Source organism: Allobosea sp. LjRoot237 (assembly GCF_964253285.1).
In the GTDB taxonomy this organism is placed as follows: domain Bacteria; phylum Pseudomonadota; class Alphaproteobacteria; order Rhizobiales; family Beijerinckiaceae; genus Allobosea.
In genome coordinates this window covers 2,612,943-2,669,905 of the sequence record NZ_CAXUQP020000001.1, presented here as the reverse complement: position 1 = coordinate 2,669,905, position 56,963 = coordinate 2,612,943, and the positions used below count along the sequence as shown (strand labels likewise).

Genomic DNA, 56,963 nt, shown 5'->3' with positions numbered 1-56,963 from the left:
GCTGGCGCCCCCAAAGGCGGCAGAGGACTGGATCGGTGCGGGTGCCCATGCCCTGATCGCGCGCGCGGCAGCAGCCGAGCGCTTCAAGGGTAAGGCGCTCTCCGGATCGACGCTGCTCGCACCGGACGGCGCTGGTTACGAGCGCCTGATTCTGGTTGGAACCGGCCCGGCGGCCGAGCGGGACAAGCTTGATTTCGCCGCGCTTGGCGGCGCCATTGCCGGCCGGCTCGGCCACGGCCGCAGTGCCGACGTTATCGCGGCGTTGCCCGAGGGCGAACTCTCTGCCGATGAGATCGCCGAAATCGGACTCGGCCTGCGGCTGAGGAGTTACGTCTTCGATCGCTACAAGACCAAGAGCCGGGACAAGGACCAGTCGGAGCCGAAGACCGTGACCCTGCGCGTCGACGATCCGGCTGCGGTCAAGAAGGCGCTGAAGGCGCGCGACGCCATCGCCAATGGCGTCGAGCTCGCTCGCGATCTCGTGAACGAGCCGCCGAACGTGCTCTTTCCCGAAGAGTTCGCCGAACGGGCCGGCAAGCTCGAGAAGCTCGGTGTCGAGGTCGAGATCCTCGACGAGAAGGAGCTGAAGAAGATCGGCATGCGGGCGCTGCTCGGCGTCGGCCAGGGCTCGCACCGCGAGAGTCGCGTCGTGGTGATGCGCTGGAATGGCGGCGCCAAGGGCGACAAGCCGGTCACCTTCGTCGGCAAGGGCGTGACCTTCGACACCGGCGGCATATCGATCAAGCCGGCCGGCGGCATGGAGGACATGAAGGGCGACATGGCTGGCGCCGCCTGCGTCACTGGCCTGATGCAGGCCCTGGCGGCCCGCAAGGCCAAGGTCAACGCCGTCGGCGTGATCGGCCTGGTCGAGAACATGCCGGATGGCAAGGCTCAGCGGCCGGGGGACATCGTCACCTCGTTGTCGGGCCAGACGATCGAGATCATCAACACCGATGCCGAGGGCCGGCTCGTCCTCGCCGATGTGCTCTGGTACACGCAGGACCGCTTCAAGCCGGTGTTCATGGTCAATCTGGCGACCTTGACCGGCGCGATCCTGGTCGCGCTGGCGCAGGAGAATGCCGGGCTGTTTTCCAACAGCGACGAACTGGCGGAGCGGCTCGTGGTCGCCGGCAAGACGACCGGCGAGACCGTCTGGCGCATGCCGCTCGGCGCGGCCTATGACAAGATGATCGATTCCAAGTTCGCCGATATGAAGAACTCGGCCGGCCGCCATGGCGGCTCGATCACTGCTGCGCAGTTCCTGCAGCGGCATGTCAACGACACGCCATGGGCGCATCTCGACATTGCGGGTACCGGCATGGGCTCGCCGAACAGCGAGACCAACCGCTCCTGGGGCTCCGGCTGGGGCGTACGCCTGCTCGACCGGCTGGTGGCGGACCACTACGAGAGCTGATTCGAACTCTGAGCCGAGGCTCGCAAGGGATTGAGTTGGCTACGTAATGGCTGAAGTCCTGTTCTACCATCTGCAGGCACGCCCGCTCGAGCAGGTCATTCCGACTCTGCTCGAGCGCTCGCTCGCGCGTGGCTGGAAGGTGGTGGTGGAGCTGTCGAGCCGCGAGCGTCTGGCCGCTCTCGACGACAGGCTCTGGACCTATGCGGACGAATCCTTCCTGCCGCATGCGGCGGCGTCCGAGCCGGACGCGGCCACGCATCCGATCGTGCTCACCACGGCCAGCGACAACCCGAATGGCGCGCAAGTTCGCTTCTGCGTTGACGGCGTTCGCATTCCGGACGCATTGGACGCTTACGAGCGCGTCATTCTGATGTTCGATGGCGACGATCCCGATGCGCTCGCCTCGGCGCGCGAAGACTGGAAAAAGCTGCGGACGCTCGGCGTCGCTGCCACCTATTGGCAGCAGGACGAGACTGGCCGCTGGGAGAAGAAAGCGTGAAAATTCCTGTTGCCCTGGGCTTTGTCTCGGTCTTGTCGGCTGCGCTCGCCGGCTGTTCCGTCGACATGGGCGGGTTCTCTTTCGTGTCCGATGAGCGCGGCACCCGCAGCAGCAGCGCAACAGCGCGTGTCTCGACGCAAGAAGCGATGCTGACGCCGGAAGGCGAATGCAGCGCCGATGTATCGCTCGATCCGGCGACACGGCCGTTGCCGAAGGAGATCGCCGTCGGCATCACTGAATGCGAGCTCGTCAGGCTCAAGGCCAAGCGGCCGACCGACGTGCTGATCGGCGACAATGGCCGGGGCCAGCGCGAGGTCCAGGTACTCTATTCCGAGCCGGCCAATCGCGAGATCTACATGTTCACCGATAATCGGCTGAGCCGGATCGTGAAGCCGGGGCAGCCTGAGCAGCAGGGCTGAGCGGCGCGCCGCATGCCCAAGGACAGTCGTCCCGGGCGACCGAAGGGAGACCCGGGACCCATTCCGGAACCTAATCGGGAAGCTCAGGCATGGATCCCGGATCTTCGCTTCGCTGCGTCCGGGATGACCAGCGCTGGGAATCCAAGCTCGCGCCTCAGGCGCTCTCCAACTCCTCGCTCAGCATCAGCCATTCCTCCTCGGCGGCGACCAGAGCCTCCGTCAGCTCGCCGCGCTGGCGCGAGAGCAGCAGCGCCTTGTCCGGTTCGCGCGAGAAGGCGCCGTTGGCGAGCGCGCCGTCGACTTTCTCGATCAGCCCGGTCAGCTTGGCGATACGAGCCTCGGCGAGATTGAGCTTCTGCCGGAGCGGCCCCTGCGCCTGGCGTTTTGCCGCTGCGCCCTTGCGTTCCTCGGCCTTGCCCGCTGCTTCAGCATCGGACTTGCTGCGCTGCGCCGGCTTGTCGCGGCCGAGGACGAAGTCGCGGTAGTCGTCCATGTCGCCATCGAAGTTCTTCACCGTGCCGTCTCCGACCAGCCAGAGCCGGTCGGCGCAAGCCTCGATCAGGAAGCGGTCGTGGCTGACCAGGATGACGGCGCCGGGATAGTCGTTGATCGCCTTGACCAAAGCGGTGCGGCTGTCGATGTCGAGATGGTTGGTCGGCTCGTCGAGGATGAGCAGATGCGGACCACCGAAGGTGGCGATGCCGAGCATGAGGCGCGCCTTCTCGCCGCCGGAGAGGTTCTTGACCGGCGTGTCGGCCTTGTTGGCGGGAAAGCCGGTCTGTGCGGTGCGGGCCCGCACCCTGGCCTCGGGAGCGTCCGGCATCAGCTCGCGGATATGGCCGACCGGCGTGTCCTCCATGCGCAGCTCATCGAGCTGGTGCTGGGCGAAATAGGCCGTCTGCAGCTTCGACGACCGCCGCATTTCGCCCGCGAGCGGCGCAAGACGCCCGCCGATCAGCTTGCAGAAGGTCGATTTGCCGTTGCCGTTTGAGCCGAGCAGGGCAATGCGGTCGTCCGGCGCCAGGCTCAGGTTGAGCCGCGACAGCACCTTGCGCTCGCCATAGCCGGCGCTGGCGCCCTCCAGCACGACCATAGGCGGCGACAGCGGCCGCTCGGGGGCAGGGAAGTTGAAAGGCTGGACGTCGCGATCCTGGACGACCGCGATCTCCTGCATCTTCTCCAGTCGCTTGACGCGTGACTGGGCCTGGCTTGCCTTCGAAGCCTTGGCCTTGAAGCGGTCGACGAAGGATTGCAGGTGCTTGCGCTCGGCGTCCTGCTTCTCGCGCGCCTTGGCGAGATGGGCCTGCTTCTCGGCCCTGAGCTTCTCGAAATCGCTGTAGCCGCCGCGATAGATCGTCAGCTTACCCTGATCGAGATGCAGGATGTGGTCGACGCAGGTGTCGAGCAGCTCGCGATCGTGGCTGACGACGAGGACAGTATGCGGATAGCGCTCGAGATAGTCGTAGAGCCAGAGCGTGCCTTCGAGATCGAGATAGTTGGTGGGCTCGTCGAGTAGCAGAAGATCGGGCTCGGAGAACAGCACGGCTGCGAGCGCGACGCGCATCCGCCAGCCGCCCGAGAAATCGGAACAGGGCCGCTGCTGCGCTGCCTCGTCGAAGCCGAGCCCGTGCAGCACTGTCGCGGCACGCGCCGGTGCGGAATGGGCGCCGATATCGGCGAGCCGGGTCTCGATTTCGGCGATCCGCATCGGATCGGTCGCGGTCTGCGCCTCCCGCATCAGAGCGGCGCGCTCGACGTCGGCAGCTAGCACGACCTCGATCAGCGTTTCAGGCCCGCCGGGAGCCTCCTGCGCCACGCCGCCGATGCGCATGCCCCTGGGCAGGGCGACATTGCCGCCCTCCGGGGATAGGTCGCCGGTGATGATGCGGAACAGCGTCGTCTTGCCGGTGCCGTTCCGGCCGACAAGGCCGACGCGCGAGCCGGTGGGCAGGAAAGCACTGGCCTTGTCGAGCAGGAGGCGCTCGCCGAGGCGATAGGTGATGTCATTGAGGGTCAGCATGGCGAGCGGGGTTTAGCGCGCTTTCGATCCGTCTGGAAACCGCAGAAGGAGAGAAATGACCGCGATCGGTGCGCGGCGTTTTGGCTGCCTTTGGGGCAGGGCCACGATTTCTCCATGTTTCCGCCATGGCAGGGTCGGGCGTTCAGCGCAGGCAGGGGCTGGGGTAACGCACTGATTCGCAAAGAGGATCCATGCAGTTCGGCTCTCTGGTCCGGCGCCCGCGCCGGGTATCGCTCGCAGCTGTCGTCGTCGCGCTGCTCACTCTGGTCCTCGGCAGCGCCGCGGCGCTCGCCGCTCTCGCGCCGATGCCCGGCGCCCTGTGAGGCGGTTGCGGCGCGTCACGGGCTTCAAGCAACGTTAACCGCGCTCGTGTTGGCTCTCCTGGCGCAATCGACGTCGGGCGGAGACCTGATTCGTGTTCAGTCTCAGGATCAGGCTTCCGGTCGCGATGCTGGCTTTGGCCCTGCTCGCGGCATTGGCCGTTGGCTCGTCCGCTTATCTTGCCGTGTCGAGCTGGGCGCAGGGCGCGGTGCGCGAGCGCATGCACAACCTGGTCGAGAGCCATGTCCGGGCCATCGAGCGCCGCTGGTCCCAGCTTCGCGCCGAACTTGCCGTCCAGGCGCGCAGCGCCTTCACCGTCTCGGCGCTCGACGAGATCGGCAAATGGATGGAACTCGGCCCGCACGACTACAAGAACATCATCGGCCACTATCAGGGTGATGGCTCGCTGTCTCAGGCCGAGCGCATCGCCCGCACCGGCCGCGAGCATCAGCACGGCTATTCCTGGCGGCATGTGCCGATCCACGAGACCTATGCAGCGGCGCTGAAGCAGTTCAACTACGCCGACATCTACCTCGTCTCGCGCAAGGGCCGGGTGGTCTACAGCGTCACCAAGGGCCCCGAGTTCGGCCGCCTCCTCAGCGAGGAGGATCTGGCCGGCACCGGTCTCGCCAGAGCAGTCGTGCTGGCGCGGGGCAAAGCTGCGGGCGAGCAGGTGGTGCTCGATTTCGCGCCTTATGATCCGGCCGGTGGCGAGCCGCGAGCCTTCCTGGCGGCTCCCTTCTACGACGCCGAGGCAGGAACAGGCGAGCAGGTCGGCACGATCGTCATCGCCGTCGATACCCGCCTGATCGACGATGTGCTCGCGTTCAACCCCGTCGGCTCGAATGCCGAACGGGTATTCGTCGTCGGCTCTGACGGCTTCATGCGTTCCAATCCTGCGCTGCGACGCGACGGCGCTTCGCCACGCGAGACGCTCGATCGGAACCGGCTGACCGGCCAGCCTGAGAACGCGCTCATCACCATGGCCAGCCATGACGGCCGGCCACTGGTGGCGAGTGGGAAGGAGGTCGGGATCGGCGACTGGCGCTGGCTGCTCTGGCTGACCGCCCCCGAGGAAAGCGCCTTTGCTGTCGTCGGCAAGATCCGGAGCGCTGTCGTCTCCGCCGGCCTGCTGGTCCTGCTGCCGCTGTTCGGGATCGCGATCCTGCTCGGCTGGTCGGTGGCGCGCCCGATCGCGAGGCTTTCCGATCGACTCGCGGGCGTCGCCGCGGGTCGGACGGAGGAGGAGATTCCCGGAGCCCGGCGTCGCGACGAGATCGGCGGCATCGCCAAGTCGATCGAACTGATCCGCGAAACCTTGCGCGGCGAGGCGCAGCGCCGCGAGGCCGAGCAGGAGACGCGCCGGGCCGAGGCCGAGCAGCATCGGCGCGCTCTGCTGGGCGAACTGGCGAGCGAACTGGAGGATTCGGTGCGGGCCGTCTCGGCCTCGGTCTCGGTTTCCGCGGAAACCCTGGGAACCACGGCGCATCAGCTGGCCGAGGGCGCGCGCGAGGCCCAAGCCGGCGCCGCTGACACCGACAGTTCGACCGGCAACGCGATCCGCAGCGTCCAGTCGATCGAGCGCGCGGCGCAGGATCTGCTCGGGGCCGTTGATGCTCTGGCCGCCGAGGTGCGCTCCTCGGATGCGACCGCTGGTCAGGCGCGCGAGCATGCGGATTCGGTGAGCCGGATCGTCGACGGTCTCTCGAACGGCGCAGCGCGTGTGTCGGAAGTGGTCGGGCTGATCTCGGCGATCGCCGGCCAGACCAATCTGCTCGCGCTCAACGCCACCATCGAAGCGGCCCGCGCCGGCGAAGCGGGCAAGGGCTTTGCGGTCGTCGCCAGCGAGGTGAAGTCGCTCGCGACCCAGACCGCCAATGCGACGCAGGACATCGCGCGTCAGATTGAGGCGATGAACCAGGCGACCGCTGCGACGGTCGAGGGCATAGCCGGCATCCGCGTCTTCGTGCAGGATTTGAACGAGGCGACGCGGCGGACCAGCCAGACCATGCAGCGCCAGCATGCGGCGACCCACGCCATCGCTGCCGAGGTCCTCGCCGCGACGCAGGAGATCGTCCAGATCGGCCAGGCGACCGGCCAGGTCGCGCTCGCCTCACGCAACACCGCCGGTGCTTCCGATGCGGTCCTGAAGGCGGCAAGCGAACTGACCGCGCTGACCCAGGCGCTGACCGCTCGGGTCGATCACGTCATCGACGAACTGCGTGTTGCGTGAGCGCCTTGTCGAAGGAGCCTGCGTTGGCTAACGCTCTGGCATGAGCCACACCGCATTCTACGCCGGGTCGTTCGACCCCGTCACCAACGGCCATGTCGACATGATCGAGGCCGCCTGCCGGCTGTGCGACAGGCTGGTCCTCGCCATCGGCGTTCATCCGGGAAAAACCCCGACCTTTTCCGCCGATGAGCGCGCCGAACTGCTGCGGGAGATCTGCGAGCCGGTCGCAACCAGGCTCGGGACGAAGCTCGAGGTCGTCACCTTCGCCGATCTGACCATCGACGCGGCCCGCCGTGTCGGCGCCACGATCCTGGTGCGCGGCCTGCGCGATGGCACCGATCTCGACTATGAGATGCAGCTTGCAGGCATGAACCATACGATGGTTCCCGAGCTGCAGACGGTGTTCCTGCCCGCGACACCGCTGGCACGTCACATCACCGCGACGCTGGTGCGCCAGGTCGCGGCCATGGGTGGCGATGTCTCCGCCTTCGTTCCGCCCATTGTCAGCGACAGGTTGAAGGCGAAGTTCGCCAAGCGCTGACGCTTTCGCCCACGCTATCCGAATGTGCATTTGCCTGCTGGCGATGTGCATTAGCGTTTGCAATTTGCAAACGCGGATGGTGTCTCTGGACTGACCTGACTCGGTGCGCTCGTCCTGGCGCATCGCCCCTCGACGAGTGTTCCGATGCGTCTGTCCCGCTATTTCATGCCGATCCTGCGCGATACGCCCAAGGAAGCGGAGATCGTCTCGCACCGGCTGATGCTGCGCGCCGGCATGATCCGCCAGCAGTCCGCCGGCATCTATTCCTGGTTGCCGCTGGGCCTGCGCGTGCTCAACAAGATCAGCGCTGTCGTCCGCGAGGAGCAGAACCGCGCCGGCGCCATCGAGATCCTGATGCCGACCATCCAGTCGGCTGATCTCTGGCGCGAGAGCGGGCGCTACGACGCCTATGGCAAGGAGATGCTGCGCATCAAGGACCGGCACGACCGCGACATGCTCTACGGCCCGACCAATGAGGAGATGGTCACCGAGATCTTCCGGTCCTACGTCAAGTCCTACAAGGATCTGCCGCTCAATCTCTATCACATCCAGTGGAAGTTCCGTGACGAGGTCCGCCCGCGCTTCGGCGTGATGCGCGGCCGCGAGTTCCTGATGAAGGACGCCTATTCCTTCGACCTCGACCAGGCCAGCGCCCGCCACGCCTATAACCGCATGTTCACCGCCTACCTGCGCACCTTCGCCCGGCTCGGTCTGAAGGCGATCCCGATGCGGGCCGATACCGGCCCGATTGGCGGCGACCTCTCCCACGAGTTCATCGTCCTCGCCTCGACCGGCGAGAGCGAGGTTTTCTGCCATAAGGATTATCTCGACTTCGCGACGCCGGCGGCCGATACCGATTTCGACAGCATCGAAGGCCTCCAGGGCATCGTCGACAAGTGGACGAGCCTCTATGCCGCGACCGAGGAGATGCACGATAAGGCGGCCTTCGAGACGGTCCCCGCCGACAGGCAGGTTTCGGCGCGCGGCATCGAGGTCGGCCACATCTTCTATTTCGGCACCAAGTACTCCGAGCCGATGGGCGCGACCGTCGCCGGTCCCGATGGGCAGCTGGTGCCGGTCCATATGGGCTCCTATGGCATCGGCCCGAGCCGTCTCGTCGCCGCGCTGATCGAGGCCGGCCATGACGAGGGCGGCATTGTCTGGCCCGATGAGATCGCGCCCTTCGACATCGCAGTGCTCAACCTCAAGACCGGCGATGCCGCGACCGACGGCGCCTGCGAGCAGCTCTACAAGGGGCTCGCTGCCAAGGGCTACGACATGGTCTATGACGACCGCGACGAGCGCCCGGGCGGCAAGTTCGCCACTGCCGACCTGATCGGCATCCCCTGGCAGATCATCGTCGGCCCGAAAGGGCTGGCCGAAGGCAAGGTCGAGCTCAAGCGCCGCGCTGGCGGCGAGCGCGAACTCGTCTCGCTGGAGGCAGCGCTGGCGCGCTTCCCGGGCAAGGGCGCGGAGACGAGCGCGTGAGCGGAGGAGGGCGGTCATGAGCGCCGTCGCCGAAGCCCAGGGCGCGAAGAGCGTGCCGACCGGCACCAAGCCCTTTGCAGGTTTCGAATGGCTGCTCGCCGGCCGCTATCTGCGCACGCGCCGGCGCGAGGGCTTCGTTTCGGTCATCGCCGGCTTCTCCTTCCTCGGTATCCTGCTCGGCGTCGCCACGCTGATCATCGTGATGTCGGTGATGAATGGCTTCCGCAAGGAACTGCTGGAGAAGATCGTCGGCGTCAACGGCCACATCTTCGCGACGCCGATCGATCGGCCGCTCGACGATTACGAGCAGGTCGCGGCCAGGCTGCGCCAGGTCCAGGGCATCAAGCTGGCGATCCCATTGGTCGAGGGGCAGGCGCTCGCCTCCTCGCAGGTCGGCAATGGCGGCGTCCTGGTACGCGGCATCTCCGAAGACGACATCAAGTCGATCCCGTTCATCGCGGGCAATGTCCGCCAGGGTACGCTCGACGGCTTCGCTTCCGCGGGCGGAGTCGCGATCGGCCGGCGGCTCGCCGGCTCGCTTGGCCTGCAGGCCGGCGACACCATCACCATCGTTACGCCGCGCGGGGCCTCGACGCCGTTCGGCACGGCGCCGCGGATCAAGGCATATCCGGTCACGGCGGTGTTCGAGATCGGCATGTCGGAGTTCGACTCCTCCTTCGTCTTCATGCCGCTCGCCGAGAGCCAGGCCTATTTCAACCGTGATGGCGACGTGAACGTCATCGAGATCTTCATCGACAATCCCGACCAGACGCAGGCGGTGCGCGACCGGATCGAGGCTGATCCACCGAGGCCGTTGGTCCTGTCCGACTGGCGTCAGCGCAACCGCACCTTCTTCAATGCGCTCGAGGTCGAGCGCAATGTGATGTTCATCATCCTGACCCTGATCGTGCTGGTCGCGACGCTGAACATCGTCTCCGGCCTGATCATGCTGGTGAAGGACAAGACCGAGGACATCGCGATCATGCGCACCATGGGCGCTTCGCGCGGCACCGTGCTGCGGGTCTTCCTGATCACGGGCGCGACGATCGGCGTGGTCGGAACCTTCGCGGGATTCGTTCTCGGCATCGCCTTCGCCAAGAACATCCAGACCATCAACAAGGGCTTGAGCAAGCTGCTGGGGATCAATCCCTGGGATCCGACTGTGCGCTTCCTGAGCGACATCCCCTCGGTGATCGACTGGCGCGAGGTTACGAGCGTCGTCGTCATGACGCTCATCCTGTCGCTGCTGGCCACGCTTTACCCGGCCTGGAAGGCGGCGCGTCTCGACCCCGTCAAAGCCCTGCGGATGGGTTGAGGATCACGATCGATGGCAACCGAGACGCCAGCGCTCTTTCTCTCCCAGATCGAGCGCTATTACCCCCAGTCAGACAAGCCGCTCGAGGTGCTGCGCAAGGCCGACTTCGCGATCTGGCCGGGCGAGCTCGTGGCGCTGGTCGCTCCGAGCGGTACAGGCAAGTCGACCCTGCTGCATGTCGCCGGCTTGCTCGAGAGCCCGGACAGCGGCGAGGTCTTCATCGGCGGCGTGCCGACCTCACAGCTCGATGACCAGGGCCTGACCCGGCTCCGGCGTACCGAGATCGGCTTCGTCTACCAGTTCCACCATCTCCTGCCGGAGTTCACCGCGCTGGAGAACGTCGTCCTGCCGCAGCGCATCCGCGGGCTCGGCAAGGCCGAGGCGAAGTCGCGCGCGACCGAGCTTCTGAGTTTTCTCGGCCTCGGCGAGCGGCTCGACCATCTGCCGGGCGAGCTATCGGGCGGTGAGCAGCAGCGCGTCGCCATCGGGCGCGCCGTCGCCAATGCGCCTCGCGTCCTGCTGGCCGACGAGCCGACCGGCAATCTCGACCCGCAAACCGCGCTCCACGTCTTCAATACGCTGGTGGCGCTGGCGCGGGCTTCCGGGCTGGCTGCGCTGATCGCGACGCACAATCTCGACCTTGCCCGGCGTATGGACCGTCAGGTCACGATCCGCGATGGGCTGGTGGTGCCGCTGACGTGAGCTTTCGGCGCTAGCGGCCGCCGCGGTCGTAGCACTCGGCGAAATAGAGCATGAAGGCGTCGACCAGGCCGTCCTCGTAGGGCGCGGTCTTCGCCTCCCAACGCGCGACATAGGCGTCCCAGAGCTTGCCCTTGCGCGAGGACAACAGGCCTTCGATGCCGCGTCCGGCGTCGAGACTTTCGGCGACGGCCTGCGGATCGAGATCCTCGACCAGCATGCGCAGTGCGTGCTGCATGGCCGAATAGGTCTTGATCTGGTGGATCTTGAGATCCTTGAAGCTCTCCTCGAACGCCTTCTGGGCGCTGAGATAGCCGCTGGTCGGCCGCCCGAAGATCAGCTTCAGCGCGTCCTCGATCGTCGGCGAGAACTTGAGCGGGTTGTTGTCCTGCGCCTGGATCATCGTCTGGTTGGAGCTGCGGGCGATGCGCTTGCTCTCGGCGCGAGCTGCCAGCAAGGCTTTAAGCTCGATGGCGATCAGGCGCATCAGAGCGCCGGTCTGCTCGGCGAAGGCTCCGGGATCCTGCCATGACAATTCCTCGACCGGCAGGCCGGCGCCGCGCGCGAAGCGGGCGATGAACTCCGCTGGCGAGATTGCCGGGCCGCCGATCGGAGCGCCCATCGGCGGAGGCGGAGGGGCGGGGCGCGACGGCGCCGGCTCATGAGGCGCATCGAAGCTCGGGCGCCCTTGCGGCGCGGCTTGAGCCTCGTTCCAGGGATCGCCATTGCCGCCTTGCGAAGGTGGCCGGCGCGGCTTCGGGATCGGCGCGATCGGCTCGGGCTCGGGAGCCGGAGGAGCCTGGTAGGGCGCCCAGGCGAGCTCGTCGGGCCGTGACGAGGGCGGCGGCGCGGCAGATGGCGGCGCGAAGGCCTGTGCGGGGTCCGCTGGCGTCGGGATATCGGCGGCCCAGTCGATGAAGGGCGCATGCACCGGCTGGTATTTCTGGGGCGGGATCAGATCGCGCCGGGCCATCGGCGGCGCCTCGTCGCCATTCGATTCCCACAGCGAATCGCCCGGTGGCGGCGGCGCGGCCGATCGCTCGGCCGGGCCGGTTGAACCGCGCTCCGCTTCATCGATCGCCACCGCGATGATGTAATGGCCGATCTCGAGGCGGTCGCCATGCTGCAGCCGGTAGGGCGACTGCACGCGATAAGCTCCGCCATTGACGAAGGTACCGTTGGTCGAGATGTCGCGCAGCCAATAGGCGTTGTCGTTGAAGCGGATCTCGCAATGGCGGCCGGAGACGGCGCGGCTCGGGTCGGGCAGGCACCAGTCGAGATGCTGGTCACGGCCGATGTCGAGCCCGCGCCCGCCGCTCAGCGTCACGCTGAGCGGGCCGCCATCGGGCAGCGAGGCCTGGTTCTCGATCGTCAGCGTCAGCGCCATGTCGGGCCGCCCGCCTTGCCGTCGTGGGACCCTGGCAGCCGTATTGGCGCCGGGGCCATATTATGTGGTCCTGCCGCTTTCGTCATCGAGCAGACGAATGCACGCTTCGACGCAATTTCGCAATGCGGCATCACGCTCGCGTTCAGGCACGCGGCCAAGTGCGGTTAACACGCCTATGCGCGCCGTCTTGGCGGTCAGGTCCGGGGGGCAGGGTATGGCGTGGGTCGTGACCATGCTGCCGCCGGAATAGCCGGCCGCGAGCGCAACCCAGGTGCCCAGGCTGGCGTGATGGCCGCTCTCGCCGAGCGCCAGAGCGGCCCGGCGGGTCTCGTCGGTCGGGTCGCGCACCCAGGCCTCGGCCGCCTTCAGTCCGGGGTCGGGCGGTGTCCCTGCCGGTTGCATGCGCTGGATGCTCTGCAGCGCCCACCAGACCGCCTCACGACGCGGCATCAGGAAAGCGCAGAAGCCGATCGCGTCCTTGGAATTGCCGGCCTGGACGAGGCTACGCAGAAAGGTCAGCGGCGGCTCCGTGGTCGGCGCCGTATTGATGACCTGGCGCGCGGCAGGAAATGTCTCGAAGACCTCCTGGGCCGTGCTGAAGCGGAGTTTCGACATCGCGGCCTCAGTTGATCTTGACGACGCCGCCGGTGATGATGGTCGCACCGCCACCGTTGATCTCGGTCTTGGCCGTGCTCTTTATCGTGATCATCGGCGAGGAGATGGTGATGTCAGTCGGGGTCATCGTGATCTCGCTTTCGCCGCAGACCAGCTTGATCTCCAACGCCGCTTCGACATAGCGCTTGCCCTGCTTGACGTGCAGCTTGTCGCTGCCGCTCAGGATCTGCGTCGTGCGGGCAAAATCGGTCGGGCCACCCTCGAATTTCTTGCCGACATCGCGGGTCTCGAGGTTGAAGACCTCGGTCTTGTGGTCGCGCTCTGCCTGCATGGAGAAGACCTCCTTGCCGGCGAGGTCTTCGAACTTGATCTCGTTGAACTTGCCCGACTTGCCACCGCCATCAGTGGATTCCGATTTAAGTCCGGACTGGGTCTTGTTGGCCGGCAGGTCGTAGGGCGGCATGTGCTGGTCGTTGACCACAGCGCCCGTGATGATCGGCCGGTCCGGGTCGCCGCCGATATAGGAGACGACGACCTCCTGGCCGATGCGTGGGATGACCTGCCCGCCCCAGTTCTTGCCCGACCAGGCCTGCGCGACGCGAACGCGGCAGGAGGTCGACTCCTTCTCGCGATCCCAGTGGAAGCGCAGCCAGACCCGGCCATATTTGTCGACGTCGAGGTCGCCTTCCTCGCCCTTGTTCTTCTCGCCCACCACCTTTGCCGTGTCGGGGCCGATCACGAGCGGCGAGGGGGTCACCAGGGGCGCGCGGAAGCGCTTGTCGGCCTTCTGCAACTCATAGGAGCCATGATAGATCGCCTCATCCGAGCGTTTCGACGAGCGGTAGCTCTGCACGCCATAAGCGTGCGTGGCGCGCACCACCAGGTATTCCGCATTCTCCGCCCCGACCGCGTGATCGGTCAGCGTCATCAGCGTGCCGGGGTTGAGGCTCGGGGCATCGCCCATGGCGAGGCGGCGCTCGTCCTGCGCCTGTTCGGCCTGGGCCTGGATTCGGGCGAGCTTCTCGCCCTTGCCGCGATCGAGATAGGCGCCCGGATAGTCGTAAGCTTCGTAAGCCTTGGTACGCGGGAAGCCCTCCTCGGCCCGGGCAGTCAGGTCGGAGGTCGATTTCTCGAAATCATAGTCCTTGAGCTCGAACTTGCCGGTGCGCAGCCGTCGTTGTGCCGACCACTGCGTCAGATGCTCGATAGGGCGCCGCTGGCTCTTGTCCTTCGGCATGAACGGATAGGCGCTGCCGGCGCCGGCGAAGGTCGGTTCGGCGGCTGCGGTGACCGTGTCATGTGAGCCGCGAGAATCCGAGAGGACGAGCTTGTGATCGCCCTCGGTGTGCTGAAAGTAGTAGTAGATGCCGTACTTCTCCATCAAGCGCAGGACGAAGTCGAGATCGCTCTCGCGATACTGCACGCAGTAATCGATCACCGGCGGCTTCTCGCTGACGCGGTCGTCGAAGCTCGCCTTGTCTTCCTTTCCGAAGATAAGCTTGATGATGTCGATCGCGGTCTTGTTCTTGAAGATGCGGCAATCCGAGCGCTGCGAGAGCAGCCAGAGCCAGGGGCGCAGCACGAAGCGGTAATGGTCGAGATCATTCTCGCGGCCGAGCCATTGAGCTTCGACGAGCACGCCGTTGAAGATTCGCTCCTTGCCGTTCTTCAGCGTCATCTTGATGGCGCATTTCTCGCCGATCAAGCTTTGGAGGTCGGCATTCGCAGTCGTGCACGTGGCTTCGACCTGATAGACGAACAATTCGCTAAGGGCTTCTCGCGCCTCAAACTTGAGAAGCGAAAAGACATCTTGTCCTGCCGGCGTTGTAAAGGAGGCAAGTCTTTTCGTTTGTCCAAGAGCGGCGGGCATCAACCAAACCTCATGGTTTGCGACAAGAGACGACTATTGACGCAGCTCCCGCTGCGAGGCATAATTCGCGCCGTCAATCTTCAACCGCCTCAGCGAACCTAAACAGGAGGAAGACCGTGCGCAAGCAGGCCCTTGTCATGGTTAGTGCCGCTCTTGCCGCAGGGTTCTGCGCGCTGTCGCCTCTTTCTGCGCAGGCGCAGGCCTACAAGGCGGACGACATCGTCAAGCACTTCGGACCCGCGACGCCGAATCTCGGCGTTTCGCGTGGCCTGTGCGTCGGCACCGAAGCGGAGTGCAACAAGGCCGGTCATGTCGTGAAGCCGGCCAGCGCCTTCGATCTCATCGTCAAGTTCAAGTACAATTCCGATGTGCTCGAGTCGGAAGCGAAGCTGAACCTCGACGAGTTCGCCAAGGCGCTGAAGGACCCGCAGCTCGCCGCGAGCAGCTTCCTGGTCGAGGGGCACACCGACGCCAGCGGCACGGCCGACTACAATCTGAGCCTGTCAGAGCGGCGCGCCAAGGCTGTCGTGCGGTATCTCAACGAGCGCGGCGTCGATACCGCCAAGCTCGTCCCGCGCGGCCTCGGTCAGACCAAGCCCGTCGCCGCCGACAAGTTCTCCGCCGATAATCGCCGCGTCGAGACACGGCTGCAGGTGGAATGACGGCTTGGCGGCCGAGCCCCGATTTACTCGACCGACGGTGAGGGGGCATGGCTGCGCTTAATTTCGCTGACCTGGCGAAGCCGGTTTCGGCCGACGATCCCTGTGGTCCCGATCCGGATGCCGATCCGGATTTCATGAATGTGCTGGGGCGCCTGGAAGTGGCGCTGCCATCCTCTTATTTTCGTCGCGAGGACGATGGGCGGCAGGTTTCCTTTGACCGCAGCGCGATCGATTTTCCGGCAGCCTTCAGCGATCTCGGCAAGATTCTGAAACAGAGCCGCGATCTGCGCGGCTTTGTGCTCGCCGGCAAGCTCTGCCTGCTCAATCGCGACATACCCGGCTTCGCCGCCTGCCTCGGGCTGATCACAAGCTTCCTCGGCGACTATTGGGAGGAGATCCATCCCAGGGCCGAAGATGGCGACTTCATCATGCGCGAAGTCGCCCTGCAGGGGCTCGACGAAAACGCCACCATCGTCCTGCCGTTGCAACACGCTCCGGTGTTCACGAGCAAGCGGCTGGGGCCGGTGATGTTCCGTAGCCAGCTCATCGCCTTGGGCGAGCTGCGTGCCAGCGAGGACGAGCAGCACCCGGATGCCGGCGGTATCGCTGCCGCGCTGAAGGAAGCCGAGCTCTCCGATCTGACGGCGATGCTCGGGCACGTCACGGCGATCCGCGACGCGCTCCTGCGGCTGCGTGCGGTCTGGAGTGAGCGTCTCGGTGCCGATCAGGCGGTGACCTTCCCGCGGCTGGCGGGCCTGGTCGGGCAGATCATCACCTTCCTCGAGGCCGCGGTCGAGCGACGCGCTCCGGCTCAGCAAGGCGTCGTCGCTGTCGAGGTGCCAGGCGGCGCCGGCGGCACGATCATGGTCGCTGCAGCCGCCATTCCGGCCGGGGCCTGCGCCTCCGTTGCCGAGGCGCAGGCTGCGCTTGTCGGCTGTCTTGCCTATTTCCGGCGGGTCGAGCCATCGAGCCCGGCGGTGCTCCTGATCGGGCAGGCGCAACGCCTGGTCGGCAAGTCCCTTATCGAGGTCATCCAGATCATGTTCCCCGAGCATGTCGACAAGGCAATGCTCGAGATCGGCGACGACACGAAATATCAGCTGCCGCTGGAGCGCCTGGGCGGTGACGGCTACGACAGCAGTAGCGGTGACGAGGACAGCAGCTACGATGACAGTAGCGGCTATGATGATAGCGGCGACGACGACAATTCCTCATCCGACGATGACGAGGACTCGGGCACTGAGGACGAGCCGGCCGACGAGTCCGGAGATGCCGAGGCGGAGACGTCGGAAAGCGCGGACGACTGGGCAGAAGACGCACGGCCGGAGGCTGACGCCGAGCCCGAGCCGAAGAGGCCGGCAGCGGCTGCGGCTGTGCCCGCGATGACCGTCGCAAACCGCGCCGAGGCGGTTGCCCGGATGAAGTCCGTGGCCGCCTTCTACCGCCACGCCGAGCCGTCCAATCCCGTCCCGTTGCTGATGGACAAGGCCTGCGCGCTGGCGCAGCAGGATTTTCTGTCGTTGCTGAGCGATATCCTCCCTGAAGTGGGCATAAGGCAGGGCAGCGACGAATAGTGTCGCGTCGGCCCGGTGACGGACCCTCGCGCCTCATTCGTTCGGTGGATGCGGACACCGTCATCCATCTGCAAAGTCGGGCTGGCTGAACTGTTCCGCCGCCGATCCGTGCAGTTCGACGAGAACTGTCAAGCGATCGGCAAGTGTGTATGGTATAGCGAGCTGGATCGTTAGCGTGGTATCGCGCTGTCCTTGCGTGATGCCTCTAGAGGAAGGGGCGCCGTCATGGCCGGAGATTCAGGGCAGAAATTCATTCGCCGTAACAGGCCGCCGCGCGTCCACATCACCTATGAAGATCCCTACAATGCGGATCAGAAGATCGAGCTGCCCTTCGTGATGGGTGTCCTCGCCGATCTCTCCGGCAATGCCTCCGAAGTCGAGAAGTCGGATATCGGCGAACGCAAGTTCCTCGACGTCGACATGGACAATTTCGATCAGCGCATGGCCGCGATCGCGCCTGGTGCCGCTTTCACCGTGCCGAACAAGCTCGGTGGCGAGGGGGGCGACAAGCTTTCGGTCTCGCTGAAGTTCAAGAAGTTCGACGATTTCAGCCCGGCTGCGATCGCCCGTCAGATCCCGGCCACCGCCAAGCTGCTGGAGGCGCGCGAGCAGCTCGCCAACCTGCTACGCTACATGGACGGCAAGGTTGCGGCCAGCGATCAGCTCAAGGCTTTGCTGTCCGATCCCAATCTGATGGCGGCGCTGAAGGACAGGCTCGGCGAAAAGCCAGCTGACGACAACAAGCAGGACGGCAACGGGTAAGCGAGGCGGCCATGGCGGAAGCACAGATCCAACAACCCGGCACAGAGACTGCGGAAGCCCGCGAGGTCGACGACTTCTCGGCACTTCTGAAGCAGAGTTTCAAGCCGAAGACCGAACGGGCGGCGAGCGAGGTCGAGAACGCGGTTGCGACCCTGGTCAACCAGGCGCTCGCTGACCAGACGCTGATCAAAGGCGACGTGCTCGACACGATCGAGGAGATGATCGCCCGGCTCGATGCCAAGCTCAGCGAGCAAATAAACGAGGTGCTCCACGCACCGGAGTTCCAGAAGCTCGAAAGCGCCTGGCGCGGCCTCAACTACCTCGTCTTCAACTCCGAGACCGACTCGCAGCTGAAGATCAAGGTGATGAATGTCGGCAAGAGCGAGCTCTACCGCAATCTGAAGACCTATCCCGGCGCTCGCTGGGACCAGAGCCCACTCTTCAAGCAGATCTACGAGCAGGAGTTCGGTCAGCTCGGCGGCCAGCCCTTTGGTGCCTTGGTCGGCGACTACCACTTCAGTCACGTCCCGGCGGATGTGCAGCTGCTGCGTGATCTGTCGAAGGTCGCCTCCGCCGCCCATGCCCCGCTCTTCACCGGCGCCGATCCGACGCTGATGGGCATGGACTCCTGGACGGAACTCTCCAATCCGCGCGATCTCGGCAAGGTCTTCGACACGCCGGACTACGCGGCCTGGAAGGGCCTGCGCGACGCAGCCGATTCCCGCTATGTCGGCCTGTGCCTGCCGCGGGTCCTCGCGCGGGTTCCCTACGGGGCGAAGTCGGAGCCGGTCGAGGAGTTCGCCTTCGAGGAGGACACCGACGGTCACAAGGGCGAGAAGTATGCCTGGATGAACGCCGCCTATGCGATGGCGGTCAACATCAACCGGGCCTTCAAGGAGTATGGCTGGTGCACCCGCATCCGCGGCGTCCAGTCGGGCGGCGAGGTGCTGAACCTGCCGACCCACACCTTCCCGACGGATGACGGTGGCGTCGACTTGAAGTGCCCGACCGAGATCGCGATCAGCGATCGTCGCGAGGCGGAGCTGGCGAAGTCCGGCCTGATCCCGCTGATCCACCGCAAGAACACCGATAAGGCGGCGTTCATCGGGGCGCAGTCGCTCTACAAGCCCAAGGCCTTCTTCGGGCCCGACGGCGTCGCGGCGACGGCCTCCGACAACCTGTCCTCGCGTCTGCCCTACATGTTCGCCGTGTCGCGCTTTGCGCACTATCTGAAGTGCATGGTGCGCGACAAGGTTGGCTCCTACAAGGAGCGCGAACCCCTGCGTCGCTGGCTGCAGGAGTGGATCACCGAATATGTCGACGGCGATCCGCTGAACTCCAGCGAGGAGACGAAGGCGCGCAAGCCCCTGTCCGAAGCGCGCATCGACGTCTTCGAGGACGAGGAGAACCCCGGTTATTATTCGGCCAAGTTCTACCTCCGGCCGCATTTCCAGCTCGAGGGCATGGATATCGGCTTGAGCCTCGTCTCGCGCCTGCCGGCGCCCAAAACCTGAGACCCGGGCGCGCTTTCAGCGCGCAGGACCTCCAGGACGATAGTTGGCCCTGCGCATGACGCGCAGGGAGAGTGGCGACGCATGGGGGGAGCTCTCCAGGCGACGCGAGTTCTATGCCCAAATCACCCTGAAACAGCCAACCATTGGAGAGCACCATGGCAAGCGACTTTCTCTTAGAGATCGACGGCGTCAAAGGCGAGAGCCAGGATTCCAAGCACAAGGAGACGATCGAGATCGAATCCTTCTCCTGGGGCGTCAGCAACTCCGGCACGCATGCAGCCGGACACGGCGGCGGCGCCGGTAAGGCCAGCTACCAGGACCTGCACTGCACGGCCAATGTCAGCAAGGCTTCGCCGGTGCTGATGTTGAAGTGCGCCACCGGCGACCACATCAAGAAGGCCGTCCTCTTCGTCCGCAAGCAGGGCAAGGAGCAGCAGGAGTTCTACAAGGTCACGCTCGAGGATCTGCTGGTGTCGAGCTATCAGTCCGGCGACTCGACCGGCGGCAACCCGGTTCCGACCGACCAGTTCTCGCTGAACTTCTCCAAGATCAAGTTCGAGTACAAGGTCCAGAACAAGGACGGTTCGCTCGGCGCGACCTCGACCGGTACCTGGAACCTCAAGGAAAACAAGGAGTAAGATGCTGCTGCGGCCGGGCTCGCTTCGGTGGGCCTGGCCGGCGCAGCATTCGGCTTCGAGTGGGCTCCCGGCGATCATGGTAGCGATCGCCGGGAGTCCAGCGCTTTAAGTGACCGCGTCCGGGAATACGCATATGGTCGATCCCAAGGCGAAGAACCGGTTGCGTCCGCCGTTGATGTTCGCTTTCCGCGAGGCGCATCGCAGCAAGGACGCCAAGGTCCATCTCGACTTGCGCGACGCAGGTGGCGAGCGGGTCGTGGCCGGGCGCCGCGCCGCGCCGCGGGTCGCGATCACCGAAAGCAAGCTCCGCCAGGAAATCGCCCTCGATCTCGAGGCCCTGGTCAACACGATCAATTTCGGCTCGTCCACCGATCTGTCGCGCTATGAGCATGTGCGCCGTTCCGTGCTCAATCACGGCTTTCCCGATATCCAGAACAAGTCGATCGATGAATACCGGGTCGGCGCGATCAAGGACGAACTCGCCCAGGTCCTGCTCGCCTTCGAGCCTCGCTTGCTGAAGCAGTCGATCGTGGTCGAGCGCGATGAAGGGCTCGACAAGGCGGAGTTGAAGATCCGCTTCGTCGTGCGCGCCGATCTCAACTGCGAGCCGCTCAACATTCCGGTACAGTTCGTTGCCGATGTCGAGCTCGATACCGGCAAGATCGCGATCAAGAACAGATAGCGCCTCATGAACCAGGAATTCCTCGACTTCTACAATCGCGAACTCCGGCTCTTCACCGAGCATACGAAAGAGTTTGCCGAGGAATATCCCGGGATCGCCGAACGGCTCGGCGGGCTGGTCGGCGAGCGCATGGACCCGATGGTCGCCGGCTTGCTCGAAGGCGCTGCCTTCCTCGCCGCGCGGGTCCAGCTCAAGCTCAAGCACGAGTTCCCAGAGTTCACCAATAATCTCCTCGAACAGCTCATCCCGAATTACCTGGCGCCAACCCCATCGGCGCTTCTCGCCGGAATTGCACCGATCTACGGCGATCCGGCCCTGCGCGACGGCGTCGAGGTGCCGCGCGGCTCCTATCTCGACGCAACTTACGTCGAGCGCGATCGACGCGTCGCTTGCCGCTACCGGCTGGGCTCGGCCGTGACGCTCTGGCCGTTCGACATCGCCTCTGCCGAGTACATCGCCGCGCCGGGGCCGCTGCAGGCATTGGGACTTCCGGTCGATGGACGCGTGCTCTCGGGCCTGCGCCTGTCGCTGACGCACCGCGTCGCGGCTGATCCGACGGAGGAGCCGTCGCCGGAGGAGGCCAAGAAGCAGCCAGCGAGCTGGTTTGCCGGCTGCAAGACGCGCGAACTCACAGTGCATCTGCTTGGCACGGAGGCGGACGCGATCGCACTCTACGAACAGATCTTCGGCGATCGCCTTGGCTTATACTTCCGCTATCTCGACGAGTTCGGCGATCCCGTCGTGCTGTCGGCTGCGGAGTGCGGGGTCGAGCAGATCGGCTTCGATGAAGACGATGCGCTGTTGCCGGCCGATACACGGGTCTTCCGGGGGTTCGATCTGCTGCGCGAGCAGTTCTGGTTTTCGCGCAAATTCCTCGGCTTCAGGCTGACCGGCCTCGACAAAGTGATGTCGCGGCTCAAGGCCAAGACGGTCGACGTGATCTTCGTCTTCGACGAGGTCAATACGCGCCTGCCGGCCGCGGTACAGCGCCAGATGTTCGCACTCTATGCCGCGCCGGCGGTGAACCTGTTCGAGAAGACCACCGACCGCATCCCGGTTCGCAAGAACGAGCACGAATACCATGTCGTGCCCGATCGCAGCCGCATGCTCGATTATGAGCCGCATTCGATCCTCGAGGTCTATGCGCACTATACCGGCGGGCGCGACAAGCAGCCGGTCCACCCGCTCTATTCCTCGCCGGATGGCGCCTCGCCGACGCAGGGCTTGCTCTACACGCACCGGCGCTTGCCGCGCCGCCGCTCGACTGCCGAACGGCGCGAGGGCAGGGCGTCCGACTATACCGGCACCGAGATCTTCGTCTCGCTCTACGAGCCGGCGACAGTCTCCGACGCCGCTTCCGTCGCCGAGCTCAGCGTCCGGGCTCTTTGCTCGAACCGACACCTCACCGAGCATCTGCCGACCGGCACTGGTGGGGCAGACTTCCGCCTGATCGACAATGTCGTGCTCGACGTGAACTGTCTCGCCGGGCCGACGCCGCCGCGCGAGCCGATTGTCTCGCAGCTCAGGCTTCGCTCCGAGATGGCGAGCACCGGCGTGGTGGCCTGGCGTCTGATCAACATGCTCAGCCTCAACCATCTCGGCCTGGTCCAGCGCGGCGCCGGCGAGAACGCCGAGGCGCTGCGCGAGATGCTCTCGCTCTTCGCCGACCTTGCTGACAGCGCCACCGAGCGCCGCATCCGCGGCATCAAGAGCGTTGATAGTCGCCCGGTGATCCGGCGCTTCCCGCAGCGGGCTGGAACAGGCGCCGCTCGCGGACTCGAGATCACCGTCCTCCTCGACGAGAAGGCCTTCGAGGGCAGCGGCGTCTTCCTGCTTGGCGCTGTGCTCGATCGCTTCTTCGCGGAATACGCGGCGATGAACCACTTCACCCAGACCGTGATCCGTACGGTCGAGCGCGGCGAGGTGATGCGCGGGCCGCCGCGGGCCGGCACGAGGCGCATCCTGTGAACAAGACCGCGCCCACGCTACCGGAACCGGCCGCGCTCGATGTGCTGCGCGTTGAGCCGCCTTTCGTCGAGGCGTTGCAGGCCGAGCCCTGGCGCCACGATTTCTATGCGGTGCTGCGTCGGATCGAGCGCAGCTTCCCGGAGCGCGAGCGCATCGGCGACGTCTCTGCACGGCGCGACGAATACATCGCGCTCGGCGAGCAGCCCTATATGGACTTTCCGGCCTCGACCTTCGCCGAAGTCGATCGCGATCTTCAGGGGCGGCTGCGGCTCTTCGTTAAGTTCCTCGGCCTGCTCGGCCCGCAGGGCGCGTTGCCGCTGGCGACCACCGAGGAGAGCTATCACTGGCAGTTGATCCGGGACGACGCCTTCCCGCGCTTCCTCGACATCTTCAACAACCGCTTCCTGCAACTCTTCTACCGGGCCTGGGCGGATTCGCGGCCGATCGCGCAGCATGATCGGCCTGACAGGGATCGCTTCGTCGCCTATGTCGGCAGCATGGTGGGCTTGGGTTCGAAGCCGTATCAGCACCGGGACAGCGTTCCCGACCCGGAAAAGCTGGCCCATGCCGGGCTTGCCGGCGCACAGGCCAAGTCGGCTTCGCGCCTGCGCAGCCTGCTCGCCGGGCTCTTCGACATCGAGGTCGAGGTCGAGCAGTTCGTCGGCATGCAGCTGGTCTTCGATCCGGAGGACCGGACCAGGCTCGGCCGCGGCCAGTGCAGCCTCGGCAGCAACGTCCTGGTCGGCGCCAGCGTCTACAGCGTCGAGGACAAGTTCCGGGTCAAGCTCGTCGCGCGCGACCTCGAACAGTTCAACCGTTTCCTGCCCAATGGCGACCGCTGCGAGCCTTTGGCCGATGCGGTGTTCTTCTATCTCGGCGAGCAGTTCGAATGGGATGTCGAGCTTGCCTTGCCGGTCGGCAAGGTCAGGCCGATGCAGCTCGGCCGCTTCGGCGCGCTCGGCTGGTCGAGCTGGGTTTCGCCGAACTGGAACGTACCGGACGGCAGCTTGCGCCGCGACGCGCGTTTCCACCCCGCTGAACGCATGCGGCTGAAGCGCAGCCAACAACAGACGAAACGATAGGGGGCAGTCATGGCCGATATCAGTCTCGAAGCCGTCACCGGCAAGCTCAATCGCGTTGGCTATGAGGCCTTCATCCAGGCGTTGCGCCAGGCCAAGGGCGCCGGCAACCGCAATGTCGAGCTGGCGCACTGGCTCGCCCAGATCCTGCAGCGGCGCTCGACCGATATCGGGCTGACCGCCCAGCATTACGGCCTCGACATGGCCCGCCTCGCCACCGACATCGGCGGCGTCATCGAGGGCTTCCGCAAGAACGAGACCGAGATGCCCGGCGTCGCCAACAACGTTGTCGACGTGCTCGATCGCGGCTGGCACTACGCCACGCTGTTCTTCGGCGAAACCCAGATCAGGACAGGCCATGTCCTGGTCGCGGCGCTGAAATCGCTCGAGCTGAAGCGGGCGCTGACCGCGATCTCCAAGGAGTTCGGCAAGATCCCGGTCGAGGAGCTCGCTGCCGGCCACGCCAAGATCTGGAAGGACTCCGAGGAGGAGAACCTGCGGCCGATGGACGGCTCCGGGCTGCGCGCCGCGGGCACGCCCGGCGCCGAGCAGGCCGAGGGCGCCAAGGGCACGACCGCGCTCGACCGCTTCTCGCAGGACCTGACCGAGAAGGCGCGCTCCGGCACGATGGACCCGATCCTCGGCCGCGACGACGAGATCCGACAGGTCATCGACGTGCTGATGCGCCGACGCCAGAACAACCCGATCCTCACCGGCGAGGCCGGCGTCGGCAAGACCGCGATCGCCGAGGGCTTCGCCCAGCGCATCGTCGCCGGCGACGTGCCGCCGCCCCTGCGCGGGGTCAAGGTCTGCGCCCTCGACATCGGCCTGATGCAGGCTGGCGCCTCGATGAAGGGCGAGTTCGAGCAGCGCCTGCGCTCGGTGATCGACGAGGTCCAGTCCTCGCCGACCCCGGTGATCCTGTTCATCGACGAGGCTCATACGCTGATCGGCGCCGGTGGCCCGGCCGGCACGGGCGACGCCGCCAATCTGCTCAAGCCGGCGCTGGCCCGGGGCACCTTGCGCACTGTCGCGGCGACGACCTGGTCCGAGTACCGCCAGTATTTCGAGAAGGACCCGGCGCTGACCCGGCGCTTCCAGCCTGTCCAGGTCGATGAACCTGACGTCGCGCGCTGCTGCACCATGCTGCGCGGCCTGATCGGGCCGATGGAGAAGCATCATAAGGTCCGCATCTCCGACGCTGCCATCGTCGCCGCCGTCCAGCTCTCGTCGCGCTACATCCCGGCTCGCCAGCTGCCGGACAAGGCGGTGAGCTTGCTCGACACCGCCTGCGCCCGGGTCGCGATCAGCCAGACCGCCACGCCGGCCGCGATCGAGGACGCCCGCGTCGCGATTTCGGCGCTGGAGAAGGAGAAGCTGGCGCTGATCGCCGACAAGGATCTCGGCGACGCCACCGACGAGCGCCTCGGCAAGATCGAGGAGGAGAGTGCCGAGCTCAAGGCGAAGCTTCAGGCCCTCGAAGCCGACTGGGCTTCCGAGCTCGCCCTCGTCGAGGAGATCACGCTGCTGCGCGGCAAGCTCGGCGAGAAGCCGGCCGGTGAAACGCCCGCGGCCGATGGTGAGGCGCCGGCCGAGACCGCTCCGGCCGAAGCGCCGGTCGATCCGGAAGCGACGCGCGCCAGTTTGAAGGACAAATTCACCACGCTCGGCGCGATCGATCCGGCCAACCGGATGATCTACGCCCATGTCGACGAGCAATCGGTCGCTTCCGTGGTCTCCGACTGGACCGGCATCCCGGTCGGCCGCATGGTCAAGGACGAGATCGAGACCGTGCTCAACCTCGCCGCGACGCTGAACAAGCGCGTCGTCGGGCAGGGCCATGGCATCGGCATGATCGCCAAGCGCATCGAGACCAACCGCGCCAAGCTCGACAATCCGAACAAGCCGATCGGCGTCTTCATGCTCTGCGGCCCGTCCGGCGTCGGCAAGACCGAGACCGCGCTGGCGCTGGCGGAATCGCTTTATGGCGGCGAGCAGAACGTCATCACCATCAACATGAGCGAGTTCCAGGAGGCACACACCGTCTCGACGCTGAAGGGCGCGCCTCCCGGCTATGTCGGCTATGGCGAGGGTGGCAGGCTGACCGAGGCGGTGCGCCGCAAGCCCTATTCGGTGGTCCTGCTCGATGAGGTCGAGAAGGCCCACCCCGACGTGCACGAGCTGTTCTTCCAGGTCTTCGACAAGGGTCAGATGGAGGACGGCACCGGTCGGCGCATCGACTTCAAGAACACGCTGATCATCTTGACCTCGAATGTCGGCACCGACGAGATCATGCGCATGGCCGGCGACGAGAGTAGCCGTCCCGATGCCGAGGAACTCGCGGTCGCGCTGCGGCCGGCGCTGCTCAAGGTCTTCCCGCCGGCGCTGATCGGCCGCCTCGTCACGATCCCCTACTATCCGCTCTCCGGCGAGATGTTGGGCGGCATCGTGCGCCTGCAGCTCGGGCGCATCGGCAAGCGGCTGCGCGACAACCACAACGCCGCCTTCGTCTATGACGACGCCGTCGTCGAGCACATCGTCGCCCAGTGCAACGACCCGGATTCTGGCGGGCGCATGATCGACAACATCATCACCAATTCGATGCTGCCGGCGCTGTCGCGCAGCATTCTCAACCTGCAGCTGGAGAAGAAGCCGCTGACCGAGGCGAAGGTCACGATTGAGGACGGCACCTTCCACTACGCCTGCAATTGATACCGAGAGGCCGCTTCGCCACGACGGAAACAGCGCGGCTGCATTGCAATGCTCGATCCGCCGCGGGCCCGACCAGACCGCGGCGGCTGTTCGTTCGGATTGCCAGCAAAGGAGATGCGAGCATGGCTGTGCCTGACATCAACAATGCGAGTGACATCAGCAACTACCATTTCCAGCCCGGCGACATGGTGGATGCCTATTGGAACATCCAGGTCGACGACGATTACATCTCGATCAACAAATACATGATCGGCATCCATAATTCCGATGCCGGGGCACAGAAGCGCAAGGCCGTCCAACAGGCCGCGGCGAAGCTCAATCACCGCATCGACCAGAAGGCGTTCACCCGGGCCAGCATGGGCAAGGTCACGCCGGGCGATTGCCAGCATATCCTGACCATGGCGGTGCGGAGCGGCCTGGTGAAGCCTAGCGATCTTCAGGCTTGGGCCGATCAGTGCCTTGGCGTCGACTGCACCGGCTTCGTCGTCGCCTATTACAACGAGATCGGCCGTATCAACGTCGATAAGTATAGCGGCGGAGCCAGTTGCCCGTTTCTCGTGGGCAGGGCGGTCAAGAACAAGGCGCCCGGTCTGGAAAGTGCTCTGATTTGGGAGCAGGATCAGGTCCGTATCGGTGATATGATGGTGTGGATGAACAGCCGCATGGTCGAGACGAGGGCGCCGGGACACATTGCGCTGATCTCCTATGTCGATGTCGCCCCGGACACGCTGTTCATCGCCGAGTCGAGCGGTGCCCCGGATGGGAGTGGCCATTACGGGCCGAAGCACAACCGGAAGTCCTGGGAGGGAGTGAAGTCCAGCGGCGGAGCGAAATACATCCAGATCGACAAGACTGGGAAAGTTCTGATCGTGCGCCCGCCGGCGTGGTTCGGCTGAATGGCGCCCGTGGGGATGGAACAAGGGTGATGCAACCGGTCAGGTTGAAGCGACGTGATGAAGCGGTACCGGCAGTCGCCAGCTCGGATGGCGAAAGCGCCTCTCCGCGGCGCTTTCGCGAGCCGCCACCGACCGGACGTCCGCCGCGTCGCCGGGGTAGCGTTCTGCCTTGGTGTCTGGCTTTCTTGGGTCTCATCGCAGCCGGTGTCACCGGCTATCTGCTCTACGAGGAGAAGGGCCGCGTCGCGGCGCTGCAGCAAGAGCAGGCGATCCTGCAGAGCAGCTATGACGAGAAGCTCAAGGCGTTGCAGCGCCGCCTCGTCAGCGCGATCGTAGCGTCCGGCAATTCCCCCGGCTTGCCGGCGCAGCCGGGCCAGCCTACCGGAACCGGACGGGCGGGTGATCAACTCGCCGACCTGATCACCCGGCAGATCGAACTCGAGGCTCGCCAAGCCCTGCTCGGCGCGCTCACCGGCCAGGCAGTGGGCCCGATCCTGCCGCAAGGCGGCGCGCAGGCGACGGGTGGCAATCGGTTCGCCGATGGTCAGAACGTTCTCGACCGCGTCAACCCCGCCGTGCTGGCGCAGCAGCGCCGGCTGGTCTCCGCAACTGTCAAGGCGGGCGAGACCATGTCGCTCGACCAGCGCATCACCTTACTGGGCCAATCGCTCGACCGGGTGCAGACCGGCCAGAGCCAGCAGCTCTCGGCGCTCGGCCGCCAGCTCGTCGGGCGCGTACAGGAGGTGAGGGCGGCGCTCGCCGAAGTCGGGCTCGACCCTGCCAAGGTGAAGCTACCGCCGGGGCGCCCCGGCATGGGCGGGCCGCTGATACCGATGACGGTGACGCTGAAGGCCGGCACCTTCGAGCATGCGCTGATGCAGCTGGGCGAGGCGCGCTCTGTCTTCGGCCGCTGGCGCGATCTCGCGGCCATCGTGCCGTTCCAGCGCCCGCTCGAAGGCGACGATACCACGACCAGCAATTTCGGCCCGCGCTCCGATCCGTTCACCGGCGGCACCGCGATGCATGCCGGCATGGATTTTCGTGGCGAGACCGGCACGCCGGTCCGTGCTCCAGGAGCGGGAAAGGTGCTGCGCGCCGAAGTCGCCGGCGGCTATGGCAATCTGATCGAGCTCGATCATGGCAATGGCCTGACCACGCGCTACGGCCATCTCTCGGCTTTCGACGTCAAGGAAGGGCAGCTCGTTGCGGCCGGGCAGATCATCGGCCGCGTCGGCTCGACGGGGCGCTCGACCGGCCCGCATCTCCACTACGAGACAAGGCTGTCGGACGAGGCGCGCAATCCGCTGAAATTCATCCAGCTCGGCGACAAGCTCGCGGTCGGGCCGAGCGGCCTGCGCTGACCGGTCCGGCTCGCCGTCTACGCGACGACCTGCCAGGCACTCCCGGTATCATAGAAGAAGCGCTCTTCGGCGATGCGGTCGCCCTGCCAGCGCTGGAAGGCGAGTTCCTCCAGGCGACGCGTGACGCCGGACTTGTCGGTGGCGTCGAAGATCCAGCGGACGACGACATGGTCACCGTCGACCAGCACGGCGACGGGCGGATGCGTGTGCATCCTGTTGAGCCGCGCCAGTGCCCGCGCCTCGTGTGCCATCAACGCCTCGCGGCCGCGGCGCGGCTCGTTGGCGTTCTCCTGCATCGTTGCATCGTCGGTGTAGAAATCGCGGATCGCGCCGACATGGTCGCCGCTGACGACAGCGGCGATGAACGCATCCACTCTTGCACGCTCAGGCATATCAAACTCCACCTCGTCAGATCGAGACGGCGGAGAGTAGCTGAATCCTCAACGGAGCGTGTCAACATCAGGCCCGGCGCTCGGGCGCTCCGGGTTTGGTCGGACTTTGTGGTGCGACGGGGTCGCTGGCAGGAAAGGTGTCCTCGAGAGCCTTGTCGAGATCCTTCTCTCCCTTGCCGCCCGCCTTCTTCTCGTCCTTACGCTGCTCGCGCTGCTCCTTGCGCAAGCTTTTGACCGCCTGGTTCGCGGAATTCGCCATGGCATCCCCCTTTTGCGTCGCAGGGACTGCATGTCCATTCAACGCGAGAGCCGGAGCGAAAGTTCCTACCGCATGGGTAAGGCGTGAGGCTGTTCTCGGACGATGACACAGGCGCTGGGAAGGATTTTCTCCATCTGCCCCGAAATACGAAAATTCACGCTACCTGATGTAAATTGATTCGATATCGTTCCAGTTATATGTGGATTGTTCGATTTACAGAACGGCCGAATGATCAGTTTGGAACGGGTGACGGTGCCGCCAAGTGGCTCGCGCCGGCGTCGCCCGTGTAGAGCAAGCACATGTTCGAGTTGCAGGAACAGGCCGAAAACCTCAATGCTACGTTCGGAACGGCGGATGCCGCCGACCGTCTCGCTGGACTGGTGCGGCAGGTTTCCGGACGCCTCGTCTTCACCACCAGCTTTGGCCTCGAGGACCAGGTCGTCACCCATCTGATCGCCACCCAGAAGCTGCCGGTCGAGATCGTCACGCTCGATACCGGCCGGCTCTTCGGCGAGGTCCATGCGCTCTGGGCAGAAACCGAGGCGCGCTACGGCATCGCGGTCACGCCGTTCTATCCGCGGCATGACGCGGTCGAGGCCTTCGTGCTCGGCCATGGCATCAACGGCTTCTACAATTCGATCGAGGCCCGCAAAGCCTGCTGCAATGTCCGCAAGGTCGAGCCGCTCGGCCGGGCGCTCGCCGGGGCCGCTGCCTGGATCACCGGCCTGCGAGCCGATCAATCGGCCGCGCGTGGCGGCGTGGTTCTCGCCGAGGTCGATCGGGAGCGCGGGCTGATCAAGCTCAATCCGCTGCTCGACTGGTCGCGTGACGAGGCTCTGGCCTTCGCCCGCAAGCACGACGTCCCGCTCAACCCGCTGCACGAGCAGGGTTTCCTGTCGATCGGCTGCCAGCCCTGCACCCGCGCCATTCGTCCGGGCGAACCCGAGCGGGCCGGGCGCTGGTGGTGGGAAGAGGAGGCCGCCAAGGAATGCGGCCTGCATGTCGGCCCGGACGGCCGTCTGGTGCGGTCCAAGCCGGCCGCGGAGGTTGTGGCGTGATCCAGCTGAGTCATCTGCAGAAGCTCGAAGCCGAGGCGATCTTCATCATCCGTGAGGTCGCCGCGACCTGCGAGAAGCCTGTGCTGCTCTATTCGATCGGCAAGGACTCGGCGGTGCTGCTGCATCTCGCGATGAAGGCCTTCTATCCCGGCAAGCCGCCATTCCCGCTGCTCCATGTCGATACGACCTGGAAGTTCAGGGACATGATCGCCTTCCGCGACCAGACCGTCAGCCGGCTCGGCCTCGACCTGATCGTGCACATCAACGAGGAGGGCGTGCGCGCCGGTGTGAGCCCGTTCGCCTCCGGCTCGCGCCTGCATACCGACGTGATGAAGACGCAAGGGCTGAAGCAGGCCCTCGACAAATATGGCTTCGACGCGGCCTTCGGCGGTGCCAGGCGCGATGAGGAGAAGAGCCGGGCGAAGGAGCGCGTGTTCTCGCTGCGCTCGGAACAGCATCGCTGGGACCCGAAGAACCAGCGCCCAGAGCCCTGGCGGCTGTTCAACACGCGCAAGGCGCCGGGCGAGAGCTTCCGCGTCTTCCCGCTCTCCAATTGGACCGAGAAGGACGTCTGGGACTACATCGCGCTCGAGAACATCCCGGTCGTGCCGCTCTATTTTGCCGCGCCGCGCCCGGTCGTGCGTCGCAACGGCGCCTGGATCATGCGTGACGACGAGCGCATGGACCTTCTGCCCGGCGAAGTGGTCGAGACCCGGATGGTCCGCTTCCGCACACTCGGCTGCTACCCGCTGACCGGCGCGGTCGAGAGCGAGGCGGCGAACCTCACCGACATCATCACGGAAATGCGCTCGTCGCGTTCGTCGGAACGCGAGGGCCGCGTCATCGACCATGACGGCTCCGGCTCGATGGAACAGAAGAAGCAGGAAGGCTATTTCTGATGGCGGCGCTCGCGAAGTTGAAGGGCCAGCCCGCTCCGGCTGGCCAGCCGCATCCCGCCAATGACGAGGGACAGAACACCGAGGGCAGCGCCCGCGCCCTGCTGCGCTTCATCACCTGCGGCTCGGTCGACGACGGCAAGTCGACGCTGATCGGCCGCATCCTCTACGAAGCGGGGGCGGTTTTCGACGACCAGCTCACCGCGCTAGACAGCGATTCCCGCAAATTCGGCACGCAGGGTGCGGCGCCGGACTTCGCGCTGCTGGTCGACGGGCTGTCGGCCGAGCGCGAGCAAGGCATCACCATCGACGTCGCCTATCGCTATTTCTCGACCGATCAGCGCAGCTTCATCGTCGCCGACACGCCCGGCCATGAGCAATACACCCGCAACATGGCGACCGGCGCCTCGACCGCCGATCTCGCCATCATCCTGATCGACGCCCGCAAGGGCCTGCTGCCGCAGACGCGCCGGCACTCCTTCATCGTCTCGCTGGTCGGCGTCCGCCATATCGTCGTCGCCATCAACAAGATGGACCTGGTCGGTTATGACGAGACGGTCTTCAAGCAGATCGAGCAGGACTACCGCAACGCTGTCGCCGGGCTCGGTTTCGCCAGCATCGATTTCGTTCCGGTCTCGGCTCGCGACGGCGAGAACGTCACCAGTCTCTCCAGCCTGACGCCCTGGTATCGCGGCCCGGCGCTGCTGCCTCTGCTCGAATCCGTCGTGGTCGTCGCCGCAGCCGAGGTGGAAGTCGGGTTTGCCTTGCCGGTGCAATGGGTCAACCGGCCCGATCTCGATTTTCGTGGCTTTGCCGGCACAGTCGCGCAAGGGCGCCTGCGGGTCGGCGAGGCGATCGCGGCGCTGCCGTCGGGCCGCCGCAGCACGATCACGCGGATCCTCGCGCCATCCGGAGACGTCTCGCAGGCTAGCGCCGGCCAGTCGGTCACCGTCACCCTCGCTGACGAGATCGACATCTCGCGCGGCGACGTCATTGCCTCGCTGACGCACGCCCCCATTGTGCAACAGGAGCTGCGGGCGCGCCTGCTTTGGACGGGTGAGGCAGCGCTGCGCGAGGGCGGTGAATTCATCCTCAAGCTCGCCACGTCGACCGCCAACGCCCAGATCGTCCAACTGCACCATAGCGTCGATATCGAGAGCTATGCGGAAACGCCGGCCGAGAGCCTGGCGATGAACGGGATCGGGCTGGCGACGCTGAAGCTCGACCGGCCGCTCGCGGTCCTCGACTATGCCCGCAGCCGTGAGCTTGGCGGCTTCATCCTGATCGACAGGCTCAGCAACCAGACAGTCGCCTTCGGCTTCGTCGAGATCCGCGCGGCTCGGGACAAGGCTCGCTCTGTCACTGAAGCGGGTGCTGCTGGCCGCGCTGTTCTGCGCCTCGTCGGCTGGCATGGTGCGCAGGAGCGGCGTGCCTGGTTCGAGACGGCGAGCTGGCGTCTGGCATCCGGATTGTTCGTCTTCGCCGCCGTGGCGCTGCCGACGGGGCAGTGGGCTCTCGCCGCCGCTCTTGGATTGGGCGATATCGCGCTGCGGCCGCTGCTGAAGGGCCTGCATGCCAGGCTGTGGGCTCGAAGGGCTCCGCCTGCACTCTATGACGGGGCAGGGATCTGAAACGCGGGGTCTGAAGAGCGCCGGACGGCCTTCTGCCGGCCCGGCGTTGCGCAAGCGGTGACTTAAGCCGCCTGGGAATAGGTCGCGCCAGCGGGAGGTCGTGCTCCAAGCTGGTAGGTCTGGCCATAGGCTTCAGACGCGCCGCTGACTTCCGGCGGTGGCGGCGGCCGGTGCGAGGCACGCTCCTCCATCTGCTTCTTGAAGTCGTCCATCTCCTTCTTGGAGATCTTGCCGTCCTGGTCCGCGTCCATCGCGGCGAAGAGACGGCTGAGCAGGCCGTTCGAGCCATCGCCATCGGGGGCGACCGCCTTCAGGAATTCTTCCTTGGCGACGCTGCCATCGGAATCGGCGTCGAGCTTGGCGAAGTAGTTCTTGTCGTCGCCGTCCTTGGCGTCGGCCTTCTTCGCCGACGTGGCGCTGGCCGTGTCCGACTGGAGCATCAGCAGGAGGGCCTGCATCTGCTGGTCGGCCTTCTCGAACTTCGCCTTGAAGGCGTCCGATTCCGCCTTGCTGACGGAACCGTCCTGGTCGGCATCGAGCGCCTTGAACCGTTTTTCGATCTTTGCGCTATCGGCGCCCTTCGGAGCGCCGGCGGCAAATTCATCGAGGTTGAGCACCCCGTCGCTGTTGCCGTCGAGCTTGTCGAAGCTCGGTGGTTTTCCGGGCGGTGGCGGGCGGAAGCCCCCAACGCCGCCGATGCTTGTCATGCGATACTCCTGGTTACGTACCGCCCAGGAATGGGCGGCGCCTCCGAGTATCGTGGATAATTCTTGGTAAATTCCTATCGGCCCGGACACCGTACCGAGCCGAATGCTTAGTCCGCCAGCACCGCCGTCGCTTCGATCTCGACCATCGCCTCGGGCTCGACCAAAGCGGCGACAGCGACCACCGCCATAGCCGGGAAATGCCGACCGAAACTGGCGCGATAGACCGGGCCGAGCTCGGCCAGGCTGTTGCGATAAGCCTCGATGTCGGTGACGTACCAGGTCAGGCGCACGATATCCTCGATCCGGCCGCCGCCGGCTTCCACCACCGCCTTGATGTTGGCCAGCGTCTGGCCGATCTGCGCGACGAAGCCCTTGGCGAAGACGCCATTCGCGTCCCAGCCGACGAGCCCGCCGGTCATCAGCACCTTGCCTTCGGCGACCATGCCGTTGGCATAGCCGCGCGGCTGCGGCCAGCCTTCAGGGAGGACGGCTCGGGCGCGGCGCGAGATCGTATCGGAGGGCGGCGAGCCGCTGGTCATGGCCATGGTCTTTCTTGAAACACTCAGGAGGCTGCCGCCGCTTCCTGGCGCGCGATCTCGCGCAAGGCAAAACGTTGCAGCTTCCCGGTAGGGGTCTTCGGCAGGGTTGTCACGAAGGCGATGGCGCGTGGGTACTTGTAAGGCGCGATCGTCGCTTTGACGTGGTCCTGCAGCGCCTTCGCCAGCGCCGCATCGCCGGCAAAGCCTTCGCGTAGCAGCACATAGGCCTTCACGATCTGGCCGCGCTCGGGGCAGGGCGCGCCGACGACGCCGCATTCGGCCACCGCCTCATGCGTCAGCAGGCAGGCCTCGACTTCCGGTCCGGCGATATTGTAGCCGGCCGAGATGATCATGTCGTCGGAGCGGGCCTGATACCAGAAATAGCCATCTGAATCACGCAGATAGGTGTCGCCGGTGACGTTCCAGCCGTCGAGAATGTATTTGGCCTGGCGCGGATCGGCGAGGTAGCGGCAGCCGGTCGGGCCGCGCACGGCGAGGCGCCCGGGCGTGCCGTCCGGCACCTCCTTGCCGTCCTCGTCAATGATTTTCGCCTCGTAGCCGGGCACCGGCAGGCCGGTCGAGCCGGGCCGGATCGCCTCGCGCGGTGCGGCGATGAAGATGTGCAGCATCTCGGTTGCGCCGATGCCGTCCATCAGCGGCAGGCCCGTCGCCGCCTGCCAGGCGTCGAAGGTCGCCTTCGGCAGAGCTTCGCCGGCGGAGACGCAGATGCGCAGCGAGGAGAGATCACGCTCGCCCAGCTTGCCGAGCATGGCGCGATAGGCGGTCGGCGCGGTGAAGCAGACGGTGGCACGGTAGCGCTCGATCGCTTCGGCGAGATCGGGCGGCGCGACCTTGGCCGGCAGCACGCAGGCGGCGCCGATCCGCAACGGGAACAGCACGATGCCGCCGAGCCCAAAGGTGAAGGCGAGCGGTGGCGAACCGATGAAGCGGTCGTCAGGCGCGGCTTTCAGCACGCGCGCCCCGTAAGCATCGCAGATCGCCAGCAGGTCGCGCTGGAAATGCATGGTGCCCTTGGGCTCGCCGGTGGTGCCCGAAGTGAAGGCAATCAGGCAGACATCGTCCTGCGCCGTGTCAGCCGGCTCGAAGACTTCGTAGCCGGCTTGGCCCATCAGGGCTTCGAGTGCGCCATCGCCCCATGTCACAATAGTCGAGAGTTCAGGCGCAAGAGCTTGAGCTGCCTTGAGTTCGTCGACTAATGAGGCGTCGCAGAGCGCGAGCCCGATCTTCGCCTTGCGGATCGGATAGGCGAGCTCCCCGGCGCGCAGCATCGGCATGGTCGCGACCACGACGCCGCCGGCCTTCAGCACCGCGAAATAGGTCGCGACCATCATTGGCGTGTTGGCGGCACGCAGCAGCACGCGATTGCCCGGCACCATGCCAAGATCGCGGGTCAGCACATTGGCGATTCGGTTCACCGTCTCTGCGAGCGCCCGATAGCTCCAGGTCTCGCTCGGCCCGATCACCGCGTCATGTCCACCGCGGCCCTCGGCGACATGGCGGTCGACGAATTCGGTGACGACATTGAGCCGCTCCGGATAGCTCAGTCCGGCCGCGGCGAGGTCGAGGCGCGGCCAGATTTCGCGCGGCGGCAGGTTGTCCCGCGCGAAGCCGTCCACATGTCCCGACCGCATGAACCCTGCGGTATCCATCTCGTTCCCCTGGTCTATTTCTTGAGCAAGTCCTTGTCGCAAAACCGGTTTCCACTTTTGCGGAACATGCTCGGCCTTACTTCAGCAGGTCACGGGCGATCACGACCTTCTGCACCTCGCTGGCGCCCTCGTAGATCCTGAGCGCCCTGATCTCGCGATAGAGTTCCTCGACCTTGACCCCACGGGTGACGCCGAGCCCGCCATGGATCTGCACGGCGCGGTCGATCACCTTCTGGGCGTTCTCGGTCGAGACCAGCTTGGCGAGCGCCGCCTCGCGGGTGACGCGGGGTGCGCCCTGATCCTTGGTCCAGGCGGCGCGGTAGACGAGCAGGGCGGCAGCATCGACCTCGGCGGCGCTGTCGGCGATCGCGGCCTGCGAGAGCTGGAGATCGCCGAGCGTGCCGCCGAAGAGCTTGCGGTTCTTGGCATGCGACACGGTCTCGTGCAGGGCCCGGCGGGCGAAGCCGAGCGCTGCGGCGCCGACCGTCGAGCGGAAGATGTCGAGTGTCGCCATCGCGACCTTGAAGCCGTCGCCGGGGCCGCCGATGCGGTTCGTCGCCGGGATGCGGCAGGCGTCGAAGCGCAAGGTCGCCAGCGGATGCGGCGCGATCACGTCGATGCGCTCGGTGATGGAAAGGCCGGGCGTATCGGCCTCAACCAGATAGGCGGAGAGGCCGCGCGCGCCCGACGCCTCGCCGGAGCGGGCGAAGACGACATAGTGGTCGGCGATGCCGCCATTCGAGATCCAGCTCTTCTCGCCGTCGATCCGGACATGGGTGTTGCCATCCGGCGTCGCTGACGTCGCCAGGGCGGCGACATCGGAGCCGGCCTCCTTCTCGGAGAGGGCGAAGGCGGCGATCCGTTCGCCGCGTGCCACCGCCGGCAGGATGCGTGCCTTCATCTCGGGCGAGCCGGCGACGGTGATCGCGCCCGTTCCCAGCCCCTGCATGGCGAAGGCGAAATCGGCGAGCCCGTCGCGTGCGGCGAGGATCTCGCGGGCGAGACAGAGCGTGCGCACGTCGAGCTTGGCATGCAGCCCACCATGGGCTGCCGGCACGGCGGCCTTAAGGAAGCCGGCTTCACCCAGCGCCTTCACTCGGGCGCGGCAGGCCTCGTCGACGTCGTCATGCGGCAGGCCGGGCAGGGTGGCGTCGGCCCAGGCGGACAGCCTCTGCGCGAAATCGCGGTGATGCGCCTCGAAGAAGGGCCAGTCGAGCGTGTCGCCAAGAATGCCGACGCCAGGCGAAACCATCTCAGTTGCCCTCGAAGATCGGCTTCCGCTTCTCGGCGAAGGCGTGATAGGCGCGGGAAAAATCCTCGGTCTGCATGCACAGCGCCTGCGCCACTGCTTCTGCCTCGATCGCGGACTCGACCGACATCGCCCATTCCATTTCGAGCATGCGCTTGGTCATGGCGTTGGCGAAGGTCGGCCCATCGGCGAGTTCGGCTGCGAGCGCCTGTGCCTCGGCGAGCACGCTCACGCGGGCGATCAGCCGGTTGAGGAAACCCCAGCGCTCGGCTTCCTCGCCCTTGAGCACCCGGCCGGTATAGAGCAGCTCGGCGGCGCGGCCCTGGCCAACGATGCGCGGTAGCATCGCGCAGGCGCCCATGTCGCAGCCGGCAAGGCCGACGCGGTTGAACAGGAAGGCGATCTTGGTCTCGGCCGTGCCGAACCTGAGATCCGAGGCCATGGCGACGATCGCGCCGGCGCCGGCGCAGATGCCGTCGATCGCGGCGATGACCGGCTGCGGGCAGGCGCGCATGGTCTTGACCAGCTCGCCGGTCATCCGGGTGAACTTCAGAAGGTCCTTGGTGTCCATCGCGACCAGCGGCCCGATGATCTCGAAGACATCGCCGCCCGACGAGAAATTGCCGCCGGCGCCGGTCACCACGATCGCCTTGACCTCTTCCTCCTTCTGCGCCGCCAGGAAGAAATCGGTCAGCTCGCGATAGCTCTCGAAGGTCAGCGGGTTCTTCTTCTCCGGCCGGTTCAGCGTCACGGTCGCGACCTTGCCGACGACCGAGAGCTGGAAATGCTGCGGCTGGAAGCCGGAGAGCGGCAGGGTGACGGGGTTGGCGCTGGTCATTCGTTGTCTCCCGCCGTAGCTGGCGTGCCACTCTGGCGCCTGCTGATGGCCTGGTGCAGCGAGGCCTTGGCCCCGCCGAGCAACCGGAAGAGCTGGCCGATCTCGGCGGATCCAAGCCCCGCGAAGAGCTCGGCGATCCAGTCCTCATGGCGCTCGGCCATCGCCTTGAAGGCGCGCCGGCCCTGGGCAGTCAGCGTCAGCACCTGGACGCGCCGGTCCTGCGCCGCCGGACGCTTGTCGACCAGCCCGTCGGCGAGCAGGCCGGCGACGACGGCGGTGACGTTGCCGTTCGAGACCATCAGGCGCTGCGAGACCTCGCCGACGGTCATGCCGGTCGTCGATTTCTCGAGCTGCGCCATCAGGTCGAAGCGCGGCAGCGTCGTCTTGAATTCCTCGCGCAGGCGGGTGCGGATCTCGCTCTCGATCAGGGTGGAGCAGGTCAGCATCCGCAGCCAGAGCCGAAGCTCGTCCTTGTGGTCACCCGGACGTTCGCTCGCCTTGGTCTCGCGGTCGAGCAGGGGGGCGCTGGACGGAATTTCCATCGTCAGAACTCCCCGCCATTGATCAGGACGGATTGGCCGGTGATGCCGCGGCTCTGAGGGCCGCAGAGATTGAGGACGGCGGCCGCGACTTCCTCCGGCGTGATCAGCCGGTGCTGCGGATTGTCCTTGGTCAGCTCCGCCAGCGCCTCGTCGCGGGTCTTGCCGGTCTTGGCGGCGATCGTCGTCAGGCTGCCGGCGACCATGTCGGTATCGGTATAGCCCGGGCAGACGGCGTTGACGGTGATGCCGGTCCGCGCCGTCTCCAGCGCCAGCGAGCGGACGAGGCCGACGACGGCATGCTTGGCTGCGACATAGGCCGAGACATAAGGATAGCCGCGATGCCCCGCGGTCGAGGCGATTGCGATCAGCCGGCCGGAGCGGCGCTCGGTCATGGCGGGCAAAGCAGGCCGGAAGCAGTTCACCGTGCCGATCAGATTGATCTCGACCATGCGCCGGAACAGCTCGGCATCGCTGCGCTGGAAGCTCGCGCTCTCGGCCGCGCCGGCATTGGCGACGACGATGTCGAAGGGCTGTCCAGCAGCGAGCCCGGCCATCGCCTCACGTACCGCCGCCTCATCGGTGACATCGACGGACTGGGCGGCATCTGCCGCGCCGGCGAGCACAGCCTGTTGCAGGATGTCGTCATTGCGGCCGATGATCGAGACACGGGCACCGGCATGGCGGAGCGCGGAGGCGATGGCGCGGCCGATGCCGCGTCCGCCACCGCTCACCAGGGCATGCTGTCCCGCCAGAGCCGATGCCATGCCGTTCACTCCCTCTTTGAGGTCAATATATTTTAGGTCTGAAACATTTTGCAAGAGGCGAGGCATGATCTGCAGGAAAATACGAAATAGTACGATACACCAGGATATTAGGCGACTGATAGGTGAATTTCGATAACCCGAACGGCTTCTCGTCGGCGGCTTTTAGTGGGAGGCTTGAGCCAAAATTATTTTAGGTTTAAAATGATTTTGCGAGCCAGGGAGAGCGTGATGCGCATTGCAGTCGTGGGCGGCGGGCCGGCGGGGCTCTATTATGCGCTGCTGATGAAGCGGGACTGGCCGGCGCTCGACGTCACCGTGTTCGAGCGCAACCGCGATGACGACACCTTCGGCTTCGGCGTCGTCTTCTCCGACCAGACGCTCGACCTGTTCAAGGCGGCCGACCAGCCGAGCTACGAGGCGATCGTCAAAAGCTTCGCCTATTGGGACGACATAGAAATCCATTTCAAAGGCACAGCGCAGCGCGTGCCCGGCAACGGCTTTTGCGGCTGCTCGCGTCGCACGCTGCTGATGCTGCTGCAGGAGCGGGCGCGCCAGGTCGGCGTCAGGCTCGTCTTCTCGCAGGAGATCGAGGATGTCGAAGCGCTGAAACGCGACTACGATCTCGTCGTCGCTGCCGACGGTATCAACAGCCGTATCCGCGAGGGCGATCGCGAGCGTTTCGCACCTGAGGTCGACCTCAGGCCGAACCGCTTCGTCTGGATGGGTTCGACCCGGCCCTTCGACGCCTTCACCTTCTTCTTCAAGCAGACCGAGCACGGCGTCTTCATCGCCCATTGCTACCAGTACGAGGTCGGGCAATCGACCTGGGTGCTGGAGACCGACCCCGAGACCTTCGCCCGCGCCGGGCTTGAGGGCATGGACGAAGCCGGCACGGCCGCCTTTCTCGAACAGGTCTTCGCCGAGGAGCTGCAGGGCCACCGGCTGATCACCAATCGCTCGCTCTGGCGGCAATTCCCGATGATCCGCTGCCGCAACTGGGTGGTCGACAATATCGTGCTGATCGGCGACGCCAAGGCGACCGCGCATTTCTCGATCGGTTCGGGCACCAAGCTCGCCATGGAGGATGCGATCGCGCTGCATGGCGCCTTCCGGCGGGCTGGGCTCGACGTCAAGGCGGCGCTCTCGACCTTCGAGACCGGACGACGCGAGGAGGTCGAGAAGACCCAGCATGCCGCCGACGTCTCGCTGGTCTGGTTCGAGCAGCTCAAGCGCTTCTGGGATTTCGAGCCGCTGCGCTTCGCCTTCGGCCTGATGACCCGCTCCAAGGCGATCACCTACGACAACCTCGCTTTGCGCGCGCCCGAATTCGTCGCCGCGATCGACAAGCTGGTCGCCAACGATCTCGGCCCGGACCAGGCGTCGCGCCGCGACGGCACGCCGGTACCGCCGGCCTTCCAGCCCTTCTCCTTGCGCGAGATGCGGGTCGCGAACCGCTTCGTCGTCTCGCCCATGTGCCAGTATTCCGCGCAGGAAGGCCTGCCGGGCGACTGGCACCTGATGCATTATGGCGCGCGCGCCATCGGCGGGGCAGGGCTCATCTTTACCGAGATGACCTGCGTCTCGGCCGATGCCCGCATCACGCCCGGCTGCACGGGTCTTTACAGCGACGAACAGGAAGCCGCCTGGACGCGCATCGTCGACTTCGTCCATGCCAACTCGGCGGCGAAGATCTGCCTGCAGCTCGGCCATGCCGGCCGCAAGGGCGCGAGCAAGCTGATGTGGGACGGGATGGACCGGCCGCTCGACGAGGGCGCCTGGCCGATCGTCTCGGCTTCGCCCCTGCCGTACTATCCCGAGAGTCAGGTCCCGCGCGAGTTGGCGCGGTCAGACATGGACCGGATCAAGGCTGATTTCGTGGCGGCGGCCAAGCGCGGCCTGCGCGCCGGCTTCGACATGCTCGAGCTGCACTGCGCCCATGGCTATCTGCTCGCGAGCTTCCTCTCGCCGCTGACCAACCGGCGCACGGACGCCTATGGCGGCTCGCTCGAGAACCGCCTGCGCTATCCGCTCGAAGTCTTTGCAGCGCTTCGTGAAACTTGGCCGACCGACAAGCCGATATCGGTGCGCATCTCGGCGACGGACTGGCAGGAGGGCGGCCTGAGCCCCGAGGACTCCGTGGCGATCTCGGAAGCGTTCGCTGAGGCCGGTTGCGACCTCGTCGACGTCTCGACCGGGCAGACCACGCCGCGGGCGCGGCCGCTCTATGGTCGCATGTTCCAGACCTCGTTCGCGGACCGCATCCGCAACGAGGCCGGCATCGCCACCATGTGCGTCGGCGCCATCACCTCGGCCGACCAGGCCAACACCATCGTTGCCGCCGGCCGCGCCGATCTCGTCGCGCTCGGCAGGCCGCATCTGGCTGACCCGTCCTTCGTGCTGCGGGCGGCGGCCTGGTATGGAGCCGATATCGCCCAGCCGGTGCAGTACCAGCCCGGCAAGGACCAGCTCATGCGCAATACGCCACGTGAGCGCGAGGAACTCGAGAGCCTTAAGCTCAAGGCCAAGCCGAGTCGGCACGGCGGCGCGCCGGCTGATGCGGTAATAACTCCGGCTGCGCGGGCGGCGGAGTAACAGGGCATCTGCTATATTATTGCAAAATTGCAATTTATGATTGGATGACAGCCGCCTTTATGGCGCTGACGCAACGACTATCTTCGTGGGCAACCGATCCTGCTGCGCCTCGCAATGTGAGGCGCACAACCAAGGGGCCCAAATCATGCAACTCACCGGCATCCACCATGTCACCGCCATCACCGCCCAGGCTGCGCAGAACCGGCGCTTCTATGTCGAGACGCTCGGCCTGCGTCTGGTCAAGAAGACGGTGAACCAGGACGATACCTCCGCCTATCACCTGTTCTATGCCGACGGCGCCGGCTCGCCCGGTTCCGACCTGACCTTCTTCGACTGGCCAGCTTCTCCGGCCCGGCGCGGCACCAATTCGATCACGCGCACTTCGCTCAGGGTCGCGAGCGAGGCTTCGCTCGACTTCTGGCGCGAGCGGCTGACGGCTGCCGGCGTCACGGTCTCCGATACGCGCCTGCTCAACGGCCGCGCCGCGTTCGATTTCGAGGATCCGGAGGGGCAGCGCCTGACGCTCGTCGTCGATGGCGGAACGATTCCGTTCGTTGCCTGGGAGAAGAGCCCGGTTCCGGCCAAGCATCAGATCCGTGGCCTCGGCCCGGTGACGATCTCGGTGCCGCAGATCGAGCGGACCGAGCTCGTTCTGACCAAGCTGCTCGGGCTGGAGCGGATCGCGGATTATCGCGACGCGGCCCATGCCACCGGCGACATCCATGTCTTCCGGATCGGCGAGGGCGGCCCGGCGGCGGAGCTCAACGTTGCAGTCGAGCCCAACCTTTCTCCGGCGCGTGAAGGCGCCGGCGGCGTCCACCATCTCGCGCTCAGGACACCGAGCTTCGGCGAGTACGATGCCTGGGCCGAGCGCCTGCGCGCCTCGGGCTATCCGAACAGCGGACCGGTCGATCGCTTCTATTTCCGCTCGCTCTATCTGCGCGAGCCGAATGGTGTGCTGATCGAGATCGCCAGCGACGGGCCGGGCTTTGCCGCTGACGAGCCCTTCGAGACGATGGGCGAGGGGCTCTCTCTGCCGCCCTTCCTCGAGCCGAAGCGGGCGGCGATCGAAGCCGGGTTGAAGCCTCTGGCTTGAGCTCTTCCGAGGGTATCAAGACGTGCTGCGGCCGGGTGGCCGCAGCACGTTCGGCTTTGCGTAAAACTGTTTCGATTCATCGGGAATTAACCAGCTTCGCGCTCAATGCGAGGACGAGGTTGGGGCTTCCCGAGACTGACGAACAGGCCGGTACGGTCTGCCCAGCGCGCGATGAGGCGTAGCGGCAAGACACGGGCGGCGGCGCGCCAGAGCGGGATGTCTGCAAGGTGTCCCGAGGCGTTGCGTATGCGTAGCTCGAACAAATTCGCCGGCTATTCCTATAGCCTGAAGCGCCGGCGCCGCAGCCCCTTCATTCGTCTTGGCGTGCTCGTGGCTGTCGCCGGTGGTGTGATGGCAGGTGTGTCGGCCTGGTCAGGCAGGCAGCCTGAGCCTGTGGTTGCCGCAAGCCCGGCGGCTAAGAAGCATGCTCCGACGCATGCAGCGCCGCTGGCGCGCACGTCGACGCCGCTGCTCCGCCCTGGCTATGTCGTCGGTTATGTCGCGCAGTCGCTTGCCGACAGCACGCCGTTGCCCGGTCGCTTCCAGTCGGCAATGGTCGCCCGGCCGGTGGTCGTGGCCGATCCTGAAACGACCGGCTCGATCACCCCCTCCGAGCTCGCCAATCCGAGCCTGGCGACGACCACGGTCGCGGTGCAGCCCACGGCCGAGTCGCCGCAGATTGCCCTGATCGCTCCGCGCCCGGTCCCGCGTCCAGCGGATCTGAAGGGCCCGACACCGCCGGAGCCGCGCGTCGTAGCGCGTGCGACGTCCCGCCAGAGCAAGGACGTCGTCGCCAAGGCCGAGCCGGTCGACAACCGCTCCTTCTTCGAAAAGCTCTTCGGCGCGAATGCACCGCAGACCTCCGGCGAGCGTCTCGCTTATGCCGCACCGCAGGACGACATCACCCAGCGCGGTCGCGGCAGTGGCCTCACCGTCGCTCCGATGCAGGCACCGCTGGCATCGACGCCGGTCCCCGGCGGCAAGACGGCGATCTACGACATCAGCGCACGCACGGTCTATCTGCCCAATGGCGAGCGGCTGGAGGCCAATTCCGGCCTCGGCGACAAGATGAACGATCTGCGCTTCGTTCATGTCCGCATGCACGGGCCGACGCCGCCCCATGTCTACAATCTGACCGAGCGCGAATCCCTGTTCCACGGCGTGCGCGCGATCCGCATGCATCCGGTCGGCGGCAGCGGCAAGATCTTCGGCCGTGCCGGCTTGCTGGTGCACAACTACCTGCTCGGGCCGCGTGGCGACTCGAATGGCTGCGTCTCGGTCAAGGATTATGAGCGCTTCCTGCAGGCCTTCCTGCGCGGCGAGATCAAGCAGCTCGTCGTGGTCGCCGGCCGGAGCTGAAAGCTCGCTCGCCCACCCACCTTGCGCGAGCAGCGTCACGCTGGTCTGATCGGCGAATGATGAGACTGGTCCATCTAGCGCCACGCCTGCTTGCACTCTCGGTGCTCGCACTTCCGCTCGCGATGACAGTCCCCGCGGTTGCCGAGGTCCGTTTCGGCAACAATGTCCGCATCGGCGGGCACGACGCCTCGAACCAGCGCTTCGACCGCCGGAACCGCGGCGTCTATCACATCTATGAAGGCCGGCCGCGCAATCCGGGCTGCAGCTGGCGCCCGGATGGCCGGGGCGGGCGCGTCAAAATCTGCCATCTGCAGCGCATCAGGCGGCGCTGATAGCTGCGGGCCAGCCCGAAGTTCGCCTCAGCAGGGAACCCGCGCGCTGCCGTACAAAGCAGAGCGGATTTCGCCTGACCAAAGCGCGCATCCGTCATTGCGAGGAGCGAAGCGACGAAGCAATCCTGTATGTTGAGGCTGGTTCCTTTGCTGAGGAGCTGGTCGGGGTTTGGCGCGTAAGCAATCCTGGTTGATCGCCGTCTTCTGGCTGGCGCATCCCCCGATCCTGTCGTCGTTGCCGAACAGTCGCTGGGGAGGCGCCTTGCGGTGCGATCCCGGATACAGGAGAGGTGCCATGGCGGGCTTGGCTTGTGCGGCCGGGATCGATGTCGGCCGCGATCATCTTGACTTTGCGATCGTGCCGCGGGGCGGCGGCGGGCGGGTGCGCAATGGGCCTGCAGGGATAGCGGCGCTGATCGGGCGGTTGCGCCGCGAGGGGGTGGTGCGGGTCGCGCTGGAGGCGATCGGGCCTTATGCGGAGGCCTTGCTCCAGGCTCTGTCGGCGGCAGGCATCGCGGTTGGCGCGGTCGATCCGCGTCGGATCAAGGCCTGGCGCATCGCCGAGGGTGGCCGGGCCAAGAACGATCGGCTGGACGCCGCCCTGATCGCGCGCTTTGCTCTGCTCATGCCCGATATCGTGCGCCCCGTCCCCGATCGCGAGAGCCGGGCGATCCGCGCCCTGTCGACGCGCCGGCGCCAGATCGTCGAGATGATCGGACAAGAGAAGACGCGGCTGAAACAGGCGCTCGAGCCCACCATCGCCGACAGCCACAGGGGCATGATCGCGCGGCTTTGCGAGGAGCGCGCGCGCATCGAGGCCGAGCTGCGGGCCAGGCTGTGCCATGATGAGCAGAACGAGCAACGCTTCGCCCTGCTGCAGAGCGCCCCCGGCGTCGGCCCGGCCGTCGCCATCACCTTGATGGCCGACCTGCCCGAGCTCGACCGCCTCGACCGGCGCGCCCTGGCCAGCCTGGCCGGCCTTGCCCCTCAGATCAGCCAGAGCGGCACCGCGCCAGCCAAAGCCCATATCGCCGGAGGGCGGCCCTGCCTGCGCAGCGCACTCTACCTCGCAGCGCTCAGCGCAGCCCGCCTCGACCACGGCTACAAACGCGACTACCTCGCCATGCGCCAGGCCGGAAAACCGGCCAAGGTCGCCCTCATCGCCATCGCCAGAAAACTCCTCGTCGCCCTCGCCGCCATGGCCAAACACAACAGGCCCTGGATACCAGATCCCAGCCAAGCTCCTTGACCAACAACACAGTCGCCAGGGGGCCGTAGAGCTCTGCCGCTCCTGGATTGCTTCGCTGCGCTCGCAATGACGAGGCGGCCCTGGCTCCCTTGGCCTTTTGCCGCGAATTCAGTGCTTGGTCCCCTCAGAACTCTTCCCACCCGGCGTCACCGCCGCGGGCGTTCGCGACCTTGCGGGCTGGAGCTGGAATGCGAGCGGGAGCTGCACGCTCGCGGCGCGGAATCGGCTGCTGCTGAGCAAAGGCCGCTTCCGCCAGTGTCCGGAGCCGCTCCGGCTCGGAGGCAGCAGGCTGGCGCGCTATCGCGCCAGCGCTCTCGCTGGTGCGGAAGGCCGAAACCAGGGTATTGAGCTCACCGATCTTGCCTGAGAGCGCGTTGGCGCTGGCGGCGCTCTGCTCGGCAAGCGCCGCGTTCGCCTGGGTCATCTCGTCCATATGCGCGACGGTCTGGCTCATCTCCTCGATGCCATTGGCCTGCTCGCTCGAGGCGGCCGCCACTTCCGAGACGGTTGCTTGGACGCTCCCAGCCGCCTCGACGATGCGAGTGAGCGCATCGCCGGCCTGGCGCACGAGCTTCACGCCAGCCTCGACCTCGCTGTTCGAGGAGGAGATCAGGCCCGAAATGTCCTTGGCCGCCTCGCTCGAACGCTGGGCGAGGGTACGCACTTCGCTCGCGACCACAGCGAAGCCCTTGCCGGCATCGCCAGCGCGGGCCGCCTCGACCGCTGCGTTGAGCGCCAAGAGATTGGTCTGGAACGCGATGTCGTCGATCACCCGGATGATGTCAGAGATCTTCTTCGAGGCCTGCTCGATCCGGGTCATGGCCGAGACCGCGTCGGTGACGATGTTGCCGCCGTCCTGGGCGACCTGCATGGCCTGGCCGGCCTGGCGCACCGCCTGCTGGGCGGCCTGCGCGGCGGCTTTCACCGATGCTGCGAGCTGCTCCGTCGTCGCGGCGCTCTCCTCGAGCGAAGAGGCCTGCTCTTCCGTGCGCTTCGAGAGGTCGTCCGCGCCTGTGTGGATTTCGCGCGCCGAAAGCCCGACATCGGCCGACATGGCCTGGATCGTGCCGACCGTCGAGGACAGGCGCGACATCGTCTCGTTGATCGCATCCTTCAGCTCGGCGAAGCGCCCGCGATAGGCGGTCGGCACCTGGTTGGTCAGATCGCCGGCGGCCAGGGCCTGCAGCACCGCGACGAATTCCGTCGTGGCATTATCGACGACCGCGTTGATCTCGTTGATCCCGGCGACCAGCTTCTGCATCTGCTCGTCGCCATGGTCGATCTGGAGCCGGGCCGAGAAATCGCCTGCCGCGGCAGCCGCGACGACCTCGCCGACATCGGAGACCACCGAGGCCATCGCGTCCGCCGAGCGAATCCGCATTGCGGCAGCCGCACGCTCCTGTTCCTGCAGCAGCGCGACCTGCTCTGTGCTCTGGCGCAGCACGGAAACCGCCCGCGCCATCTCGCCGATCTCGTCGCGGCGCTTGGTGTGTGGCACGTCGATCTGCGTCTCGCCTGCCGTCAGGCGGCTCATCGTGCCGCCGAGATCGACGAGGGGACGGATGATGGAGCGACGGGAGAAGACGAGCGCGCCGAAAATGGCGCCGCCGAGCACCAGAACGAGCGCAACCGGAAGCCAGATCCGGACCTGTTCGGAAAAGGCGCTCGACTCCGCATCGACCTCGTTGGCGCGCGCCTCATTGGCACTGCTCAGCGATGTCAGCTCTTCCTGAAGCGTCGCGCGGTTCTTCTTGCTGGCGTCGCTATTGCCCCAGGCTTCGGCTGCGCGCGCCGAAATCTCGCGGACCATGCGGGTTGTCTCGAGCCGGATGCCGGTGAATTCGGAGATCAGACCGCTGATCTTCTCCATCCGCTCGCGCTCGCTGGCGGGCACGACCTTGGCGAGGTCCTTCCGGCGTTCCTCGACCTTGGTCAGGCCACCCTCGACCGTCGTCGCGGCGATGCCGGCGAAATGCGGGTTGCGGGCGGTGTAGACGAGATAGGAATCGGCGATGACGAGATTGACCGCGGCATTGAGCCGTTCGGCAGCCAGCGCGATATGATTCTGCTGCGATGAGCGCATGTTCATCGTGTCGATGCGGGTCATCGCCAGTAGCGCGCAGCCAAGTGCAACCAAGGCGCCAGCCGCGACAATCGCGATCAGCCCCAAAATCTGGGTCCTGATGGATTTCATGATGTCCCCCGCACGCCGCTATTTTGATCGCGGCGCCGCAAGGTAACCTGAGGCCTTGAATGCGGAGTTAACCGAGATTGGTTTCAGCCGGCTTCAGCTTTTGGCGGCACTGGCCTTCTTGGGCTTGGCACTCTTGGGCTTGACGCTCTTTGCCTTCGCCGACGCTTTGGAGGCCGCCGGCTTCTTGGCAGGTGCCTTCGTCTTGCCCTTGGCGCCGCCACCGGCGGCCGTCCTGGCATTGACGATCTCGATCGCCTGCTCGGCGGTGACGCTCTCCTGCGTCATCGTCTTCGGCAGGGTGGCGTTGACTTTGCCCCAGGCGACATAAGGCCCGTATTTGCCGGCCCTGACCTCCATCTTGCCGCCTTGCGGGTGCTCGCCGAGGTCGCGCCCCGGCGTCGCCGCGGCACTGCCGAAGCGGCGGCCGCCGGCGCCGCTCTCCTTGGCGACAATCAGGTCGATGGCCCGGTTGGCACCGATTTCGAGGATATCGTCGGCCTTGTCGATATTGGCGTAGGTCTTGCCGTGCTGGACGTAAGGCCCGTAGCGGCCGATGCCGGCAAGGATCGGCTCTCCGCTCGTCGGGTGCTTCGCGACCTCGCGCGGCAGCGAGAGCAAAGCGAGCGCCTTCTCCAGCGTCAATGAACCGACGGTATCTCCCTTGGGCAGACTCGAACGCTTCGGCTTCTCGCCCTCGCCAAGCTGGATATAGGGGCCGAAGCGGCCGTCGCGAACACTGACTTCCTGATCCGTGGTGGGGTCCTTGCCGAGGATGCGCACGCCGTTCTGGGTCTGGCCGCCTTCGGCCGAGCCGTCCCCCTCGGCGGCGGAGGCGCTGAGGGGGCGGGTGAAGCGGCATTCGGGATAGTTCGAGCAGCCGACGAAGGCGCCGAACTTGCCGAGCTTGAGCGAAAGCGTGCCGGTGCCGCAGACTTGGCAGCTGCGCGGATCGCCGCCATCGGCGCGCGGCGGAAAGACGTGCTCGCCGAGGATGCCGTTCAGCGCTTCCAGAACGTCGCCGACGCGCAGTTCCTTGGTCTCGCCGATCGACTTGGTGAACTCCTCCCAGAATTCGCGCAGCAGCACCTTCCAGTCGACATCGCCGCTGGAGACCAGGTCGAGCTTCTCCTCCAGGCTGGCGGTGAAGTCGAACTCGACATAGCGCTTGAAGAAGCTCTCGAGGAATGCCGTGACCAGCATGCCCTTGTCCTCGGGCACGAGACGCTTCTTCTCGATCCGGACATATTCGCGGTCGCGCAGCGTTGCCAGCGTCGCGGCATAGGTCGAGGGCCGGCCGATGCCGAGCTCTTCCATGCGCTTGACCAGGCTGGCTTCCGAGAAGCGCGGCGGCGGCTCGGTGAAATGCTGGTCGGCGGCGATGGCGCGCTTCTCCAGCGGATCGCCGGCCTTCATCGGGGGCAGCTTCTTTGAGTCCTCGTCCTCTTCGTCGTCGCGGCTCTCCTGATAGAGCGTCAGGAAGCCGTCGAAGAGCACGACTTGGCCGGTCGCGCGCAGTTCGAGGCTGCGAGCGCCGACCTTGGCGGCGATGTCGACCGTGGTTCGCTCCATCGAGGCCGATTCCATCTGGCTGGCGATGGTACGCTTCCAGATCAGCTCGTAGAGCTTGGCCTGCTCCGGCTCGAGATTGCGCGCGACCATGGCCGGCAAACGGCCGAGATCGGTCGGGCGGATCGCCTCGTGGGCCTCCTGAGCGTTCTTGGCCTTGACCGTGTATTTGCGTGGGGCGTCCGGCACGTAATTGTCGCCGAACTCCTTGCCGATGACCCGCCGGGCCGCCGTGATCGCCGAGCCGTCCATGTCGACGCCGTCGGTTCGCATATAGGTGATCAGGCCGACGGTCTCGCCGCCGATGTCGACACCTTCATAGAGGCGCTGCGCCACCTGCATGGTGCGGGCCGGCGCCATGCCGAGCTTGCGCGAGGCCTCCTGCTGCAGGGTCGAGGTCTGGAAGGGGGGCTGGGGGTGGCGCCTGACCGGCTTGGCCTCGACCTCGGCGACCGAGAATCGCGCGGTCTCCAGCGCCGCCTTGAAGGCCTGTGCCTCCTCGCCGGTACCGATGTCGAGCCGTGTGATCTTCTTACCGTCTGCGCCCGAGAGACGGGCATCGAAGGTCGCGCCGCTGGCTGTCGCGAGCGTCGCGATCAGCGACCAGTATTCGCGGGCCCGGAAGGCCTCGATCTCACGCTCGCGGTCGCTGACCAGCCTGAGCGCGACCGATTGCACCCGCCCGGCCGAGCGGGCGCCCGGAAGCTTGCGCCAGAGCACGGGCGACAGGGTGAAGCCGACGAGATAATCGAGGGCGCGGCGCGCCAGATAGGCGTCGACCAGCGCCTGATCGATCGGGCGCGGATTGGCCAGCGCCTTCTGCACCGCGTCCTTGGTCACGGCGTTGAAGGTGACGCGCTCGACCGGAATGCCCTTGAGCACGCGCTTCTGGTTGAGCGCCTCGAGCACATGCCAGGAGATCGCCTCGCCTTCGCGATCCGGGTCGGTCGCGAGGATGACCTTCTCGGCGTTCTTGGCGGCACGAGCGATCTCGGCGACCTGCTTGGCGCCGCGCCCCTCGGTTTCCCAGAGCATGGCGAAATCGTTCTCGGGATCGACCGAGCCGTCCTTGGCCGGCAGATCGCGGATATGCCCGAACGAGGCGATGACCTCGTAATCGGATCCGAGATACTTGTTGATCGTCTTGGCCTTGGCCGGCGACTCGACGATGAGGAGCTTCATGACGCTTTCGATCTCATAGGCAAGCGGCGGGGCGGCACGAAAGCCGGACCCGATCAGGTCAATATCCTGATCGGTGGATCCGTCTCTCGCTTTCAGAAGAGACCGTTTGACCGACCAGCTTGCGATGCAGGCGATCGGAACGGGCTCTAGCGTGCCAACCTCGCCGAACTTGGCGCGGGGCGCGTTGATAGCGGTTCGGGATTGCGCGCGAAAGTGGTTCACGCGGCCAGTCCTGTCAAACCCGATTCTACTTTTCGGAGCCGGGCGGTCAGGCTACGTCACCAGCCGTTGCCATTTTGGCGCTAAACGGCGGGAGAACTGAGCATGTCGTCGCAGAACCGGACAGCCCGGCTGACCTCGCTCGATATTCGCGGGCGCAAGGGCGGCGAGCCGCTTGTCGCCTTGACCGCTTATACCGCACCGATGGCAAGGATCGTCGACGAAGTCGCGGAGATCACATTGGTCGGCGACTCGCTCGGCATGGTCGTCTACGGGCTCGACAGCACCGTCCCGGTGACGCTGGAGATGATGAGCCTGCACGGCCAGGCCGTGACGCGCGCCACGACGCGCTCGCTGGTCGTGATCGACATGCCGTTCGGCAGCTATGAGGAAAGCCGGGAGCAGGCCTTCCGCAATGCCGCCCGGCTGCTCAAGGAGACCGGTGCTGGGGCGGTCAAGCTCGAAGGTGGTTCGAGGATGGCTGAGACGGTGCGCTTTCTGGTCGAGCGCGGCGTGCCGGTGATGGGCCATGTCGGCCTGACACCGCAGGCGGTCAACACGCTCGGCGGCTACAAGGCGCAAGGGCGCAGCAAGGCCGAGTGGCCGGCAATCATCGCAGATGCCGAAGAGATCGCCTCGGCGGGCGCCTTTTCCCTTGTAATCGAGGCCGTCGCCGAGCCGCTGGCAACAGAAATCACCAACCGGATCGCGATCCCGACGATCGGCATCGGCGCCTCCGCCGTTTGCGATGGCCAGATCCTCGTTCTCGACGACATGCTCGGCCTCACCGGCCGCGCGCCGAAATTCGTAAAAACTTATGGCTCGCTCGCCGACGATGTCCGGAAGGCGGTGACTGACTATGCCGAGGATGTCCGCAGCCGCCAGTTCCCAGGCGAGCAGCACGTCTATGCCTTGAAGGCGGAGTGACCCACAAAGAACCCACTTGCCGCCTTGCGCCGGCCACGACTCGCCCCTAAACAGCCGTCTTCAAATGACAGCGTCTGCACCGCTCTATCCGCACCGGCATCTCCTCGGGATCGAGGGGCTGTCCCATTTGGATATCGAGGCGCTACTTGAGCGCGCCGAAACCTATGTCGCGCTCTCGCGCCAGATCGAGAAGAAGACGGCGACGCTGCGCGGCCGTACCCAGATCAATCTGTTCTTCGAGCCCTCGACGCGGACGCAGGCCTCGTTCGAGCTGGCGGGCAAGCGCCTCGGCGCCGACGTGATGAACATGTCGGTCGGCTCCTCCTCGGTGAAGAAGGGCGAGACGCTGATCGACACCGCCGCAACGCTGAACGCGATGCGGCCCGACATCTTGGTGGTGCGCCATCATGCCGCCGGCGCGGTCAATCTGCTTGCCCGCAAGGTCGACTGCTCGGTCGTCAACGCTGGCGACGGAGCCCACGAGCACCCGACCCAGGCGCTGCTCGATGCGCTGACGATCCGCCGCAACAAGGGCCGCATCGCCGGGCTCACCGTCGCGATCTGCGGCGATATCGTGCATTCGCGCGTCGCTCGCTCCAATATCATCCTGCTCAACGCACTCGGCGCCAAGGTGCGTCTGATCGCACCCTCGACCCTTCTGCCGACGGGTGTCGAGCGCATGGGCGTCGAAGTCTTCCGCGACATGAAGAAGGGGCTGGAGGGGGTCGACATCGTCATGATGCTGCGCCTGCAGCTCGAACGGATGAACGGCGCCTTCGTCCCGTCACCGAAAGAATACTTCCGCTATTTCGGCCTCGACCGCGAGAAGCTTTCGCTGGCGGCGCCGGATGCGCTGGTGATGCATCCTGGCCCAATGAACCGCGGTGTCGAGATCTCCTCGGAAGTGGCCGACGGCGCCCAGTCGTTGATCCGCGAGCAGGTTGAGATGGGCGTCGCGGTTCGCATGGCGGTGCTCGACGCGCTCGCGCAGCACCTGCCCAATGGCTGAACGCGATGGAGACCTTCCTCGCCTGGCTTCTGCGACAGATGCGCCGGGCTCGGATCGTCTTCGTCGGCCTCTATTTCCTGGTCGTCGCCGGATTCATCTATGCCGAACCGCGCTCCGCCTGGACCTGGCTGATCGTTCTGCTCGGCGCGCTCCTCTGCGTCGGCATCTGGGGCCTGGTCGGCTTCTGGAGTTACGTTTTCACGCAGCGCCGCGAGCGCAAGAACGGGGTCGAGCGTAGCGATGGCTGAAAGCAGCGGGCTTGCGATCGTCGACGCGCGGCTGGTCGATCCGGCCTCCGGTCGTGAGGGCCCGGGCAGTATCCTGATCCGCGACGGCCTGATCGCTGATATCCACTGGGGCCGTGATCGCCCGGAGCTGCCAGCGGGCATCGAGGTGGAGGAGGCCGGAGGCCTCGTGCTCGCGCCGGGCCTCGTCGACCTGCGCGCCTTCCTCGGCGAGCCGGGCGCCGAATTCCGCGAGACGCTCGGAACGGGTTCGCAGGCTGCAGCAGCTGGTGGTGTCACCACGGTGATCTGCCGCCCGGATACCGATCCGCCGATCGACGATCCCTCCGTCATCGATTTCATCAAGCGCCGCGCTCGCGACAAGGCGATCGTCAACGTGCTGCCGGCGGCGGCATTGACCAAGCGATTGGCGGGCAAGGAGATCACCGAGTTCGGCCTGCTGCTCGAAGCCGGCGCGGTTGCCTTCAGCGACGGCGCCAACGGCGTGCGCAACCCGCAGGTGATGCGCCGCGCCATGATCTATGCCCGCGACTTCGACGCGCTGCTGATCAACCATGTCGAAGATCCCGACTTGCGCGGCGACGGCGTGATGAACGAGGGTGAGTTCGCCAGCCGCAAGGGCCTGCCGGGCATCCCGCACGAGGCCGAGACGGTGATGCTCGAGCGCGACCTACGTCTCGCTCGCGCCAGCGGTGCCCGCTACCACGCAGCGATGGTCTCCTGCTCGGATTCGCTCGAGCTGATCCGCCGAGCCAAGGAAGGTGGGCTTTCGGTCACCTGCGGCGTCTCGATCAACAATCTCTGCCTGAACGAGAACGATGTCGGCGAGTACCGCACCTTCTGCAAGGTCTCGCCGCCGCTGCGGCACGAGGACGAGCGGCTCGCCATGATCGCGGCGGTGGCCGAAGGCCTGATCGACGTGATCGTCTCCGACCACGACCCGCAGGATGTCGAGACCAAGCGCCAGCCCTTCGCCGAGGCGGCAAACGGGGCGCTCGGCATCGAGACGCTGTTGTCTGCGGCGCTGCGCCTCTATCACAACGAGCAGATCGGCCTACCGGCCCTCTTCGCCGCCTTGTCGAGCCGGCCGGCCGACCTGCTTGGGCTCGGCTGCGGTCGTCTGACAGCAGGGGCACCGGCGGACCTCGCGCTGATCGACATCGACGCGCCCTTCGTCGTCGACAAGCGCAAGCTCAAATCGCGCGCCAAGAACTCGCCCTTCGACGAGGCGCGGCTGCAGGGGCTGGTGCAGGCGACCTTGGTCGGCGGCCGGGTGGTGTATCGCGGCGAAGCTGCGTAAGCTCACACTAGGACGGGCAGGGGAGGTTGCATGGCTGAGACGTTCGGTTGGGCGTTTTCAGGCCCGGCGAGGCTCGCCGCGCTCGTCCTCGGCTATCTGCTTGGCTCGATCCCGTTCGGCATCATCCTGACGCGGCTCTCCGGTGGGCCCGATTTGCGCACGATCGGCTCCGGCAATATCGGCGCCACCAACGTGCTGCGCACCGGCAACAAGAAACTGGCGGCGCTGACACTGATCGGCGACATGTTGAAGGGCACCGCGGCGGTCCTGGTCGCAGGCTGGCTGCTCGGTGGCAAGAGTGCGGCGCTCGCAGCCGGTCTCGGCGCCTTCCTTGGCCATCTCTTCCCGGTCTGGCTGCGTTTCAAGGGTGGCAAGGGCGTCGCGACCTTCCTCGGCATCCTGATCGGGCTGAAGTGGTCGATCGCGCTGATCTTCGCCGCGGTCTGGCTCAGCATTGCCTATCTGACCAAATATTCCTCGCTCTCCGCGCTGATCGCGAGCCTGCTGACGCCGCTGCTGTTCTGGTTCTGGATCCGCGATGCCCAGGCGGCCGGACTGATGGCCATCCTCGCGCTGCTGCTCTGGTTCATGCACCGGGAAAACATCGCGAGACTGCTCTCAGGCCGCGAAGGCAAGATCGGGCAAAAGGGCTGAATGCCGATGGCCGGTTTCGTTCTCGATGACCGGCAACGCCTCGACTGGCTCCGACTGATCCGCAGCGAGAGCATCGGACCCCGCACCTTCCGCACCCTGGTCAACCGTTTCGGCGGTGCGGCCGGGGCGCTCGATGCCCTACCGGAACTCGGCCGCCAGGCCGGGCGTACGCTCAGGCTATGCACCACCGCCGAGGCGGAGCGGGAGTTCGAGGCACTGCGCAGGCGCGGTGCCCATCTGATCGCACTCGGCGAAGCGGCCTATCCGGTGCCGCTCCAGGCGATCGATTCGGCTCCGCCGCTGATCGCGATCGAGGGTGATCCGGCAGCGCTCAATCGCCCCTGCGTCGCACTGGTCGGTTCGCGCAACGCCTCGGCCGCCGGGCTGAAATTCACGGCGACGCTCGCGCGCGAGATGGGCGAGGCCGGCTTCGTCGTGGTCTCCGGCCTGGCTCGCGGCATCGACACTGCGGCCCATCAGGCGAGCCTTGAGAGCGGCACCATCGCCGTCCTGGCCGGCGGGCTCGACGAGATCTACCCGCCGCAGAACATTCCCCTCCTCGATCGCGTTCGCGAGCGTGGCGCGGCGCTGAGCGAGATGCCGCTTGGCTGGGCGCCGCGCGGGCGTGATTTTCCCCGCCGTAATCGCTTGGTCTCGGGTCTGGCGCTCGGAACGGTGGTGGTTGAGGCTGCACGCAAGTCAGGCTCGCTCATCACCGCCCGCTTCGCCAACGAGCAGGGCCGCCAGGTCTTCGCCGTGCCGGGCTCGCCGCTCGATCCGCGGGCCGAGGGCGGCAATCACCTGATCCGCGAAGGCGCGATCCTCTGCGCCGAGACCGCGCATATTGTCGATGCACTGACGCCGATGCTGAAGCGCGACGATCTCTTCGGACCGGAGCCCATTCTCGCTCGCGAGGAGGGTGGACCGGGGCGCCGGCAAGAGTCGCTTTGGGACGAACTGGAATTGCCGGAAGTGCTGCCGGCGCCAAAGGCCGAGCTCAACGGCGATGAGCTGGGGACGCGGCCGGCCGCGCAAGCCGGCGATATGCCACGCCACCGATTGCTCGATCTCATCGGTTTGACGCCGGTGGCGATGGACGATCTCGTTCGCGCGAGTGGACAGCCTGCACGCGAAGTCAGCCGAATTCTGCTCGAGCTGGAGCTGGAAGGCGTGGTGCAGCGCCACGTCGGCGGAGCGCTCTCGCGGCTGGCGTGAATGCGGCGGCCGGGGCTTCAACCGGCCGTTTCGCCCCAGCGGCTCTGCTCACGCTCGGCCTCCGCGACCTGCAAAGAGAGGCGGCTAAGTGGCCGCCTCGGGATTGCTGGCGTCGCCGAGCTGCAGCTGGCAGGTTCGGCGATTGATCGCAGCTTCCAGCCGGGTCATGTCGACGAAATAGGCGAGACTGCTGAGTTGCGCCGCCCTTGCCATCGCGCCGAGTTCGATGCTGATTTCCTCGATGTAAGCAGCAACTTCCAGTTGCATTCGTACAAGCGCGTCCGTGCTATGCGGTCCGGGCAAGGTCACGGCACGGCGGCCAAAACGGGCAGCTTGGGGTAAGCGACTGTCATCCGGATAGATTTTGTCCTCCTTGATTCGTCGGGGCGCTGCTTTTCTCATGTCGTCTGCCCTCGCGGTTGCATCAGCTTTTGGGAAACGAACCGGTCTTCGACTGAGCTATTCTTGCTACTCGCCTGCAGGTAATGCAATCACTGCGTGTATAAAATTGTTAAAAAGGAACCCTTTCTCCACCGGCGCGTTTCTCATCGGTCGCAATTTAGCCGCGATTGGTTCAGGCCCGGTTCAACCGTGGCGAGCTAGATCGGGC

50 protein-coding genes (1 of these 50 only partly in view) are annotated in these 56,963 nt (G+C 66.0%); 34 read left to right on the top strand and 16 right to left on the bottom strand.

The genetic code is table 11. The features are described 5' to 3' along the window. The 3 genes in view from ACSQ24_RS12940 to ACSQ24_RS12930 are tightly spaced (at most 46 nt apart) and all read left to right on the top strand, a layout consistent with a single transcriptional unit that may run on beyond the window. Positions 1-1,414, top strand: the 3' portion of a protein-coding gene (locus tag ACSQ24_RS12940) for a leucyl aminopeptidase (RefSeq protein ID WP_436095069.1). 80 nt of this gene lie to the left of the window's left edge; only the last 1,414 of its 1,494 coding nucleotides appear in the window; its start codon lies off the left edge, out of view; the stop codon is at positions 1,412-1,414. Between the two features lie 46 nt (positions 1,415-1,460). Continuing rightward, the gene (locus ACSQ24_RS12935; RefSeq protein WP_436095068.1) at positions 1,461-1,913 is read left to right on the top strand and encodes a DNA polymerase III subunit chi; all 453 of its coding nucleotides are present in this window, start codon (positions 1,461-1,463) and stop codon (positions 1,911-1,913) included. Next, on the top strand, positions 1,910-2,332 hold the full coding sequence (locus ACSQ24_RS12930; RefSeq protein ID WP_436095067.1) for a hypothetical protein: 423 nt from the start codon (positions 1,910-1,912) through the stop codon (positions 2,330-2,332). Before ACSQ24_RS12935 ends, ACSQ24_RS12930 begins: the two co-directional genes overlap by 4 nt. Before the next feature lie 154 nt (positions 2,333-2,486). Here ACSQ24_RS12930 and ACSQ24_RS12925 read toward each other — a convergent pair whose 3' ends face one another. Further along, positions 2,487-4,352 (bottom strand): ABC-F family ATP-binding cassette domain-containing protein, encoded by a 1,866-nt coding sequence (locus ACSQ24_RS12925; RefSeq protein ID WP_436095066.1) that lies wholly within the window; start codon positions 4,350-4,352, stop codon positions 2,487-2,489. A gap of 191 nt (positions 4,353-4,543) precedes the next feature. Between ACSQ24_RS12925 and ACSQ24_RS12920 the strand changes: the two genes are divergently transcribed. From ACSQ24_RS12920 to ACSQ24_RS12895, 6 genes are all read left to right on the top strand, one after another. Next, positions 4,544-4,675, top strand: a complete 132-nt coding sequence (locus tag ACSQ24_RS12920) for a hypothetical protein (protein ID WP_436095065.1) — start codon at positions 4,544-4,546, stop codon at positions 4,673-4,675. Positions 4,676-4,767: 92 nt separating this feature from the next. Further along, entirely contained in the window at positions 4,768-6,906 is a 2,139-nt protein-coding gene (locus ACSQ24_RS12915) for a methyl-accepting chemotaxis protein (RefSeq protein WP_436095064.1), read from the top strand. A gap of 40 nt (positions 6,907-6,946) precedes the next feature. Beyond that, positions 6,947-7,447, top strand: coding sequence for a pantetheine-phosphate adenylyltransferase (gene coaD / locus ACSQ24_RS12910; RefSeq protein WP_436095063.1), 501 nt, complete (start codon positions 6,947-6,949; stop codon positions 7,445-7,447). Positions 7,448-7,591: 144 nt separating this feature from the next. Continuing rightward, on the top strand, positions 7,592-8,935 hold the full coding sequence (gene proS / locus ACSQ24_RS12905) for a proline--tRNA ligase (protein WP_436095062.1): 1,344 nt from the start codon (positions 7,592-7,594) through the stop codon (positions 8,933-8,935). Between the two features lie 16 nt (positions 8,936-8,951). Further along, complete coding sequence (locus tag ACSQ24_RS12900) at positions 8,952-10,250, top strand: lipoprotein-releasing ABC transporter permease subunit (RefSeq protein ID WP_436095061.1); 1,299 nt, start codon at positions 8,952-8,954, stop codon at positions 10,248-10,250. Between the two features lie 12 nt (positions 10,251-10,262). Then, entirely contained in the window at positions 10,263-10,952 is a 690-nt protein-coding gene (locus ACSQ24_RS12895; protein WP_436095060.1) for an ABC transporter ATP-binding protein, read from the top strand. Between the two features lie 10 nt (positions 10,953-10,962). Here ACSQ24_RS12895 and tagH read toward each other — a convergent pair whose 3' ends face one another. The 3 genes from tagH to ACSQ24_RS12880 are packed head-to-tail and all read right to left on the bottom strand — an operon-like array spanning position 10,963 to position 14,821. After that, positions 10,963-12,336, bottom strand: coding sequence for a type VI secretion system-associated FHA domain protein TagH (tagH, locus tag ACSQ24_RS12890; RefSeq protein ID WP_436095059.1), 1,374 nt, complete (start codon positions 12,334-12,336; stop codon positions 10,963-10,965). Between the two features lie 60 nt (positions 12,337-12,396). Next, positions 12,397-12,951 carry a DUF6931 family protein gene (locus ACSQ24_RS12885; protein ID WP_436095058.1) on the bottom strand — a complete coding sequence of 185 codons (555 nt, stop codon included), beginning with the start codon at positions 12,949-12,951 and terminating at the stop codon, positions 12,397-12,399. 7 nt (positions 12,952-12,958) lie between these two features. Next, complete coding sequence (locus tag ACSQ24_RS12880) at positions 12,959-14,821, bottom strand: type VI secretion system Vgr family protein (RefSeq protein ID WP_436095057.1); 1,863 nt, start codon at positions 14,819-14,821, stop codon at positions 12,959-12,961. Between the two features lie 116 nt (positions 14,822-14,937). Here ACSQ24_RS12880 and ACSQ24_RS12875 point away from each other — a divergent pair, with 116 nt between their 5' ends. The 11 genes from ACSQ24_RS12875 to ACSQ24_RS12825 all read left to right on the top strand — a co-directional run bounded on the left by ACSQ24_RS12875 (position 14,938) and on the right by ACSQ24_RS12825 (position 28,669). Next, positions 14,938-15,483, top strand: coding sequence for an OmpA family protein (locus ACSQ24_RS12875; RefSeq protein ID WP_436095056.1), 546 nt, complete (start codon positions 14,938-14,940; stop codon positions 15,481-15,483). A gap of 47 nt (positions 15,484-15,530) precedes the next feature. Further along, positions 15,531-17,057, top strand: coding sequence for an ImpA family type VI secretion system protein (locus tag ACSQ24_RS12870; protein ID WP_436095055.1), 1,527 nt, complete (start codon positions 15,531-15,533; stop codon positions 17,055-17,057). A 225-nt stretch (positions 17,058-17,282) separates the two neighbouring features. After that, a complete protein-coding gene (gene tssB, locus ACSQ24_RS12865) occupies positions 17,283-17,819 on the top strand; it encodes a type VI secretion system contractile sheath small subunit (RefSeq protein WP_436095054.1) in 537 nt (178 codons plus the stop codon). A gap of 11 nt (positions 17,820-17,830) precedes the next feature. Further along, positions 17,831-19,333: a type VI secretion system contractile sheath large subunit gene (gene tssC, locus ACSQ24_RS12860; protein WP_436095053.1), complete on the top strand. Its 1,503-nt coding sequence runs from the start codon at positions 17,831-17,833 to the stop codon at positions 19,331-19,333. Between the two features lie 155 nt (positions 19,334-19,488). Next, positions 19,489-19,971: an Hcp family type VI secretion system effector gene (locus ACSQ24_RS12855; RefSeq protein WP_126111637.1), complete on the top strand. Its 483-nt coding sequence runs from the start codon at positions 19,489-19,491 to the stop codon at positions 19,969-19,971. Positions 19,972-20,080: 109 nt separating this feature from the next. Continuing rightward, entirely contained in the window at positions 20,081-20,653 is a 573-nt protein-coding gene (locus tag ACSQ24_RS12850; RefSeq protein WP_436095052.1) for a type VI secretion system baseplate subunit TssE, read from the top strand. Positions 20,654-20,659: 6 nt separating this feature from the next. Continuing rightward, on the top strand, positions 20,660-22,621 hold the full coding sequence (gene tssF / locus ACSQ24_RS12845) for a type VI secretion system baseplate subunit TssF (RefSeq protein WP_436095051.1): 1,962 nt from the start codon (positions 20,660-20,662) through the stop codon (positions 22,619-22,621). Then, a complete protein-coding gene (tssG, locus tag ACSQ24_RS12840) occupies positions 22,618-23,703 on the top strand; it encodes a type VI secretion system baseplate subunit TssG (RefSeq protein ID WP_436095050.1) in 1,086 nt (361 codons plus the stop codon). Before tssF ends, tssG begins: the two co-directional genes overlap by 4 nt. A 9-nt stretch (positions 23,704-23,712) precedes the next feature. Beyond that, positions 23,713-26,412 (top strand): type VI secretion system ATPase TssH, encoded by a 2,700-nt coding sequence (tssH, locus tag ACSQ24_RS12835; RefSeq protein ID WP_436095049.1) that lies wholly within the window; start codon positions 23,713-23,715, stop codon positions 26,410-26,412. Between the two features lie 128 nt (positions 26,413-26,540). Then, the gene (locus tag ACSQ24_RS12830; RefSeq protein ID WP_436095048.1) at positions 26,541-27,308 is read left to right on the top strand and encodes a hypothetical protein; all 768 of its coding nucleotides are present in this window, start codon (positions 26,541-26,543) and stop codon (positions 27,306-27,308) included. 185 nt (positions 27,309-27,493) lie between these two features. Continuing rightward, positions 27,494-28,669 carry a M23 family metallopeptidase gene (locus tag ACSQ24_RS12825; RefSeq protein WP_436095047.1) on the top strand — a complete coding sequence of 392 codons (1,176 nt, stop codon included), beginning with the start codon at positions 27,494-27,496 and terminating at the stop codon, positions 28,667-28,669. A 17-nt stretch (positions 28,670-28,686) separates the two neighbouring features. Here the strand turns inward: ACSQ24_RS12825 and ACSQ24_RS12820 are convergent, their stop codons facing one another. Both ACSQ24_RS12820 and ACSQ24_RS12815 read right to left on the bottom strand, forming a co-directional pair. Further along, on the bottom strand, positions 28,687-29,061 hold the full coding sequence (locus tag ACSQ24_RS12820; RefSeq protein WP_436095046.1) for a nuclear transport factor 2 family protein: 375 nt from the start codon (positions 29,059-29,061) through the stop codon (positions 28,687-28,689). 67 nt (positions 29,062-29,128) lie between these two features. Beyond that, positions 29,129-29,320: a hypothetical protein gene (locus ACSQ24_RS12815; protein WP_436095045.1), complete on the bottom strand. Its 192-nt coding sequence runs from the start codon at positions 29,318-29,320 to the stop codon at positions 29,129-29,131. A 299-nt stretch (positions 29,321-29,619) separates the two neighbouring features. On the opposite strand from ACSQ24_RS12815, the gene ACSQ24_RS12810 reads away from it, so the two are divergent. Genes ACSQ24_RS12810 through cysN form a run of 3 tightly spaced genes read left to right on the top strand, consistent with a single transcriptional unit; the run spans position 29,620 to position 32,905 of the window. After that, entirely contained in the window at positions 29,620-30,378 is a 759-nt protein-coding gene (locus ACSQ24_RS12810; protein WP_436095044.1) for a phosphoadenylyl-sulfate reductase, read from the top strand. Beyond that, entirely contained in the window at positions 30,309-31,277 is a 969-nt protein-coding gene (gene cysD, locus ACSQ24_RS12805; protein ID WP_436095043.1) for a sulfate adenylyltransferase subunit CysD, read from the top strand. Before ACSQ24_RS12810 ends, cysD begins: the two co-directional genes overlap by 70 nt. Further along, positions 31,277-32,905 carry a sulfate adenylyltransferase subunit CysN gene (gene cysN / locus ACSQ24_RS12800; RefSeq protein ID WP_436095042.1) on the top strand — a complete coding sequence of 543 codons (1,629 nt, stop codon included), beginning with the start codon at positions 31,277-31,279 and terminating at the stop codon, positions 32,903-32,905. The genes cysD and cysN overlap by 1 nt, the downstream gene beginning before the upstream one ends. A 62-nt stretch (positions 32,906-32,967) precedes the next feature. Here the strand turns inward: cysN and ACSQ24_RS12795 are convergent, their stop codons facing one another. The 7 genes from ACSQ24_RS12795 to ACSQ24_RS12765 form a co-directional block, all read right to left on the bottom strand. Further along, on the bottom strand, positions 32,968-33,612 hold the full coding sequence (locus ACSQ24_RS12795; protein ID WP_436095041.1) for a hypothetical protein: 645 nt from the start codon (positions 33,610-33,612) through the stop codon (positions 32,968-32,970). A gap of 107 nt (positions 33,613-33,719) precedes the next feature. Further along, positions 33,720-34,157 (bottom strand): RidA family protein, encoded by a 438-nt coding sequence (locus ACSQ24_RS12790; RefSeq protein ID WP_436095040.1) that lies wholly within the window; start codon positions 34,155-34,157, stop codon positions 33,720-33,722. A gap of 17 nt (positions 34,158-34,174) precedes the next feature. Further along, on the bottom strand, positions 34,175-35,821 hold the full coding sequence (locus ACSQ24_RS12785; RefSeq protein WP_436095039.1) for an AMP-binding protein: 1,647 nt from the start codon (positions 35,819-35,821) through the stop codon (positions 34,175-34,177). Between the two features lie 76 nt (positions 35,822-35,897). After that, entirely contained in the window at positions 35,898-37,073 is a 1,176-nt protein-coding gene (locus ACSQ24_RS12780; RefSeq protein WP_436095038.1) for an acyl-CoA dehydrogenase family protein, read from the bottom strand. A 1-nt stretch (position 37,074) separates the two neighbouring features. After that, positions 37,075-37,908: an enoyl-CoA hydratase family protein gene (locus tag ACSQ24_RS12775; protein ID WP_436095037.1), complete on the bottom strand. Its 834-nt coding sequence runs from the start codon at positions 37,906-37,908 to the stop codon at positions 37,075-37,077. Beyond that, complete coding sequence (locus ACSQ24_RS12770; protein WP_436095036.1) at positions 37,905-38,450, bottom strand: MarR family winged helix-turn-helix transcriptional regulator; 546 nt, start codon at positions 38,448-38,450, stop codon at positions 37,905-37,907. Before ACSQ24_RS12770 ends, ACSQ24_RS12775 begins: the two co-directional genes overlap by 4 nt. Positions 38,451-38,452: 2 nt before the next feature. Beyond that, positions 38,453-39,214: an SDR family NAD(P)-dependent oxidoreductase gene (locus ACSQ24_RS12765; RefSeq protein ID WP_436095035.1), complete on the bottom strand. Its 762-nt coding sequence runs from the start codon at positions 39,212-39,214 to the stop codon at positions 38,453-38,455. A 228-nt stretch (positions 39,215-39,442) separates the two neighbouring features. Here ACSQ24_RS12765 and ACSQ24_RS12760 point away from each other — a divergent pair, with 228 nt between their 5' ends. The 5 genes from ACSQ24_RS12760 (at position 39,443) to ACSQ24_RS12740 (ending at position 45,842) form a co-directional block, all read left to right on the top strand. Next, positions 39,443-41,806: a bifunctional salicylyl-CoA 5-hydroxylase/oxidoreductase gene (locus ACSQ24_RS12760; RefSeq protein WP_436095034.1), complete on the top strand. Its 2,364-nt coding sequence runs from the start codon at positions 39,443-39,445 to the stop codon at positions 41,804-41,806. Between the two features lie 145 nt (positions 41,807-41,951). Beyond that, entirely contained in the window at positions 41,952-42,902 is a 951-nt protein-coding gene (locus ACSQ24_RS12755) for a ring-cleaving dioxygenase (protein ID WP_436095033.1), read from the top strand. Between the two features lie 246 nt (positions 42,903-43,148). Further along, on the top strand, positions 43,149-44,261 hold the full coding sequence (locus ACSQ24_RS12750; RefSeq protein ID WP_436095032.1) for a tlde1 domain-containing protein: 1,113 nt from the start codon (positions 43,149-43,151) through the stop codon (positions 44,259-44,261). Positions 44,262-44,317: 56 nt separating this feature from the next. Then, positions 44,318-44,593 carry a hypothetical protein gene (locus tag ACSQ24_RS12745; RefSeq protein WP_436095031.1) on the top strand — a complete coding sequence of 92 codons (276 nt, stop codon included), beginning with the start codon at positions 44,318-44,320 and terminating at the stop codon, positions 44,591-44,593. Between the two features lie 295 nt (positions 44,594-44,888). Beyond that, the gene (locus ACSQ24_RS12740; RefSeq protein WP_436095030.1) at positions 44,889-45,842 is read left to right on the top strand and encodes an IS110 family transposase; all 954 of its coding nucleotides are present in this window, start codon (positions 44,889-44,891) and stop codon (positions 45,840-45,842) included. A 124-nt stretch (positions 45,843-45,966) separates the two neighbouring features. On the opposite strand, the gene ACSQ24_RS12735 is transcribed toward ACSQ24_RS12740, so the two are convergent. Then, positions 45,967-48,036 (bottom strand): methyl-accepting chemotaxis protein, encoded by a 2,070-nt coding sequence (locus ACSQ24_RS12735; protein WP_436095029.1) that lies wholly within the window; start codon positions 48,034-48,036, stop codon positions 45,967-45,969. A 93-nt stretch (positions 48,037-48,129) separates the two neighbouring features. Beyond that, positions 48,130-50,784 carry a type I DNA topoisomerase gene (topA, locus tag ACSQ24_RS12730; RefSeq protein WP_436095028.1) on the bottom strand — a complete coding sequence of 885 codons (2,655 nt, stop codon included), beginning with the start codon at positions 50,782-50,784 and terminating at the stop codon, positions 48,130-48,132. 324 nt (positions 50,785-51,108) lie between these two features. On the opposite strand from topA, the gene panB reads away from it, so the two are divergent. From panB to dprA, 6 genes are all read left to right on the top strand, one after another. Beyond that, a complete protein-coding gene (gene panB, locus ACSQ24_RS12725) occupies positions 51,109-51,930 on the top strand; it encodes a 3-methyl-2-oxobutanoate hydroxymethyltransferase (protein ID WP_436095027.1) in 822 nt (273 codons plus the stop codon). A 64-nt stretch (positions 51,931-51,994) separates the two neighbouring features. Continuing rightward, positions 51,995-52,939 (top strand): aspartate carbamoyltransferase catalytic subunit, encoded by a 945-nt coding sequence (locus ACSQ24_RS12720; RefSeq protein ID WP_436095026.1) that lies wholly within the window; start codon positions 51,995-51,997, stop codon positions 52,937-52,939. A 5-nt stretch (positions 52,940-52,944) separates the two neighbouring features. Beyond that, entirely contained in the window at positions 52,945-53,187 is a 243-nt protein-coding gene (locus ACSQ24_RS12715; RefSeq protein ID WP_436095025.1) for a hypothetical protein, read from the top strand. Continuing rightward, positions 53,180-54,484 carry a dihydroorotase gene (pyrC, locus tag ACSQ24_RS12710; protein WP_436095024.1) on the top strand — a complete coding sequence of 435 codons (1,305 nt, stop codon included), beginning with the start codon at positions 53,180-53,182 and terminating at the stop codon, positions 54,482-54,484. The genes ACSQ24_RS12715 and pyrC overlap by 8 nt, the downstream gene beginning before the upstream one ends. Before the next feature lie 30 nt (positions 54,485-54,514). Next, positions 54,515-55,138: a glycerol-3-phosphate 1-O-acyltransferase PlsY gene (gene plsY, locus ACSQ24_RS12705; RefSeq protein WP_436095023.1), complete on the top strand. Its 624-nt coding sequence runs from the start codon at positions 54,515-54,517 to the stop codon at positions 55,136-55,138. Continuing rightward, on the top strand, positions 55,139-56,353 hold the full coding sequence (gene dprA / locus ACSQ24_RS12700; RefSeq protein ID WP_436095022.1) for a DNA-processing protein DprA: 1,215 nt from the start codon (positions 55,139-55,141) through the stop codon (positions 56,351-56,353). An 84-nt stretch (positions 56,354-56,437) separates the two neighbouring features. Here the strand turns inward: dprA and ACSQ24_RS12695 are convergent, their stop codons facing one another. Beyond that, positions 56,438-56,755 (bottom strand): hypothetical protein, encoded by a 318-nt coding sequence (locus ACSQ24_RS12695; RefSeq protein ID WP_436095021.1) that lies wholly within the window; start codon positions 56,753-56,755, stop codon positions 56,438-56,440. Between the last annotated feature and the right edge of the window lie 208 nt (positions 56,756-56,963).

Bases quoted from the DNA above. Each gene is read 5' to 3' on its own strand.
- ACSQ24_RS12935 (WP_436095068.1), top strand. From the start codon at position 1,461: ATGGCTGAAGTCCTGTTCTACCATCTGCAGGCACGCCCGCTCGAGCAG.
- ACSQ24_RS12925 (WP_436095066.1), bottom strand. From the start codon at position 4,352: ATGCTGACCCTCAATGACATCACCTATCGCCTCGGCGAGCGCCTCCTG.
- ACSQ24_RS12920 (WP_436095065.1), top strand. From the start codon at position 4,544: ATGCAGTTCGGCTCTCTGGTCCGGCGCCCGCGCCGGGTATCGCTCGCA.
- coaD (WP_436095063.1), top strand. From the start codon at position 6,947: ATGAGCCACACCGCATTCTACGCCGGGTCGTTCGACCCCGTCACCAAC.
- proS (WP_436095062.1), top strand. From the start codon at position 7,592: ATGCGTCTGTCCCGCTATTTCATGCCGATCCTGCGCGATACGCCCAAG.
- ACSQ24_RS12900 (WP_436095061.1), top strand. From the start codon at position 8,952: ATGAGCGCCGTCGCCGAAGCCCAGGGCGCGAAGAGCGTGCCGACCGGC.
- ACSQ24_RS12895 (WP_436095060.1), top strand. From the start codon at position 10,263: ATGGCAACCGAGACGCCAGCGCTCTTTCTCTCCCAGATCGAGCGCTAT.
- tagH (WP_436095059.1), bottom strand. From the start codon at position 12,336: ATGGCGCTGACGCTGACGATCGAGAACCAGGCCTCGCTGCCCGATGGC.
- ACSQ24_RS12885 (WP_436095058.1), bottom strand. From the start codon at position 12,951: ATGTCGAAACTCCGCTTCAGCACGGCCCAGGAGGTCTTCGAGACATTT.
- ACSQ24_RS12880 (WP_436095057.1), bottom strand. From the start codon at position 14,821: ATGCCCGCCGCTCTTGGACAAACGAAAAGACTTGCCTCCTTTACAACG.
- ACSQ24_RS12870 (WP_436095055.1), top strand. From the start codon at position 15,531: ATGGCTGCGCTTAATTTCGCTGACCTGGCGAAGCCGGTTTCGGCCGAC.
- tssB (WP_436095054.1), top strand. From the start codon at position 17,283: ATGGCCGGAGATTCAGGGCAGAAATTCATTCGCCGTAACAGGCCGCCG.
- tssC (WP_436095053.1), top strand. From the start codon at position 17,831: ATGGCGGAAGCACAGATCCAACAACCCGGCACAGAGACTGCGGAAGCC.
- ACSQ24_RS12855 (WP_126111637.1), top strand. From the start codon at position 19,489: ATGGCAAGCGACTTTCTCTTAGAGATCGACGGCGTCAAAGGCGAGAGC.
- tssF (WP_436095051.1), top strand. From the start codon at position 20,660: ATGAACCAGGAATTCCTCGACTTCTACAATCGCGAACTCCGGCTCTTC.
- tssH (WP_436095049.1), top strand. From the start codon at position 23,713: ATGGCCGATATCAGTCTCGAAGCCGTCACCGGCAAGCTCAATCGCGTT.
- ACSQ24_RS12820 (WP_436095046.1), bottom strand. From the start codon at position 29,061: ATGCCTGAGCGTGCAAGAGTGGATGCGTTCATCGCCGCTGTCGTCAGC.
- ACSQ24_RS12815 (WP_436095045.1), bottom strand. From the start codon at position 29,320: ATGGCGAATTCCGCGAACCAGGCGGTCAAAAGCTTGCGCAAGGAGCAG.
- ACSQ24_RS12810 (WP_436095044.1), top strand. From the start codon at position 29,620: ATGTTCGAGTTGCAGGAACAGGCCGAAAACCTCAATGCTACGTTCGGA.
- cysD (WP_436095043.1), top strand. From the start codon at position 30,309: ATGCGGCCTGCATGTCGGCCCGGACGGCCGTCTGGTGCGGTCCAAGCC.
- cysN (WP_436095042.1), top strand. From the start codon at position 31,277: ATGGCGGCGCTCGCGAAGTTGAAGGGCCAGCCCGCTCCGGCTGGCCAG.
- ACSQ24_RS12795 (WP_436095041.1), bottom strand. From the start codon at position 33,612: ATGACAAGCATCGGCGGCGTTGGGGGCTTCCGCCCGCCACCGCCCGGA.
- ACSQ24_RS12790 (WP_436095040.1), bottom strand. From the start codon at position 34,157: ATGGCCATGACCAGCGGCTCGCCGCCCTCCGATACGATCTCGCGCCGC.
- ACSQ24_RS12785 (WP_436095039.1), bottom strand. From the start codon at position 35,821: ATGGATACCGCAGGGTTCATGCGGTCGGGACATGTGGACGGCTTCGCG.
- ACSQ24_RS12780 (WP_436095038.1), bottom strand. From the start codon at position 37,073: ATGGTTTCGCCTGGCGTCGGCATTCTTGGCGACACGCTCGACTGGCCC.
- ACSQ24_RS12775 (WP_436095037.1), bottom strand. From the start codon at position 37,908: ATGACCAGCGCCAACCCCGTCACCCTGCCGCTCTCCGGCTTCCAGCCG.
- ACSQ24_RS12770 (WP_436095036.1), bottom strand. From the start codon at position 38,450: ATGGAAATTCCGTCCAGCGCCCCCCTGCTCGACCGCGAGACCAAGGCG.
- ACSQ24_RS12765 (WP_436095035.1), bottom strand. From the start codon at position 39,214: ATGGCATCGGCTCTGGCGGGACAGCATGCCCTGGTGAGCGGTGGCGGA.
- ACSQ24_RS12760 (WP_436095034.1), top strand. From the start codon at position 39,443: ATGCGCATTGCAGTCGTGGGCGGCGGGCCGGCGGGGCTCTATTATGCG.
- ACSQ24_RS12755 (WP_436095033.1), top strand. From the start codon at position 41,952: ATGCAACTCACCGGCATCCACCATGTCACCGCCATCACCGCCCAGGCT.
- ACSQ24_RS12750 (WP_436095032.1), top strand. From the start codon at position 43,149: ATGCGTAGCTCGAACAAATTCGCCGGCTATTCCTATAGCCTGAAGCGC.
- ACSQ24_RS12745 (WP_436095031.1), top strand. From the start codon at position 44,318: ATGATGAGACTGGTCCATCTAGCGCCACGCCTGCTTGCACTCTCGGTG.
- ACSQ24_RS12740 (WP_436095030.1), top strand. From the start codon at position 44,889: ATGGCGGGCTTGGCTTGTGCGGCCGGGATCGATGTCGGCCGCGATCAT.
- ACSQ24_RS12735 (WP_436095029.1), bottom strand. From the start codon at position 48,036: ATGAAATCCATCAGGACCCAGATTTTGGGGCTGATCGCGATTGTCGCG.
- topA (WP_436095028.1), bottom strand. From the start codon at position 50,784: ATGAAGCTCCTCATCGTCGAGTCGCCGGCCAAGGCCAAGACGATCAAC.
- panB (WP_436095027.1), top strand. From the start codon at position 51,109: ATGTCGTCGCAGAACCGGACAGCCCGGCTGACCTCGCTCGATATTCGC.
- ACSQ24_RS12720 (WP_436095026.1), top strand. From the start codon at position 51,995: ATGACAGCGTCTGCACCGCTCTATCCGCACCGGCATCTCCTCGGGATC.
- ACSQ24_RS12715 (WP_436095025.1), top strand. From the start codon at position 52,945: ATGGAGACCTTCCTCGCCTGGCTTCTGCGACAGATGCGCCGGGCTCGG.
- pyrC (WP_436095024.1), top strand. From the start codon at position 53,180: ATGGCTGAAAGCAGCGGGCTTGCGATCGTCGACGCGCGGCTGGTCGAT.
- plsY (WP_436095023.1), top strand. From the start codon at position 54,515: ATGGCTGAGACGTTCGGTTGGGCGTTTTCAGGCCCGGCGAGGCTCGCC.
- dprA (WP_436095022.1), top strand. From the start codon at position 55,139: ATGCCGATGGCCGGTTTCGTTCTCGATGACCGGCAACGCCTCGACTGG.
- ACSQ24_RS12695 (WP_436095021.1), bottom strand. From the start codon at position 56,755: ATGAGAAAAGCAGCGCCCCGACGAATCAAGGAGGACAAAATCTATCCG.